Origin of the sequence: Blautia glucerasea, from assembly GCF_020537505.1 — a bacterium.
Classification (GTDB): domain Bacteria; phylum Bacillota; class Clostridia; order Lachnospirales; family Lachnospiraceae; genus Blautia_A.
Genome location: NZ_JAJBMO010000020.1, coordinates 1 through 57,671, shown reverse-complemented (window position 1 = coordinate 57,671; position 57,671 = coordinate 1). Strand labels below are relative to the sequence as shown.

General features: G+C 44.2%; 47 protein-coding genes, 2 pseudogenes and 1 riboswitch (1 of these 50 running past the window's edge). Of the genes and pseudogenes, 9 read left to right on the top strand and 40 right to left on the bottom strand.

Translation table 11 applies throughout. The features are described 5' to 3' along the window. Nucleotides 1-193, bottom strand: the 5' portion of a protein-coding gene (gene moaC, locus LIQ05_RS14360) for a cyclic pyranopterin monophosphate synthase MoaC (RefSeq protein ID WP_226821684.1). Its footprint begins 290 nt before the window's first position; only the first 193 of its 483 coding nucleotides appear in the window; it begins with the start codon at nt 191-193; its stop codon lies beyond the left edge, outside the window. Nucleotides 194-760: 567 nt separating this feature from the next. Between moaC and LIQ05_RS14355 the strand changes: the two genes are divergently transcribed. Together LIQ05_RS14355 and LIQ05_RS14350 are read left to right on the top strand one after the other, a co-directional pair. Then, entirely contained in the window at nt 761-1,159 is a 399-nt protein-coding gene (locus tag LIQ05_RS14355) for a Fur family transcriptional regulator (protein ID WP_148463756.1), read from the top strand. Nucleotides 1,160-1,408: 249 nt separating this feature from the next. Further along, nucleotides 1,409-1,951 (top strand): NADH peroxidase, encoded by a 543-nt coding sequence (locus tag LIQ05_RS14350; protein WP_226821680.1) that lies wholly within the window; start codon nt 1,409-1,411, stop codon nt 1,949-1,951. A 169-nt stretch (nt 1,952-2,120) separates the two neighbouring features. Here the strand turns inward: LIQ05_RS14350 and LIQ05_RS14345 are convergent, their stop codons facing one another. The 4 genes from LIQ05_RS14345 to LIQ05_RS14330 form a co-directional block, all read right to left on the bottom strand. Next, nucleotides 2,121-2,681 (bottom strand): recombinase family protein, encoded by a 561-nt coding sequence (locus LIQ05_RS14345; protein WP_226821677.1) that lies wholly within the window; start codon nt 2,679-2,681, stop codon nt 2,121-2,123. 224 nt (nt 2,682-2,905) lie between these two features. Then, nucleotides 2,906-3,862 carry a DUF4234 domain-containing protein gene (locus LIQ05_RS14340; protein ID WP_226821674.1) on the bottom strand — a complete coding sequence of 319 codons (957 nt, stop codon included), beginning with the start codon at nt 3,860-3,862 and terminating at the stop codon, nt 2,906-2,908. Nucleotides 3,863-3,878: 16 nt separating this feature from the next. Continuing rightward, nucleotides 3,879-4,028, bottom strand: a complete 150-nt coding sequence (locus tag LIQ05_RS14335) for a helix-turn-helix domain-containing protein (protein WP_147417389.1) — start codon at nt 4,026-4,028, stop codon at nt 3,879-3,881. A gap of 38 nt (nt 4,029-4,066) precedes the next feature. After that, nucleotides 4,067-4,384, bottom strand: coding sequence for a hypothetical protein (locus LIQ05_RS14330; RefSeq protein ID WP_118050040.1), 318 nt, complete (start codon nt 4,382-4,384; stop codon nt 4,067-4,069). Nucleotides 4,385-4,882: 498 nt separating this feature from the next. Here LIQ05_RS14330 and LIQ05_RS14325 point away from each other — a divergent pair, with 498 nt between their 5' ends. Together LIQ05_RS14325 and LIQ05_RS14320 are read left to right on the top strand one after the other, a co-directional pair. After that, entirely contained in the window at nt 4,883-5,134 is a 252-nt protein-coding gene (locus tag LIQ05_RS14325; protein ID WP_226821671.1) for a hypothetical protein, read from the top strand. Nucleotides 5,135-5,192: 58 nt separating this feature from the next. After that, nucleotides 5,193-5,696: a hypothetical protein gene (locus LIQ05_RS14320; protein WP_118050037.1), complete on the top strand. Its 504-nt coding sequence runs from the start codon at nt 5,193-5,195 to the stop codon at nt 5,694-5,696. 42 nt (nt 5,697-5,738) lie between these two features. Here the strand turns inward: LIQ05_RS14320 and LIQ05_RS14315 are convergent, their stop codons facing one another. Both LIQ05_RS14315 and LIQ05_RS14310 read right to left on the bottom strand, forming a co-directional pair. Then, entirely contained in the window at nt 5,739-6,245 is a 507-nt protein-coding gene (locus LIQ05_RS14315) for a hypothetical protein (RefSeq protein ID WP_226821668.1), read from the bottom strand. 143 nt (nt 6,246-6,388) lie between these two features. Continuing rightward, the gene (locus LIQ05_RS14310) at nt 6,389-6,754 is read right to left on the bottom strand and encodes a protein kinase domain-containing protein (RefSeq protein ID WP_226821665.1); all 366 of its coding nucleotides are present in this window, start codon (nt 6,752-6,754) and stop codon (nt 6,389-6,391) included. A 132-nt stretch (nt 6,755-6,886) separates the two neighbouring features. On the opposite strand from LIQ05_RS14310, the gene LIQ05_RS14305 reads away from it, so the two are divergent. Together LIQ05_RS14305 and LIQ05_RS14300 are read left to right on the top strand one after the other, a co-directional pair. Continuing rightward, nucleotides 6,887-7,312 carry a helix-turn-helix domain-containing protein gene (locus LIQ05_RS14305; protein WP_226821662.1) on the top strand — a complete coding sequence of 142 codons (426 nt, stop codon included), beginning with the start codon at nt 6,887-6,889 and terminating at the stop codon, nt 7,310-7,312. Nucleotides 7,313-7,469: 157 nt separating this feature from the next. After that, nucleotides 7,470-7,542, top strand: a riboswitch (Fluoride riboswitch). A 53-nt stretch (nt 7,543-7,595) separates the two neighbouring features. Next, nucleotides 7,596-8,801 carry a cation:proton antiporter gene (locus LIQ05_RS14300; protein ID WP_226821659.1) on the top strand — a complete coding sequence of 402 codons (1,206 nt, stop codon included), beginning with the start codon at nt 7,596-7,598 and terminating at the stop codon, nt 8,799-8,801. A 111-nt stretch (nt 8,802-8,912) separates the two neighbouring features. Here the strand turns inward: LIQ05_RS14300 and LIQ05_RS14295 are convergent, their stop codons facing one another. The 3 genes from LIQ05_RS14295 to LIQ05_RS14285 are packed head-to-tail and all read right to left on the bottom strand — an operon-like array spanning nt 8,913 to nt 9,837. Beyond that, entirely contained in the window at nt 8,913-9,275 is a 363-nt protein-coding gene (locus tag LIQ05_RS14295; RefSeq protein ID WP_226821729.1) for a type II toxin-antitoxin system HicB family antitoxin, read from the bottom strand. After that, a complete protein-coding gene (locus LIQ05_RS14290) occupies nt 9,259-9,516 on the bottom strand; it encodes a type II toxin-antitoxin system HicA family toxin (RefSeq protein WP_195698949.1) in 258 nt (85 codons plus the stop codon). Before LIQ05_RS14290 ends, LIQ05_RS14295 begins: the two co-directional genes overlap by 17 nt. A gap of 45 nt (nt 9,517-9,561) precedes the next feature. Next, nucleotides 9,562-9,837 (bottom strand): hypothetical protein, encoded by a 276-nt coding sequence (locus LIQ05_RS14285; protein WP_195698948.1) that lies wholly within the window; start codon nt 9,835-9,837, stop codon nt 9,562-9,564. 218 nt (nt 9,838-10,055) lie between these two features. On the opposite strand from LIQ05_RS14285, the gene LIQ05_RS14280 reads away from it, so the two are divergent. Further along, nucleotides 10,056-11,252: an iron-containing alcohol dehydrogenase gene (locus tag LIQ05_RS14280; RefSeq protein WP_226821656.1), complete on the top strand. Its 1,197-nt coding sequence runs from the start codon at nt 10,056-10,058 to the stop codon at nt 11,250-11,252. Nucleotides 11,253-11,318: 66 nt separating this feature from the next. Here LIQ05_RS14280 and LIQ05_RS14275 read toward each other — a convergent pair whose 3' ends face one another. From LIQ05_RS14275 to LIQ05_RS14255, 5 genes are all read right to left on the bottom strand, one after another. Beyond that, nucleotides 11,319-12,314, bottom strand: coding sequence for a D-alanyl-D-alanine carboxypeptidase family protein (locus tag LIQ05_RS14275; RefSeq protein ID WP_226821653.1), 996 nt, complete (start codon nt 12,312-12,314; stop codon nt 11,319-11,321). A 255-nt stretch (nt 12,315-12,569) separates the two neighbouring features. After that, complete coding sequence (locus tag LIQ05_RS14270; RefSeq protein WP_173718533.1) at nt 12,570-15,077, bottom strand: glycoside hydrolase family 3 protein; 2,508 nt, start codon at nt 15,075-15,077, stop codon at nt 12,570-12,572. Next, nucleotides 15,077-15,922 (bottom strand): carbohydrate ABC transporter permease, encoded by an 846-nt coding sequence (locus LIQ05_RS14265; protein WP_148463496.1) that lies wholly within the window; start codon nt 15,920-15,922, stop codon nt 15,077-15,079. Before LIQ05_RS14265 ends, LIQ05_RS14270 begins: the two co-directional genes overlap by 1 nt. Further along, nucleotides 15,919-16,881, bottom strand: coding sequence for a carbohydrate ABC transporter permease (locus LIQ05_RS14260; protein ID WP_148463497.1), 963 nt, complete (start codon nt 16,879-16,881; stop codon nt 15,919-15,921). The genes LIQ05_RS14265 and LIQ05_RS14260 overlap by 4 nt, the downstream gene beginning before the upstream one ends. Before the next feature lie 163 nt (nt 16,882-17,044). Then, the gene (locus tag LIQ05_RS14255; RefSeq protein WP_173718534.1) at nt 17,045-18,412 is read right to left on the bottom strand and encodes an ABC transporter substrate-binding protein; all 1,368 of its coding nucleotides are present in this window, start codon (nt 18,410-18,412) and stop codon (nt 17,045-17,047) included. A gap of 161 nt (nt 18,413-18,573) precedes the next feature. Between LIQ05_RS14255 and LIQ05_RS14250 the strand changes: the two genes are divergently transcribed. Continuing rightward, on the top strand, nt 18,574-19,314 hold the full coding sequence (locus LIQ05_RS14250) for a helix-turn-helix domain-containing protein (RefSeq protein WP_226821650.1): 741 nt from the start codon (nt 18,574-18,576) through the stop codon (nt 19,312-19,314). Here LIQ05_RS14250 and LIQ05_RS20370 read toward each other — a convergent pair. Further along, a pseudogene (locus LIQ05_RS20370) lies at nt 19,296-19,415 on the bottom strand (DUF6783 domain-containing protein); the annotation flags it as partial. The gene LIQ05_RS14250 and the pseudogene LIQ05_RS20370 overlap by 19 nt on opposite strands. On the opposite strand from LIQ05_RS20370, the pseudogene LIQ05_RS20365 reads away from it, so the two are divergent. Further along, nucleotides 19,365-19,493: pseudogene (locus LIQ05_RS20365) on the top strand (DUF6783 domain-containing protein). The pseudogenes LIQ05_RS20370 and LIQ05_RS20365 overlap by 51 nt on opposite strands. A 118-nt stretch (nt 19,494-19,611) precedes the next feature. Here LIQ05_RS20365 and LIQ05_RS14245 read toward each other — a convergent pair. The 24 genes from LIQ05_RS14245 to sdaAA all read right to left on the bottom strand — a co-directional run bounded on the left by LIQ05_RS14245 (nt 19,612) and on the right by sdaAA (nt 57,296). Beyond that, the gene (locus LIQ05_RS14245; RefSeq protein ID WP_226821647.1) at nt 19,612-22,455 is read right to left on the bottom strand and encodes a GH36-type glycosyl hydrolase domain-containing protein; all 2,844 of its coding nucleotides are present in this window, start codon (nt 22,453-22,455) and stop codon (nt 19,612-19,614) included. Between the two features lie 50 nt (nt 22,456-22,505). Next, complete coding sequence (locus LIQ05_RS14240; protein ID WP_173718536.1) at nt 22,506-24,923, bottom strand: GH36-type glycosyl hydrolase domain-containing protein; 2,418 nt, start codon at nt 24,921-24,923, stop codon at nt 22,506-22,508. A gap of 155 nt (nt 24,924-25,078) precedes the next feature. Then, nucleotides 25,079-25,771, bottom strand: a complete 693-nt coding sequence (gene rplA, locus LIQ05_RS14235; protein ID WP_118577943.1) for a 50S ribosomal protein L1 — start codon at nt 25,769-25,771, stop codon at nt 25,079-25,081. 56 nt (nt 25,772-25,827) lie between these two features. Then, nucleotides 25,828-26,253: a 50S ribosomal protein L11 gene (gene rplK, locus LIQ05_RS14230; RefSeq protein ID WP_117852954.1), complete on the bottom strand. Its 426-nt coding sequence runs from the start codon at nt 26,251-26,253 to the stop codon at nt 25,828-25,830. 68 nt (nt 26,254-26,321) lie between these two features. Beyond that, nucleotides 26,322-26,837, bottom strand: a complete 516-nt coding sequence (nusG, locus tag LIQ05_RS14225) for a transcription termination/antitermination protein NusG (protein WP_173718537.1) — start codon at nt 26,835-26,837, stop codon at nt 26,322-26,324. A 16-nt stretch (nt 26,838-26,853) separates the two neighbouring features. Then, nucleotides 26,854-27,078: a preprotein translocase subunit SecE gene (gene secE / locus LIQ05_RS14220; protein ID WP_173718538.1), complete on the bottom strand. Its 225-nt coding sequence runs from the start codon at nt 27,076-27,078 to the stop codon at nt 26,854-26,856. A gap of 25 nt (nt 27,079-27,103) precedes the next feature. Next, a complete protein-coding gene (rpmG, locus tag LIQ05_RS14215) occupies nt 27,104-27,253 on the bottom strand; it encodes a 50S ribosomal protein L33 (RefSeq protein ID WP_117853039.1) in 150 nt (49 codons plus the stop codon). A gap of 222 nt (nt 27,254-27,475) precedes the next feature. After that, the gene (locus LIQ05_RS14210; RefSeq protein WP_226821644.1) at nt 27,476-28,066 is read right to left on the bottom strand and encodes a 4'-phosphopantetheinyl transferase family protein; all 591 of its coding nucleotides are present in this window, start codon (nt 28,064-28,066) and stop codon (nt 27,476-27,478) included. A gap of 273 nt (nt 28,067-28,339) precedes the next feature. Further along, nucleotides 28,340-28,642, bottom strand: coding sequence for an STAS domain-containing protein (locus LIQ05_RS14205; protein WP_226821642.1), 303 nt, complete (start codon nt 28,640-28,642; stop codon nt 28,340-28,342). Nucleotides 28,643-28,670: 28 nt separating this feature from the next. Further along, nucleotides 28,671-37,661 carry a non-ribosomal peptide synthetase gene (locus tag LIQ05_RS14200; protein WP_226821638.1) on the bottom strand — a complete coding sequence of 2,997 codons (8,991 nt, stop codon included), beginning with the start codon at nt 37,659-37,661 and terminating at the stop codon, nt 28,671-28,673. Between the two features lie 12 nt (nt 37,662-37,673). After that, nucleotides 37,674-39,416 carry an MATE family efflux transporter gene (locus LIQ05_RS14195; RefSeq protein WP_226821634.1) on the bottom strand — a complete coding sequence of 581 codons (1,743 nt, stop codon included), beginning with the start codon at nt 39,414-39,416 and terminating at the stop codon, nt 37,674-37,676. Nucleotides 39,417-39,844: 428 nt separating this feature from the next. After that, nucleotides 39,845-40,831 carry an ABC transporter ATP-binding protein gene (locus tag LIQ05_RS14190; protein ID WP_226821630.1) on the bottom strand — a complete coding sequence of 329 codons (987 nt, stop codon included), beginning with the start codon at nt 40,829-40,831 and terminating at the stop codon, nt 39,845-39,847. Next, nucleotides 40,831-41,799, bottom strand: a complete 969-nt coding sequence (locus tag LIQ05_RS14185; protein ID WP_226821627.1) for an ABC transporter ATP-binding protein — start codon at nt 41,797-41,799, stop codon at nt 40,831-40,833. Before LIQ05_RS14185 ends, LIQ05_RS14190 begins: the two co-directional genes overlap by 1 nt. A gap of 306 nt (nt 41,800-42,105) precedes the next feature. Continuing rightward, complete coding sequence (locus tag LIQ05_RS14180) at nt 42,106-43,686, bottom strand: ABC transporter substrate-binding protein (RefSeq protein WP_226821625.1); 1,581 nt, start codon at nt 43,684-43,686, stop codon at nt 42,106-42,108. A 151-nt stretch (nt 43,687-43,837) separates the two neighbouring features. Next, on the bottom strand, nt 43,838-44,707 hold the full coding sequence (locus LIQ05_RS14175; RefSeq protein ID WP_226821622.1) for an ABC transporter permease: 870 nt from the start codon (nt 44,705-44,707) through the stop codon (nt 43,838-43,840). Nucleotides 44,708-44,727: 20 nt separating this feature from the next. Beyond that, nucleotides 44,728-45,684 carry an ABC transporter permease gene (locus LIQ05_RS14170; RefSeq protein ID WP_226821620.1) on the bottom strand — a complete coding sequence of 319 codons (957 nt, stop codon included), beginning with the start codon at nt 45,682-45,684 and terminating at the stop codon, nt 44,728-44,730. Beyond that, nucleotides 45,681-46,979 (bottom strand): serine dehydratase subunit alpha family protein, encoded by a 1,299-nt coding sequence (locus LIQ05_RS14165; protein ID WP_226821618.1) that lies wholly within the window; start codon nt 46,977-46,979, stop codon nt 45,681-45,683. The genes LIQ05_RS14170 and LIQ05_RS14165 overlap by 4 nt, the downstream gene beginning before the upstream one ends. Nucleotides 46,980-47,042: 63 nt before the next feature. Beyond that, nucleotides 47,043-47,780, bottom strand: coding sequence for an SDR family NAD(P)-dependent oxidoreductase (locus LIQ05_RS14160; RefSeq protein ID WP_226821616.1), 738 nt, complete (start codon nt 47,778-47,780; stop codon nt 47,043-47,045). 113 nt (nt 47,781-47,893) lie between these two features. Beyond that, entirely contained in the window at nt 47,894-49,804 is a 1,911-nt protein-coding gene (locus LIQ05_RS14155) for a thiamine pyrophosphate-binding protein (RefSeq protein WP_226821614.1), read from the bottom strand. Nucleotides 49,805-49,881: 77 nt separating this feature from the next. Beyond that, nucleotides 49,882-51,039, bottom strand: coding sequence for a LicD family protein (locus LIQ05_RS14150; protein WP_226821612.1), 1,158 nt, complete (start codon nt 51,037-51,039; stop codon nt 49,882-49,884). 172 nt (nt 51,040-51,211) lie between these two features. Beyond that, a complete protein-coding gene (locus LIQ05_RS14145; RefSeq protein WP_226821610.1) occupies nt 51,212-53,500 on the bottom strand; it encodes a LicD family protein in 2,289 nt (762 codons plus the stop codon). 3 nt (nt 53,501-53,503) lie between these two features. Then, nucleotides 53,504-54,835 carry an adenylyltransferase/cytidyltransferase family protein gene (locus LIQ05_RS14140; RefSeq protein ID WP_226821608.1) on the bottom strand — a complete coding sequence of 444 codons (1,332 nt, stop codon included), beginning with the start codon at nt 54,833-54,835 and terminating at the stop codon, nt 53,504-53,506. 198 nt (nt 54,836-55,033) lie between these two features. Then, entirely contained in the window at nt 55,034-56,191 is a 1,158-nt protein-coding gene (locus tag LIQ05_RS14135; protein ID WP_226821606.1) for an acyltransferase family protein, read from the bottom strand. A gap of 223 nt (nt 56,192-56,414) precedes the next feature. Beyond that, complete coding sequence (gene sdaAA / locus LIQ05_RS14130; protein WP_226821604.1) at nt 56,415-57,296, bottom strand: L-serine ammonia-lyase, iron-sulfur-dependent, subunit alpha; 882 nt, start codon at nt 57,294-57,296, stop codon at nt 56,415-56,417. Between the last annotated feature and the right edge of the window lie 375 nt (nt 57,297-57,671).

Here is a 57,671-nt window from a genome sequence, read left to right as displayed (position 1 = left end):
TGATTCCGGCAACTCGGGCCACACCAAGAACGTCCCCCTTGGCCACCGTTCCGGCGGTAAGGCGCTCCATAATCCCGGCACCCACCTGGATCGCGCCCGTGGCAATGGCGGTTCTGTGCGTAACGGGCTTGTCCGAAACATCTACCATTATAGCATTGCCACTTTCGTCAAAATGTGTCAATTTATTTTCCATGTTTTTTCCTTTTATAACAATACTGACAATATTTTCCGTTTTCAATCATTTATTTCATTTTTTTATCACAATTATATCCCCCAGGAATCCAGGTTCTGTCAAAAAGCTGTCATTTTCCAGATAAGTACTTTCATATACGGACATGCCGCCGGCCGGCGGCATGTCCGTATATATAGAAATTCCACATAAATGGAAAATTTAAAACAGGAGGTGACATGATGTTGACACTTGAAGGACTTATTGCTGTTTTAAGCTTATGCTTAACAGCGTTTGGACTCGGATACACGATCGGAGGAAATCAAAAAAAATAACCGCCCCAGCCCAACCAACTGAACGGTTATTACAACATATATGAATGGGCTAACGTCTATCGGTAACACCTTTATTTCTGTACATATATTAACACGAAACAAAATATATGTCAATTTACAAAATCAACTTTTCCCTGCAAATCTTATTTCAAAATTTTCCAATTTTTATTTCATAATCCTCTTGACAAAATGGCTTTTATCCTTTATATTAATATCAGTAATAATTACTATTATTAAGGAGAAAGGAGGAAAACCGATGGCCACATTGAAATACAGCCGCCAGAGAGAATCGATCAAGGAATTTCTTACCGGCAGGACTGACCATCCCACCGCTGATTTTGTATATGAGAATATGAAGCAGATCTATCCGAACATCAGCCTTGGAACTGTATACCGGAACCTCTCTCTTCTCGCTGATCTGGGTGAAATACAAAAGCTTTCCAGCTTTGGCGGAGCAGACCGATTCGACGCCCGCACCGCTCCCCATTGTCACTTCATGTGCACCCGCTGCGGCAGAGTGATGGACGTATTCAGCGAACATATTGATAAAAGTCTTGAGAGCATTGCAGCTGACTTTAAGGATGGTCAGATTTCCGATTATAAAGCAAGATTTTTTGGAATCTGCAAGGAATGCCTAAAGGAAGAGTCACATTGAAACACGGCAAAAGGATGAATAAATTCTTCATTTACAGATCATAACTATGCTACGAAGTTACATTTCAACAGTATCCAGAAGCAATATCACAGAAGGTTACCATTCAACAGTAACACAGCTTCCTGTAAATGAAAAAAAGTTTCAATAGCTCTTGACAATCAAGAAACAATATGCTACTATAAAACAGTAATAATTACTATTATTAAAAACTAAACAAAAATTTTTATATAAGAAAAGGAGAATTTAATTATGGCTAAATGGGTATGTAATGTATGTGGTTATGTTTACGAAGGTGAAGCAGCTCCAGAAGTATGTCCAATCTGTAAAGCTCCGGCTTCCAAGTTCACCAAACAGGAAGATGAAATGTCTTGGGCAGCTGAGCATGCTGTAGGCGTTGCTCAGGGCGTCAGTGAAGACATCCTTGCAGACTTAAGAGCAAACTTCGAGGGCGAGTGCTCTGAGGTTGGTATGTATCTTGCAATGGCACGTGTTGCTCACAGAGAGGGATACCCAGAAGTTGGTCTGTACTATGAGAAAGCAGCTTACGAGGAAGCAGAGCACGCAGCTAAATTTGCTGAGTTATTAGGCGAAGTTGTTACAGACAGCACTAAGAAAAACCTTGAGATGCGTGTAGCAGCTGAGAACGGCGCAACAGCTGGTAAATTTGATCTTGCAAAACGTGCAAAAGCCGCTAACCTTGACGCAATCCACGACACAGTTCACGAGATGGCTCGCGACGAGGCAAGACACGGCAAAGCATTCGCTGGTCTGCTTAAGAGATACTTCGGCTAATATTTGACACTTCCAAGAGGGTGAGATGAAAGTCTTGCCCTCTTTTTGTGTGGAAAAAATGTGGAAACTCGCGTCTGCCACCCGCTCAAAAAGTAACAAATGTGGAATTTGAAAAAGTGGAAATTATTTGCGGCGCGTCTGCGCCTTGTTTTCAAGTTACATTATGCCTTTAAAGGCTCATTTCTTTTACGCGGCGGTAAAATGTGTTTGGCTTCAAGCCGACTTCATTCATAGCGGCTGTAGCTGTGATTTCTCCCGCGCGCCAACGTTTGCATACAGTTTTAAACAGTTCTGTATCTACTTCAACAGGCTTGCGTCCTTTATACTTGCCCTCGGCTTTTGCAATCTCTATTCCCTCGCGCTGTCTTTCTAAAATGTTCTCGCGTTCCAATTCTGCAAGTGCGCCAAAGACAGTCAGCATAAATCTGCCTTGTGGAGTAGTTGTATCAATACTTTCTTTAAGACTTACAAATTCAACGCCTTTTTCTGTCAGTTCAGAAATGATAGAAAGCAAGTCACGCGTGTTTCTTGCAATTCGAGAAATACTTTCTACAATCACTATATCTCCCACACGAACAAAAGCCATCATTTCTTTAAACGCGCGGCGGTCTGTGTTTTTCCCGCTCGCCTTATCAGTAAAGATTTTTTCGGCGTTCTGTTCATTCATCATTTTTAACTGTCTTGCTTCATTCTGTTCGATTGTTGAACATCTTACATAACCAACTCTCATTGCTGTGTCCTCTCTTTTGTTTCTGAAGTTATTCTATCATAATTCCAGAAGTATGTCAATAGAGTTGTATTTGTTTTTGAAATATTTCAAAATGCACAAAGCAAGTCTTGTGGCACATTAAAACAGTCTATTTTTCTCTTTCAATGGGGTATAGTCTAATGAAATACCAAAAGAAGATAAAGAAATGGAGCGGGACAACGCGCCCCGCTCCAAGTTATTCTAAATTACAGTCCAAGCAACTGTTTTTTCTTTGCTTCAAATTCTTCTTGTGTAATCACACCGCTATCAAGTAATTCTTTGAAATTTTTCAATTCTTCCGCCGTTCCAAGCGTTGCGCCATTTACTTTTTCTCCCTTTGGAGTTGAAACATATTGTGTATCATTTGCCGTTGCAATATTGTTCATTTTATCCTGCAATAAAATAGGTGGGATAATCGGAACAAAGATAGCCAAAATCAAACACAATGTAGCCATATCAGAGGAAATTCCTTTTGCTGCTGCCATTTTATCTACACGCTGTCCGGTTTTATATGTCCAGTAAATAATATAAAATGGAATAAATAAGCAAAGAAGTAATTTCTTTGTTGGATTGCGATATTCTTCATTTTCTGCTGCATTTGTATAACCAGTCATGCGGTAAATCCATATATAATACCAAATTCCAAAAGTGAATAGAAGCAGCAGAACGTGTTTTGCCATACTGCAATAAATTTCACTTGATACAGGCGTGTTTTGATTTATATAAATGCTTTTTTCTTTTGGTGGCTGAGAACTTTTATAATCGCTTATAAATGTTACCAACAGTGCAACAAAAACAGGCAGTAATGCAAAGAATATTCCACCACGAAACACATGCTCAGGTATTCGACTAATCTCCCTCAAAGAAACTGACAAATTAAAACGAACAACTCCATAACCGCTATATGTTGCATATCTAACAAGTACCAATAAATCGATTATAATTGCCACAACACTAATCGTAATAGAAATTATTTTGTTCTTTGACATAGCAATATAATACATGATTATACCTACGGCAATAATAAATAAGATATAGCTTAAAATATAAAATTTCATTAATGGAAGTCCCCGTTTTCCTCCCATAAAAAGGACATAAGATAAAATAATTGTAATCGTCAGTCCTATAATTACTGCAATTTGACTTTTTCTTGAATTTTTCATTTTCGTTCCTTTTCTTTTATGTAGTTTGCATTAAATTATTAACCGCAAGTCTTACATTCAACGGCACGCCTTTCATTTGTATATATTTTGATACCGTACTTGCGCTACGCCCCATAGCACGCCCTACGGCGGCATAATTGCCAAGCTGTGCATATAACTGATACATTTGAACGATTTCCTGCGGCGTTACACGCGGCGCACCCATTATTTCTTATCGGCAGCAGCTTTTTCTGCTTCTGCTTTCTTTTCAGCAATTATCTCTTTTTCTTTGTCAATTCGTTTTTTGGTTTCTTCAACATTAACTGTTTTCTTTTTGCGAGTAGAAGTCTTTGCATTAGTCTGTGTCAAAAGACGATTGTTTGTATCGTCCATAGCAGTAAAGAAAGAATGCCAGATACGCACGAGTGGGTCTACTGCTGTTGCACCATATTTTTCAAGTTTTTCATTTTCTTCTCCAATTTTTTTAAAAAAATTGTCTGGAATGATGATAATATCTCTGTCAAGGTCAATAGTCACGCGCATTTTGATTTCCTCCTTAGAATTAAAAGATGTAAGATTTTGTTTAATTTTCACAAATTTTGTACTTTTAATTATATATATATATATATATATATTCTGTCAATAGTCTATTTGATTATTATTTTTTCTGCGTTGAAATTATCCTAATTTAGCTTAACTCACTTTAATTTGTCTTATTTTGTTCAAACATATCATTATTTTAATAAAATAAGCCTTAAATTAGCGTATTCCACTCTATTTCAGACAATTAAGCTATAATAAGCCTTATTTTGACGATAACGGTAAATGAAAAAGTGATTTCGTGTCGAAGTTGTCCACGCATAAGCCGCGCCACGCGTAAAAATAATATTTTTCCCGAAATAGGGGCGGGGGTGGCAGCAGGTTTATTATATTCTCCTGCCAAGTTAAAACGCCCTTTATTTTATTCAAATAAAAAATTTTGTTATAATATATTCATAAGAAAAAGATATTTCTTAAATCTAAAAGAAAGGGGGATACCGTATGTTTGGTGACAATGGATTTACTTATCAATTTGCTGAATTTCTGAGAAAAGCAGGAGATGTAAATTTATCATATACATTCCAAAAGGAAATGATGAATCAGCAACTTTATAAACAATTAGAACATGAACAAATTGTCCACGAAGTAACCGAAGAAGTTTTATCACGTTTAAATACAGCAGTTGACACGCAAGAGATATTTAACAAAATAGATGGACTAAACGACAAAATAAACAGTTTAGAACGTAAATAAGAATACACTGGCGGGCGGTTCTGCCGCCCTGCCATTCCAATAGAAAAGAGGTTTATATATGCCCTATACAGTACCTAATCAGCGTACCGTATTCATTCATAGAAACATGCTTTTAAATGATTTCTTAGGAATACAAAACGCAAACTGGCAAGCTGCGGCGCGCGACTTAGGCGCACACGCGCTCATGCTTTATTTATATCTTGCGTCTAATGCTAATAATTATGAGTTTGCGCTCTCACCTGCTGCCATAAGGCAGGCAATAGGAATGCCTGCGTCTACTTATCGCGACCAATTTGTAAAACTGGTAGATAAAGGGTATCTTGTGCAGCGCAAGGAAAGTACTATCTATGATTTCTATGAAACACCACAACGCGTCACGCATACAGAGCCAATAGAAACGATTGACGGCTTAGACTTTACGGCTGACGCTTATGGAACGCCGCAAACCGTAAATAACGAAGCGGGAAAGGATATAGAAATAAATATAAATAAAACAGATACTATAAATATTAGCGGCGTGGAGAAACAAGTTTCTCCTACGCCGATACAATTCAATTTTTAAAGGGGAGAACTCACTATGACAGAAAAAGAAATGTTAGGAACTTTACAACTTGTTTGGGATCAGTTTTAATGAATATTCATGTCCCGCAAGCCCGCCTTCTACTGTCATATGAAAAAATACCATCTCATCATATTCCTTGATTACCGTACTTTCAAGATTGGTAAAATCATCATCCTCTGACCGGTTTAATGCCATGTTGACTGTTACAGGGTATATCTCATTCATAAGCTCTATTATGTTTTCTCTTTCATAATATTCATCATATAAATCATTTATATACTTTTCTGTAATTGCATCGGCTGAATCTTTATGTGATGAAATATACTCATACTTTGAAGCATTAACAATTTCACTGTCCAACTGTTCATAATACGCTTCAGCTTCATCCACATCACCATTTTCTTCTGCTGATTTTGCAGCATTCAAATTCTCTTTGTCCGTACGTTCCTTTATGAGAGTCTCAGTGTCTTTTATAAGGCTACTGGCATCTTTATAATCAGATACGAGTTTAAATTTATCAATCGCCTGCTCATATTCGCCTTGTTTCATCAACGCAACTGCGGTTGTATAGTTTTTTTCCGTTGTATATTGGTTATACCAAGTTATACCAACAGCCAGAACAACAACTATGCCCGCGCATATACCACCGATTTTTCGATAACGTTTCTGCTTTGCAAAGCTTTACTGCGTCTTCATATAACGAAATTGTTTTCTCTGCTCGTGCAGCCGCTCTTGCTATCTGGCTTTACGTCTCTATGTACCACTCCCATGGAGTGAAGCACCCACAAGGCCATGCACAGCTGACAGGTGATCTGCTTGGCCTGTGCCGCTGTTAAAAGTCCGCCCTGCAAAATCTCTCCAAGGGTATCCCCTTGCACATATTCTTCCAGCAGAACTGTTTTCCCCTCCTTTTCCCCTACCTCCATGATCTGGGGCAGATTGGGACATGAAACAGCGAGCAGTTTCCTGTATACTTCACTGCGCTCGCTTTTTTTGATCAGGCAGACCCTGTCATATTCGTCATGAACTGCACTTAAAAGACTATCATAAATGTCCATTTTTCTCCTTGTCAGTAGTTAACACTATGCTGACTGCATATTGTTTTTCAGAATTTTTTATAGTATAGTTTCATTTGATTGTATTGTTAAAACTATTTTAACTTATTGACAAATTATTGTAAAGGCGCGAATATGGAAAAGAAAAATACAGATGGTTTACAGCAGGAGCTTATGGATTCCCCGGATCTGAGTCAGTTTCTGTCCCAGAACCAGGAGCAATTTGAAAATAAGACTGTGGCAGAATTATTGAACCGTCTGTTCGAGAAGAAAACTATCTCAAAGGCAGCGCTTGCCAAACAGGCCGGCATGAGCGAGATTTATCTCCACCAGATTTTTGCCGGCCGCAGGAACCCTTCCAGGAACCGCCTGCTGTGTCTGTGTTACGGGCTGGAGGCGACAGTGGATGAAACCCAGGAATTGCTGAAGCTGTGTGGAATGGCGCAGCTTTATCCCAAATTGAAAAGAGATGCCATTATTTATTATGGGCTGCTTCATGGGCTTAAATTGTTTGAGATTAATGATAAGCTGTTTGATGAGAATGAAGAGACGTTGTTTTGATGCTGCATCATGCTTCACTTTCAAATAATTACTGTTCTTAACAACGTGATTTATAGAATAACACCTGTAAACGGTAATTGAATCAACCTTTAATTTTGAAATTTGAAAAATTATTCTTGCTATAACTTATGTAATATGCTATTATACACACGAAAATAAAACAAAGGGGAATGAATGTCTCCCCGGGATCATCCCGAACCGCTTATTAAGCTGATGACTTCTGCGATAACAATTGCCGCAGAAAGCATCAGCTTTTCTGCGTAAAAAGGAGGAATTTATAACAATGTTAACATCTTTAGCCTTTATTTTTCTTGTAGGCCTTTCCCTGGCAGCAATCTGCCAAGCACTGAAGCTGCCCCGTATTATCGGAATGCTGCTCACCGGTATTCTCTTGGGACCTTATGTACTGGATGTGTTGGATCCATCCATTCTTTCCATTTCCTCGGAGCTGCGGCAGATTGCTCTGATCATTATTTTATTAAAAGCCGGACTTTCCCTGAATCTGGCTGACCTGAAAAAAGTGGGACGACCTGCGATTATGATGGCCTGCATCCCGGCGACTTTTGAAATTCTGGCATACTTTTTGCTGGCCCCTTACTTTCTGGGGATCACCAGACTGGAAGCTGCTGTTATGGGTGCCGTAATGGGCGCCGTTTCCCCGGCTGTGGTTGTCCCAAGAATGGTACAGTTGATGGAGGAAAAATACGGCACAGCCAAAAGCATTCCCCAGATGATCCTGGCAGGTGCTTCCTGTGATGATATTTATGTGATCGTGCTGTTTTCCACATTTTCTACTATGGCACAGGGCGGCAGTGCACATGTGAAGGATTTTATCAACATTCCGGTTTCCATTGTCCTGGGTATTGTACTTGGAAGTGTGACTGGTTATCTTCTTTCCCTGTTTTTCGAGACAGCCTACGCCCACAGCCATATGGTGCGGAACAGTATGAAGGTGATCGTGGTAATGGGCGTGTCTTTCCTGCTGATGTCTATTGAGACATGGCTGAAACCGGTGGTTTCTATTTCCGGGCTTCTGGCTGTGGTAAGCATGGCTTGCGTTTTAAAGCTAAAGTGTACCTCTTCCGTCTCCGCCCGTCTTTCCCAGAAATTCGGAAAGCTGTGGCTGGCTGCTGAAGTCCTGCTTTTCGTACTTGTGGGTGCATCCGTAGATATCCGCTATACCTTGAAAGCAGGTCCTGCAGCCCTGGCTATGATCTTCGCCGCCCTGCTAATCCGCACCCTTGGCGTCACCCTCTGCGTAGCCGGAACCAACCTGACCGCAAAAGAAAAACTGTTCTGCTCCATCGCCTACCTGCCCAAAGCAACCGTCCAGGCCGCCATCGGCTCCGTCCCAATGGCCATGGGCCTCTCCTGCGGACAGATCGTGCTCTCCGTAGCAGTTCTGGGCATTCTGATCACCGCGCCGTTGGGGGCTATTGGGATGGATTGCAGCTATAAGAGGCTGCTGAAACGAGAATCGTGTAGCTAAAATAGCAAAAGGCACCCTTACACAAATTCGTTTGAGGATGCCTTTTTCACTATTCTATTTCAGTTACATATATTTGTTTGAGTTCTCTATCTCTGAATCGTTACGACAATTTTACTTAAAGAATACTGCATCATTTCTGGAAAGAAGATATACACAATATTGATTCATGCTGATTCCTTCTCTCTTAGAATGTTCTGCCAATGATCTATGCAGGCTTCGGGGTATTCTCAACTTAAATTGTCCCGAATAATCTTCCAAGCTGTCTGGCTCATGAATTTCTATCCCATCTTCTAATGCAGCCTCAAGCCAGGCTTTTTTCGCATCCACCGCATTTGCCACTGCACGTTCTAAAGTTTCTCCGCAAGTAATGCAGCCAGGTAAATCTGGATAAGAAACTACAAATCCGCCTTCATCTTTATCTTCCACAATTTCCATACGATAGGACATTGCCATATAATCATTCAACGTCTTCATCATTTTTCACCTCGCCTTCCACAATCAGTCTTACCATCTCTACATACACTTTCTTGATTGGTTCATGCTTCGGTATTGTAATTGGCGTGCACCCTTGTTTTCTAAACGTATAATGACTGCTTCCACTTCTCGGTGCATTCATTTCATATCCATAACTTTCCAATACCTTCCGCAATTCGTCAAATCGGAGGTCTTTCGATAAATTGCATATACGTGTTATCAGTTTATCCCATTTTGACATTTATTATATCTCCTATTCACATTATATGTGGTGTCGCATATGGTGTCAATCATTTTTTTGTTTGTCAATCTCATCATACCGTTTACATAGATTCAAAATGCTTCTGATTTTTTCCATATTATTATCCCAATATTCATCAGCTGCATCAAATGGCATCCCATCAAGCAGCTCCAATCTAAATTTTGCTAAATTATATCCCTCTCTCATACCATCAAAATATATTTCTTTAATAAAATTTCCAAGCTTGTCATCTCCGTAACAATACATCGTTTTAGAAAATTTCTTATTATCGATCAATTTTCCAAGGTCTTCTTTTGACATTCTTTTTCGCCTCCTTGCGGTATATTTTTTATACATTTAGTTTATTAATATAGTAGTAGTATTGTCAAGCCATTTATAAGAATATACAAATATCATAATTTTGACTTTAACATAGATGACCGAATTCGCAAAAGTAATGGATATTTTTCAAATCCTGCTATATAATGGGCTCAGAATAAAAAAACTGCTGTTGCATATTTTTACGGAGGAATTTTCTTATGATAAATTTTGATTTTTTCACTCCTACTAAGATTCTGTTTGGAGCTGGGCGTGAGAGTGAGGTTGGAAAACAGGTTGTAGCCTTTGGTGGACATAAGGTTATGATCGTTTATGGAAAAAAGGGCGGACACATTGAGACTTCCGGGCTTTTGGACAGGGTTCATAAGAGTTTAAGTGATGCAGATCTTTCCTACGTAGATTTGAACGGTGTTGTACCAAACCCACGTCTTTCCCTGGTAAAAGAGGGGATCAGCATTGGACGTGCGGAAGGTGTTGACTTCCTTCTGCCCATTGGCGGGGGCAGCGTAATTGATACGGCTAAGGGAATCGGTTACGGAATTGCCAATGATTTTGAGATGGAAGACCTGCTTTATGGACGTGTAAAAACAGATAAAAACCTGCCCATTGGCGTTGTTCTTACAATTGCCGCGGCAGGCTCTGAGATGTCTTCCTCCATGGTTCTCACCATTGAAGACGGTATGATGAAACGTTCCTATGGGCACGACTGCTCACGCCCCAGATTTGCTATTATGAATCCTGAGCTGACTTACAGCCTTCCGGCGTATCAGACAGCCAGCGGCGCAGCTGATATTATGATGCACACTATGGAGCGTTATTTTACCCCTACAGACACAGATACCAGCCTTACTGACCGGATTGCAGAGGGACTGATGATTTCCGTTCGTGATGCCGCCCAGGTTGCTGTAAAAGATCCTGAAAACTATGAAGCCCGGGCTACTCTCATGTGGGCCGGAAGCCTTTCCCATAACGGTCTGACCGGTGCCGGAAGGGTATCTGATTTCGCCACACATAAGATTGAGCATGAACTCGGCGGTATGTTTGATGTAGCTCACGGAGCCGGACTTGCATCTGTCTGGGGAAGCTGGGCGAGATATGTGTATAAGACAAATCCGGGAAGATTTGCACAGTTTGGTGAGAAGGTTTTCGGAATTGATGCTTCCCAGACCAGCGATTCTGATATTACGGATACTGTTCTCGCATCCATCACTGCCTGGGAGACTTGGTGCCACTCTATAGACATGCCAACCACCCTCACTGAACTTGGCATTTATCCAACCGATGCCCAAATCGAGGAAATGGCTGAGAAATGCGTTTTCGGCAGAAACGGACACATTGGCTTCTTCCAGCCGTTGACGAAAGAAGATATTGTGGCAATCCTGCAAATGGCGAAATAACACCAGCCTGACTCGAAACACAGCATAGAAAAAGAGCATTCACTTCCTCACTGGATTTGTCATTTCTTATTTCTGTGCCACCGCTTCGCCCAGCCGGTTATATATTGTTTTCGCGTCCAGAATATGTGGTACTCCCGTAGCGTCCGCCGCGGCGCCTGCAGTTACCAGAATGTACTCCCTGCCATATATCTGTGCAAAGCTTGCCAGACAATGCCCTGCCTCAGAGGTATACCCGGTTTTGCCACCTAGAATTTCCCCGCCGGTTACCGATGTATCCGACATATTTTTAAACATGGTACTGTAATAGGTAATTCCATCCGGATGTACATTGGTAGCTGGCGTAGAATGGAAATGGCTTTCTGCCACTTCACGGAAAGTATCATTATGTAACGCATACTTAAGCAGCAGCGCAATATCATATGCTGTACTATAATGCTCTGGATCATGTAATCCCGTACAATCCATAAAATGGGTATCCTTCATCCCAATGGACTTGGCCTTCTTATTCATCTTTTCCACAAATGCTTCTTCTGAGCCGGATGCTTCATCTGCCAAAGCCAGACAACATTCTGCTCCGGAAGGCAGCATTACGCCGTAGACCAGATCACGCACTCTCACGCTCTCCCCTGGCTGAAAGCCTGCCTGTGTGGCATCCTGTCCATCCAGAGCATAAAAAATATTCTCACTTAAAGTAATCTCATGATCCAGATCTGAAAATGCTTCCAGCGCCACAATTGCAGTCATGATCTTCGTCATGGATGCCGGATAAATCCGCTCTTCCCCATTTAGATTTCCAATGACCTTTCCGCTTTTTACATCCATTAAAAGCACATTTGAGCTGTTCACTCCCGACACATCCAGTTCCGTCGCAGGCGGTCTGTCGAAAATCCCGAGCACTCCCGACACTTTAGCACTAAGTCCTCTATCCCAACAAAACGCCAAAGCCAACACTGCCAGAATCAAAACTTCCACCAGCGCACTAATCAAAACCCGACGTCTCTGTTTCTTTCTACGAATTCTCCTCTTCCGCTCCATCTGCGCCCGTTTGCTTCGCTCATCCATTTAGACTCTCCTTCCATTTTCCACTGCTTTTATACGCTCCTCTTGCTTTCGTCTATTTCTATACTCTGCCACAGCAAAGCACCATCTTTCACCTCAAGCTCCATTCCAGATTTTCTTTTTGTATCGCTGGTATTTTCCATACTACCACATCTCTCTTTATAATTTCTATAAAAATGAAAAAAAATAAGAGCAAAGTACACATACGCATACCTTGCTCAGTCCTTTTAGTCAAGCGAATATTCGCAATCCGCTTCACTACTTGCTCATAACCAAATAACTGCTTCGCAGTTTATCAATTAGTTTCAATACCCTTCTGGCACAGATACGAATTTCTTCTTCTGAAAGCTTCCCACTTCTGTAACCATCCAGAATACTTTTATGATCATTCTCACTTCCTGGCATGATAATATCATTTCCGGCAGCTGTGCACTTCCATGGAATACTTCCGTCCTCGGGTTCCGTAGTATTCCAGTCCGACATGATCACGCCCTCAAATCCCCACTCATCACGCACAATTCTGGTACACAGATCCTTGCTGTTTGCGGCATGTACCCCATTTACCAGATTATAGGAGGACATAATTGCCGCAGGTTTACTCTCCTTTATGGCAATCTCAAATCCACGACAATAAATCTCACGAAGGGCCCTTTCAGAAAGATGAACATCTACTCCCATACGATTATCTTCCTGATTATTGCATGCAAAATGCTTAATCGTTACCCCGCATCCTGCTTTACTCTGAACCCCTTTGGTAACTGCTGCGGCCAGACTTCCTGCAAGCAGCGGGTCCTCTGAATAGTATTCAAAGTTTCGTCCGCACAGGGGATTTCTGTGAATATTCATTCCCGGTGCCAACCAGAGATTGACGCCAAATTTCTCCATTTCCTCAGCTATCATTTCTCCAAACTCTTTCAACAGCTGCCGATTCCAGGACTGCGCCAAAGCTGTACCAACCGGAAAAGCAGTACAGTACTGATAATACGTATCTGCATTTTGGTGAGGCTTTTCTGTTACCAGAAATCCATTTTCCAAAGAACCAAGAACACCGATTCCATAAACAGAATCATTCTCGCGATTTACCTCATAACTTCTTTGCAGTCTGATACCAGCTGGTCCGTCTGCCATGATCAATACCGGAACTCCATATTTTTCATAAAGAGCTTCTGAAGTTTCGCCAGCTGAACCAGGCACTTTAATCCCTGCTGCTCCAAGATTGCTGCTAATACCACCAGTATTTCCGTATAAAAGTGGGATCAATTCTTCTACAGGCAGCTCTTCTGCCAGAATTTCCAGCGAGTTTCCCATGACCAGAGACTCTCGGTCAACATTTCCAGCCTTTTGTTTTCTCTGCAATGCTTCAAACTGTATGGTGGGAAAATCAGCATTTCTACTTTTCTCCAGCTGCTTTTCTGCAGCCTTTACATTCTTTGAAGCTTCCAGTTTTTCAGATAATTCAACCAATGCTTCCAGTTTCTGCGTCTGCTCCAGAACTACATCCTGGTTCACATTTATAAAAGCCTCCAGCTTCAGATTGGCTGAATTATTTCCAATCCAGAGACCATACTTTCCTGTTTCCACGATCCAGGCATTTGCATCCTCAAAAAAGCTTGCAATAGTTTTTCCATCAAACAGGATCTTTAACTCCTGTTTTTCTCCCGGCTTTAATACATTTGTCTTTGCATATCCAACCAGGCGATGGTATTCTTTCTCTATCCTGCCCCGGGGAAGTGATACATACACCTGTACAACTTCTCTTCCTGCAAAAGTATTTCCAATATTCTCTACAGATACATTTACTGCAATCTTATCCTTGTCAATTTCAATACTGCAAAACTGAATCTTAAAATCTGTATAAGAAAGACCGAAGCCAAAAGGAAAAAGTGGCTTTACACCAAAACTATCGAAATACCGATAGCCCACATAAATTCCTTCTTTATATTCTTCCAATTCCAGATTTCCATTCAGATAACTAAAATTCTCTGCAAATGGCACATCCGCATATTTTTTTGCCCAGGTTGTTGTAAGCTTTCCGCTTGGAACAGCTTCTCCAAGAAGGATCCTTGCAACCGCACGTCCCCCCTCCTGTCCAAGCTGGGAAATATTGAGGATACCTTTTATCCACTGCGCTTTTTCCAGAATATCTGTAAGCTCCACAGGACCACCGGCATTTATAAGCAGAACAATAGGCACACTTCTGCTGTTTAGAAAAAGAATATCTTTCTCTTCTCGTTCACTAAGATAATAGTCACCTTTTTCAAGACGACGATCTTTTCCTTCACCAGAAATACGGCTGATTACATAAACAACAATTTCAGCTTCCTGGATATCCATTTCAGAAACAGGACGCCCCTCCGGCATGATAAATGGATTGGATGCATAGGCATCAAAAGGATTATTTACATGCTTTGCTTCTTCAAGAATTTTCTCTTTCCATATAAGTCTCGCTTTCTGATAGCGATGTTCATAATCATCCAGCCAGTCCCTGCTGGTGATCCGAATTCCGGATTCTTCCATTCCTTCGTAAATGGTAATATTCTGCCTGTTATTTACATCTCCGGAACCAATCCCCCCTTTTACAGTTTTATCCGCACCGATGCCCAGAAGGGCAACCGATGCAGATAATGAAATGGGAAGAATATTTTCATTTTTCAATAGAACAATGCCTTCCTCTGCCGCTTTTTCTGCAAAAGAGCTATGCTTTTTCTCGCAGACAGATATTTCCGGATTCAAAGTCCCACTGTGCTTAAACTGTGTAAACGCCATTACTCTTTGACACCACCAAGGGTAACACCTGCAATAATATACTTGGAAAGAAGCAGGTACACAACAATGATCGGCACGATCGCAACTGTGATCATCATGTAAATTTTACCCATATCAAAATTCATATAATCAGCACCACGAAGAGTAGCGATCAGAATCGGCACCGTCATTTTACTCTTGGACTGGATGATCAGGGCCGGTACAAAGTAGTTGTTCCAGGAACCAACAAATGTAAAAATCGCCTGAACTGCAATTGCAGGCTTCATAATTGGAATCACAATGCGATTAAAGGTATGGAATTCTCCGGAACCATCGATTCTGGCAGCCTCCACAAGAGAAAGCGGCAGAGACGACTGCAGATAACTGTACATAAAATAAAATACAGCTGGAGATGCAATGGAGGGAATGATCAGCGGCAGAAGGGAATCATATAATCCCATCTTCGTAACCAGACGAAGGAATCCCATTGCAGTAACCTGCGTTGGCATTACAAGAATTGCCATGATAAATGTAAAAGCAACCTTTCTTGCCTTAAACTCATAAGCATAAAGACCATATGCCGTAAGGGATGAAAAATATGTACAAAGTGCGGCACTACAGGAAGATACGATCACACTGTTCAAAATTCCCCGAAACATTGGAAAGCTTCCGTCGTTTGCCACGTTTTTCAGATTCTCAAGGAAATATTTTCCTGGAAGTGCTGAGAAACCTTTCTGCAGATCCCCATGAGATCTGGTTGCATTAATTATCAATACGTAAAAGAAGAACAGGCACATAAAAGACAGAAGAATCAGTACGATATGTGCGAAAACTGTTCTGAATTGGCTTCCTGCTTTCTTCTTCATCTTCTTAATCTTCTCCTTTCTTCCTTAGCACGTTTTTTTGCAGCCTTTTTGGAACCATCCGGATCATTATCATTGGTCATGCGATATACGATGAAGCATAAAATACCACTGATAATAAACAGGTAAACAGATAATGCACCAGCCATACCATAGTTCTTACTCTTCAGATGACTGTTCAGGAACATGATCAGCGTCATAGACGTTCTATCTGGATTACCCTGTCCATTTGTCAGGATCTGTGGTACATCAAACATCTGAAGACCACCAATTATAGATGTGATCAATGTATATGCAAGAATCGGTCTGATCAGCGGCAATGTAATATAATAGAAACGTTGAATACTATTGCAGCCATCCAGGTCAGAAGCCTCAAAAATATCCATACTGATACCCATAACAGCCGCCATCAGCATAATCGTTGTATTTCCAAACCACATAAGGAAGTTCATAAAGCCAATTAATGATCTTGTTCCAACTACAGATCCCATAAAATCAATAGGGTCTTTAATCCATCCAAGAGACATCAGAATAGAATTTATTGGTCCGTTTGTAGAAAACATAGTAAAAAATAAAAGTGCAAATGCAGATGCCATAATCAGGTTCGGCAGATATATTACCACTTTAAAAAACTGTTTTCCTCTTATTTTCAAACGGGCATCTGTAAACCAGGCTGCCAGAACTAACGCAACCACAATCTGCGGCACAAATCCGATCAGCCACAGAATCAATGTGTTTGCTCCATATTTAAACATATCGGATTTCAGCAGACTGATGTAATTTGCCATTCCAATAAAATTGGGTCCGATTTCTTTAATTCCAGAACGGAAATATTCAAAAAAGCTGTAACGGACCGTATCAACCAATGGAATCAAAGAAAAAATCAAATAGATTATAAAAAAAGGAAGGATAAACAGGTAGCCCCATTTTCCATAATTAATGCTTTTCTTGTTTTTCTTCATAACAGTTCTCCTTTACACACATCTTACAGAACAGGAGAGAATCCTATGCTACAGGATCCTCTCCACGTTCCTTATACCAATTTTCAAATGTCACATGGACATTATTTTTTTAATAGTATTCTGCAAGATGTTTTTGCAAACAAAATCCTCAGAACTATCTACATTATTCCGGCCATTTAACCTCAGAGATCTCAGGATAACGCTCTTTAATAGCAGTCTCGAAGTTTGCTTTTGCTTTATCAAAGTCAACATTTCCCTGGAAATAATCACTGAAGGAATTCTGGATCAGTTCTACGCATCCCTGGTCATAGGCAGAAAGCGGAGCAATCTTAATGTTCTCTGCAACAGGTGCGAAATATGTAAATGGATTCTGTCCGCCAAGGAACTCAGAAGAGAAGTTTGCATCATCTGTAGCAGCCTCTGCCATACCACTCTTTGTATTTGTGAAATCTGAATAATCCTTAGAAATCTTTAACAGGTTGTCTTTGTCTGCAGTCATAGCAAGGATAATGTCTTTTGCATGCTCTGGATTATCAGTACCTGTTGCTGCATGAATGTAAGAACCGCCCCAATTGTATTCCTGTGGAGGATTTGTAACTGCCCATGAACCTGCATCGCCATCCCAGTTTGGACTTAATGTAAAGTCGATTCCCCATGCCGGGAACAGAAATGCAAATACTTTTGACTGAGAGCCCATAGCTTTGTTCCAGTCATCGTTCCACTGTCCTTTTACAGTCGGGTTAAGGAAACCTGCATCCAGCCACTCTTTTGAATCATTTACCCAATCCATAATCTTCTGGTCAACTGTAATGGTTGTCTCACCAGGCTGTACCCAGGACTGTGTGATGCTGTTTCCATATAAACGGAAGGTATCTGCATAAGAAGCAAATGTGTAGTAACCTTTCTCCTTCAGTTGAGCAGCAGTCTCTTTCATTGTATCCCAGTCTTTTACTTTCTCGCCTACTTCTGCCGGATCATCTGTTCCAAAAACTTCTTTTGCAATATCACGACGGTATACCAGGGTTCCTGGGCAGCACTGCCATGTAGAACCTCTCTGTACTCCGTCAGAGTCAGAAGCAGTTGTTCTTGTGAAATCGTACTGATCTGCAAGATCTGTATCCGGGTCAATTCCAAGATCTGTAAGCGGCATTGCTACATCTGCATCTTTGTCTGTATATTTGAAAACATAATCGGTCTCAGTTAAGAAAATATCTACTTTATCATCATCAGATGCATCAGCCTGATTCAGAAGCGCCTCATCAAGCTTCTGCTGGTAAACACCATCCTGGTTTGGGTTGATGATCCAATGGATCTCAGTTCCGTCTTTTAAGGTTGTAACAGTTCCATCGCTGGAAGTGGACTCAACTTCTGGATAAATAGCCTCCAGACGTGTACGGAACTCATCGTTCCAGGAATAGATGTTAATAACCTTTCCCTCTTCTCCTTCTGCATGTGCTACGGTTGCTGTTGCAGCCATACCGGTAACTGCCATAACAGCTGTAAGTAACATAGATACTGCTCTCTTCTTCATATAAAAGATCCTCCTTTTTTGAGCATTTTCTTAATGCTGTATCTCTTTGGTGCAATAAATATACCATTTTTATTTTTGACATTATATTATTTCTCTTAACAAAATATCAGATTCATGTCATAATATAAAAAATGACACATTTTTGTTTTGGAGGGGATTACATGGCAATATCAAAAGACTGGTACAACACAGAATTTGAAGAAAACGAAACTGAATCCAAGCACAGGCCGCCTTCTGTTGAATATTCCTTTTATACGGCAGTAAAAACCGGAGATATGGAAACTGTCATACAGAACTGTAATGCAGATTCTTTTACGAATCTGGAGGGAACCGGAGTCCTTTCCAGAAACCCTGTCACGAATCTGAAATACCACTTTGTGGTTACAGCTGCGATGCTTACCAGATATTGCATTGACGGAGGAATGGAGGCAGAGCAGGCCTACCGGCTTAGTGACTTTTACATTTTAAAAATGGATTCCTGCACTTCCCTGCGACAGATTGCAGACCTTCACCACACTATGGCAAAGGATTTTACCGGAAAAATGATCCTGCAAAAAAAATCATCCGTACTTTCCAAGCCAGTTATGCAGTGCATTGATTACATCTATGCTCATATAAAGGACCGTATCACCATAGAAGACCTTGCCTGCCACACCGGTCTTTCCCAGAATTATCTATCCAGGGTATTCAAACAAAATCTTGGAATTTCCATCAGTGACTACATAAGGGAGAAAAAAATAGAAAAAGCCACACATCTTCTTCGCTACTCGGACAAAGCAGTAGTTGACATCGCCAATTACCTATCCTTCTCTTCCCAGAGTCACTTTATTCAGGTATTCGAGAATTTCACTGGTCTGACTCCAAAAAAATACAGGGATAGGTATTATAAATCCATGTGGTAAGCTGACCTAGAGCGTGTTTGAAAAAGGCTTTCTGCAAGATGTGCGTCACAATTTGTGGGAGATTTTGTCCGGATGAAGGCGCCGTAGCGGGCTACGGCAACTGAATTCGGGCAAAATATACCGCAAAGTGGGGCGTGCAGATTGCGGGAATGATTTTTCAAACAGGCTCTAGCACGTAAGGCTCCTGCAATGCATAATTCTCCGCCTTACATAAAAAGACCGGATATTCAGGAATAACCTTTATTTATGCATTGTTATTCCTGAATATCTGGTCATTTTTCTAATTCTTTATCCAGATTAGTTCAAAATAATATTAATTTCATGTACTTTTTCCAAAGTCAGTTTTTCTATTTCAGAGCGCTTCAGGCGAGCCTGCCTGCCGCCTTCTGCCGACAGCAAAGTACCATCACAAAAGGCTTCTTTTATCTGCACTTTATTCCATTCTTTTTTCTCCCTGTTAAAAATGTGAATAGAAAATTTCCTTCCGGCAAATTCTATTTTCAAGGAAGCTTTTCCTTCCTGATCGTACTGCTCAGGCATAAGTGCAGGTGCTATCACCATATCGCCCAGCTGGCCTTTTACTCCAAAAACTTCTGTTATCATGGTCAGCATATACCAGCTTGCAGCTCCGGTCAGATATGCGTATAAGCCTCTTCCCTGATTATCGAAATATTCCGGGATTCCCGGGTACATTTTGCTGCGTTCAAAATCCATTGCAGTATCAAGCAGAGTCTGAAGAACTTTGTATCCTTCTTTGGCGTGACCGGTTTTGTACAATGCATTGGCATACATAACTGCCATATGGGAAAAGACGGCACCATTTTCCTTTTCTCCATATGCAAATCCAAACATTCTTCCCAGGTCAAATTTTTCCTCCTTGAAATCTGTATTCAGGCGGTAGCCACCGGCTTTCCTGTCATACAGATATGCATCTGCACTTCTGCAGATTGCCTGGATCTGTTCCTCTGTAGCGGTACCGCTCATGACGGCAAACACCTGTCCGGTAAGCATCATTCGGGTGTTACACTCTGCACCGGCTTTATTGTCGGTTTCATCTGAAACCGCGCTATATTCTACTTTTCTTCCATGATTATCATAATATCCATTAAACCAGCCTTTATCCCCATCCTGGATCCATTCATTTTTCCGAATATTTTCCACGAGCCAGTCTGCTTTTTCTTCCAGATTGCTGCATACCATTTCCAGAGAAAGCACTGCTTTATTTCCACTGAGATTATGGGCACTCAAATCAGTATATTGCTTCAAAACCTTCTGTTTTTCCTCAGGGCTTTCATATAACTGTTTTCCACAGGCAAACAGACATTCCATTTCTTCTGCAAGCTCAATCCTGTTAATTCCCTGAACGCGCTCTATTTCTCTAAGCACATAAGCGATATCCTTCAAATTTCCAGCATAAGCACAGGTAAAGGCCACACTCTCACCTTTTTCCCAGGCCATGTCCAGGGCATCATTCCAGTCTGCTCCATGCAGACGCATTTCATTATGATCTCCCACATCAAAAAATGCGCACAGATTTTGAAGAAGAATATGTTCCAGAACAGTTCCATGATATATTTCATTAGCATCTGTTTTCTGTAAATTACCATAACTGCTGTTCCATTCTTCATCATGAGCTGTTCCGCGTTTTGACTGAAGATCCTTAAAATATGGAATCTTCTCAAATAAAACATCAAGATCCCCGGTCTGATCCAAATAAAGCTTCGTAGTTACAAACGGCCAAAAGCTATGATCCATCCATACACGGGTAATATTATTCCTGTCTGCAATAAATTCTCCCTGACCACTTCCTATAATTGTGGCATTTGTTCCATCAATACGAACACCTCCATAATTATCAATGATCATCTGTCTTACCTCAGATGGCTCCATGATCAACAAGGCAAGGCAATCCTGCCATAAATCGCGCCAGCCGCGTCCCCCTTTTCCATAATCATGATAGGGGAGAAAAGAACATCCATAAATTCTTCTGAGGATTGGCTGGAAACAGATCCATTTCAGATAATTATCCGCATCTTCGCTTCCAGTTTCAAACGCTACATTAACCTTCCGAATCCAGTGTTCTTTTACTTCTTCCAGCATATTCCGTACCTGGGAGCGGGTCCTGCAGCCAGAAGTCAACGACTCTATCCATTTAGAAGCTTTTGCCGGATCTATTGCCTTTTTATCTGTATTCTCCTTTCTTGGGAACTGCTGCTCACCGGCATCTGCAATCCCACATAGTAAAATATAACCAGCTGTTTCCCTTGGTTTCAGTGTTTTCCGGCTGAATCGGATGCCTCCAACAGCCTCTTTTCCCTGAAGTTCTGTTCCAGAGGGTTTTCCGGGCTTATTAATTCTTACTGCCTCTGGATTCAGAAAGGTTCCGCCTTCTCCTATAAACTCCTCCACCGTAGGATAAAATGACTCCGGCTTCTCTCCGTTTTCATCTGAACCGTATACAAAATATGTAGTATTATTTTTCTGATGTCCCCGCTCGTCAAAGGACAAAACCGGGGTTACTTCCACACCATAATCGGTGGTCCGAATTCGGTGGAGAAGGGAGGTAACATGGCGGTGATCTCGAAGATTATCTGCACTTCTTCCATATACCGGAATTGCACCTGTTGGCACAATTTCCACTTTTTTTTCGGAAATATTTGTGATTTCCACATATTCTACTTCCATGTCCCCAGAAATTGTAACAAAAGATGTTACTTCTGCCTGAAGACCATATTTTTGTGATTTTCGGGAAATCTTCTGCCACATAAAACCAGCTTCCAGTGTGCTTTCGTCCTGCTTATCTGTAAATTTCTGAAATTCCTGTTCTGCAGAATTTCCACAGACAGACCAACAGCCCAGAAGCTTCGGATCTGCTCCAGACAGAGCAGTATCACCTGCTTCTGTGCTTTTATATACCTGACACCAGAAATTTCTGGTATTTCGGTTGTTATGCAGGTTTTCAATACTTACAGGCTCAAGAAGGAAATGATTCTGATCCGTTTTGCTGTCACCTCCCAGATTAGGGGTGATACTGGATTTCAGTCCTTTTTCTCCCGCCATAGGCAGATACAGACCGCTATAATTTTCCGGATCATGTATAATAAAGCTTCCGTTTTTATCCTGAAATTCTATATGTTTCATCAATGTTTCTCGCTTTCTGCCTGCGTCCACCCACCAGGCCTACTAAATTTTTACGACAGATACAATTCAACCTCAGTTTCAGCAGTCAGCTTATCCTGTGGGATATAATTATCTTTTAACTCTTCACCGTTTACAGTAAGTTTCTTAAATCCACTCTCTGCATGTCCCGGATTTTGCACTTTAATGTGCAGGTGACAGCCGCGGAAATCTTTTTCGACTTCAAATCCATCCCATTCCTTCGGTATGGACGGTGCGATACGAAGACCATAGAAATCAGGACGCATTCCAAGAATACCTTCCACACATCCTACCATAACAGTAGACGCAGTTCCAGTAAGCCAGTGTACATGAGAACGGCCAAAATTCGGACTTGCTTTCCCCTCTGTAAACTGACCATAGCAATATGGCTCAAGCCTGCGGATCTCCGCCTTATCATTCTGTGCAGCCGGAGCATTTTCCATAAAGTAGCCAAATGCTCTTTCTCCATGTCCCATTAATGCTTCTGCCAGAATGATCCATCCCTGTGACTGAGAAAAAATCCCTGCATTTTCTTTTGTTCCTGCATTATAAATTACAGCCAGTGCACCGTCAAAAGCATGTGCGTGGTATGGGGGATCCATGAGAATAGCACCATACTCTGTATTCAGTCTTTTATAAACCTGCTCAAGTGCCAGTTCTGACTGCTCCTTTGTTGCAAGCCCACTGATCACAGCCCAGCTCTGGGGATTCAGCCACATATTTGCTTCCGGATCTGTACGCTGTCCGATTATTTCTCCTGCTTCTGTAAAACCGCGGATAAACCGGTCTTCATTCCAGCAAAGCTTTTCAATCAGTTTCCCAAGCTCTTCCTGGCTTTTTTCCAGATATGAGATATATTCTTCATCTTTTTCGTAAGCCGCAAACTCCTTCAAAATGGTCATTGCATAATAAAACTGCAAAGCTACAAAAGTAGATTCTCCATCTTTTCCAAGCCTCAGGCAGTCGTTCCAATCTGCATAAAGTCCCGCCGGCATTCCATGTTTTCCAAGATGTTCCATCGAGAACTGGATCGCACGTTTCAGATGCTCATATACTGTTCCTTCATCTTTATTTGCAAATGGGATTACCTCATCAATAAAATCTACATTTCCTGTCTCTGACACATACTTATATACAGTTGGAAAAAGCCATAAAGCATCGTCAGCGCGATATGCCGGATGCCCTGTTTCCTGTACATAGGAAGCATCGTCTGGCGTATCCTCATGTCCTGGATTATGGGTGAATTTAACAAGAGGCAGACCACCACCATTATCTACCTGGGCAGACAACATGAAACGGATCTTATCCGCTGCCATTTCAGGTGCCAGATGGATCACGCCCTGAATATCCTGCACAGTGTCGCGGTATCCATATCCATTGCGCAGACCGCAGTAAGTAAAGGATGCTGCTCTGGACCAGATAAAAGTCATAAAACAGTTGTAAGCGTTCCATGTGTTGATCATGGTATTAAATTCATTACTTGGAGTTTTTATCTGAAAATGTGAAAGCTGTCCATGCCAGTAACTGATCAGTTCTTCCAGCTCCCTTTCGCAAACCTGCTGGCAATTTTGGTCATAACGCGCAACAATCGCTTCTGCCTCGTCATTCTTTTTCATACCTACAAGAAAAGCCATCTCTTTCTTTTCTCCCGGGGCAAGCTTTAACACTGCTGTCAATGCACCACAGCTGTTTTCATTATAATTTCCCTCACAATTAAGCTTGCCGTCAATTACTCCTACCGGGTTTCCATAACCGTGATATCTCCCCAGAAATGCTTCTTTTTCACCGCACCAGGAATCCACTGGCACGCCGGCCAGACCCAGGAACCGATTTGTCACATCTTTGTTATCTACCTTTTCCCCTTCATCAAGACGATCCAGATTTGCATGGATCATCTGGCGTACACGGTTTCCTCTGAAAACAGTTTTGGTAATATACTGGGAATACTGCAGATTTACCTGATCCTGCTCATAGTTGCTGTTGTTGGTAAATTCCGCATATCCGGTTACATTAATTTCTCTTTCCTTATCAGAACAGTTCTCCACACAAAGGCTCCACACCTCATAAGACTGTCCCAGGGGTACATAATACCTAACCTCAGAATGAATACCGCTGTAATCTGCCATCATCCTGGTATAAGCAGTACCGTGGTGACATTCACTTTTATATTTTTCAAGATCCTTTCCTACAGGCTGCCATGACGCTGACCAAAAATCTTTCGTTTCATTGTCCCTCAGATAAATATATCTTCCCGGCTCGTCAAACTGATTAAAAACATAACGTAAAATTCTTCCGTTAGCCCCAGACTTTACAAAGCTGTATCCGCCTGCATTATTGGACACAATGGCACCATACTCAGGATCTCCCAGATAGTTTACCCAAGGCGCTGGTGTATCTGGTCTGGTAATCACATATTCTCGTTTCTTATCATCAAAATATCCATATTTCATCCCTGCACACTCCTCCTAGTCTTTATATTGACCCGATTTTCCCATATGATATCTCATATGATAAAAAACATATACCAAAACTCACTATAAAATATCAAAATTATGACATGAAAAAAAGCACCCACCTCGCGGTGAGTGCTCTTCATTTTCATCTATTAAGCTAACTTGATCGGGTTGATCTTCACTCCAGGACCCATTGTCGGAGCAATAACAACGCTCTTTAAATACTGTCCTTTCAGTGTGCTAGGTCTAGCCTTTACAATAGCTCCAATCAGCGTCTGGAAGTTGTCGCTTAACTGCTCCTCAGTAAAGGAAGCTTTACCGATCGGCACATGGATAATGTTTGATTTGTCAAGACGATACTCAATCTTACCAGCTTTGATATCATTGATAGCCTTTGTAACATCCATAGTTACAGTACCAGCCTTCGGGTTAGGCATTAAACCTTTCGGTCCAAGTACACGACCAAGACGTCCAACAACACCCATCATATCTGGAGTTGCAACAACAACGTCGAAGTCAAGCCATCCTTCATTCTGGATCTTCGGAATAAGGTCCTCAGCGCCTACGAAATCAGCACCTGCAGCCTTAGCTTCCTCAGCTTTTGCATCCTTAGCGAATACAAGAACGCGAACAGTTTTACCTGTACCGTGTGGCAGAACTACTGCACCACGGATCTGCTGATCTGCATGACGTCCATCGCAGCCTGTGCGGATATGAACTTCGATAGTCTCGTCAAATTTGGCAACAGCAGCTTTTTTAACTAAGCTGATAGCTTCATTAGTATCGTATAATGTTGCGCGGTCAACTGCCTTAGCAGCCTCCACGTATTTCTTTCCTCGTTTCATTTCTATAACCTCCTGTGGTATTTGCGGGGAAAAGCCCTCCCACTTACTATTTGTGATTAATCAACTACTTCAATTCCCATACTTCTTGCAGTACCAGCAATCATGCTTGCTGCTGCTTCGATGGATGCTGCATTTAAGTCTTTCATCTTAAGCTGAGCGATCTCCTCAACCTGAGCTTTTGTAACTTTAGCAACTTTTGTTTTGTTCGGTACGCCGGAACCGGATTTGATATTTGCAGCTTTCTTAAGAAGAACTGCAGCCGGCGGAGTTTTGGTTATGAAGCTGAAACTTCTATCTGCATAAACAGTGATTACTACAGGAATGATCATACCATCCTGATCTGCTGTTCTCGCATTGAACTCTTTTGTAAACTGAACGATATTTACACCGTGCTGTCCAAGAGCCGGACCTACAGGTGGTGCTGGAGTTGCTTTACCAGCGGGAATCTGTAATTTGATATATCCTGTTACTTTCTTTGCCATTTTCGGCACCTCCTATGTGGTATTGGCGGGGGTATGTCCCTCCCACGATATTGTGTTACCTTTGTCTGTTACATTTTCTGAACTTCTGCGAAACTGATTACAACCGGTGTTTCGCGTCCAAACATCTCTACATTGATCGTTACAAGCTGCTTCTGCGGATTGATGGCAGTCACAACACCTGTAGTCTCTTTCCAGGCTCCGCCTGTTACAACAACGGTATCGCCCTCGACGAAATCAACGCGGACAGTCTCATCTTTGATGCCCAGCGGCTTCATTTCCTCTTCTGTGAGCGGTACAGGCTTGGATCCCGGACCAACAAACCCAGTCACTCCACGGGTATTCCGGACAACATACCAGGTATCGTCGTTCATGACCATGTTGATAAGAACATAGCTTGGGAACATTTTTCTCTGGACCTGCTTGGAAACACCATTACGCATCTCCACAACGTCTTCCAGAGGAACCCGTACTTCCAGAATCTGATCCTCAAGATGTCGGTTTTCAATTGTCTTCTCAATGTTGGCCTTTACCTTGTTCTCATAACCGGAATAGGTATGGACAACGTACCATTTTGCTTCTGACATACAATCACCTTTGTCCTTATTTGATTAAAAGATTAATGCATTCCAGAATGCCTGCATCCATCACACTGATGATCACACCGAGAATTACGGTTATGACAATAACAACAACTGACTGTTTCATCAGTGTATCGCGGTCTGTCCAGACAATTTTGTTGAACTCTGCCTTCAGCCCCTGGAACCAGGATTTCTTCGGCTCCTTAGCCTTGGCGGTCTTGCCTGCAGATTTTTCTTTTTCTTGCATAGCCTAACCTCACAATCTAAAGTGACTATTTTGTTTCCTTGTGCATTGTGTGTCTCTGGCAGAACTTACAATATTTCTTGGTTTCCATTCTCTCAGGATGGTTCTTTTTCTCCTTGGTCATATTGTAGTTACGCTGCTTGCACTCTGTACATGCTAATGTAATCCTAACGCGCACAACTTCCACCTCCAGTGTTTTCATTTGCATGGTCTTAAATCAGCCTTTTCGGTGTATCCGCCACCGTTTTTCGGCATAAAAAAAAGACCTAACTTCCATGTCGCTTGTACAGTTTACCACACAGCGGACATATCCGTCAAGTCTTTTGCATATAATTCTTAAGGATTTTTTGACTAAAAATAAGCTCCAATCCATGCTGGATAGCAGCAAAAGGCAGTAGTGTCACAGAAGCTCTGTAAAGCCCTTGGGCGGCAAAGAAAAATCACTTTCCATGCACACTGAGAAAATATAATTCTCAAATTCCATTGTCCTGAAAAAGCCTGGTCTTTTCGGTGATTTTCCCAGAACAAAGCCCTGATCTTTTCGAATGATCTCGAAAGAATCAAGCGGAAGGCTCATCCCCCTGCCTGTCATTTTCATATAACTTTCCTTTAAGGTCCAAAGTGTAAAAAAAGCTTTGCCCGAGTCAGAAGCAGCTTCTATATATTCCCGCTCTGTCGAATGGAAATAATGCTCCGCAATTTCCAGAGGCGCATTGACATTCCGCTCAATGTCGCATCCCACTTCACCATCCGACACTACTCCTACCACATATTCTCCAGCATGGGAGATATTAAAATGGAAATGGTCCGCCAAAGGCTTCCCATTTTCGGAATATTTCAGGCTGCTTTCGGAAAGTCCGTTCCCATTCAGGATCTTTCGGATCATAATTCCTGCTCCCAGACTCCTTTTGCGGTCATCCGGCTGAAGATACCGGATGACCTTCTTTCTTCTCTCTGGTCCAACTTGTTCCAAAAGGCTTTCATTCTGCAAGGGATCCTCAAGAGTATTGATATTGATTCTATATAATTTTATCATTTCTTACTATAAAAGAACCGGATAGTAACCGTGGATTCCCTATGTCTACTCCAGACAGATTACTGTTCACTCTAATCACAGCAATACGCTTCGCCATGCACAGAAATCATGCATTCACATGATTTCGCGCCGCAATTCTCGGGTTTTCTGTGAACTTTGTTTACAAAAACACCTCGCGGAATGTTACCTGTGACCCGCAATACGTTTCGCCATGCACGAATTCAACCTTTATTTTTTCTCAATATTGATCTTCTGGTCAAATCCGGTAAGACTGAAAACATCGTACACTTCATCAGAAACATTTACAATCTTGAAGCCCTCCTTGCCTGCCATCTTCTTATAAGCGGCGATTACCAGACGAAGTCCGGCGGAAGAGATATATTCCAGGTTTGCAAAATCAAACACCAGGCTGGTTGTACCAGGATCAAGTGCTGACAGCTCCTTTTCCAGCTGCGGTGCAGTCTGGGTGTCAAGCCATCCTGTGATCTCCATAGTTACCTTGCTGCCCTCTGTCTTACTTACAATTTCCATTACAATTTCCTCCTTTAAGTTGCGTAAATCAATCAAAGAATGCAAGTCTGTCAAGTGCCTCAATAGCGCTTTCCAGATATCTGTCATCTGTAACCGGCCATTTGTAATCCAGTCTGTAAAGAACCTGTGCTGTAAACCGGTTGCTGTAATCCAGGGTATAGATCTCATTTTCATTATGAGCCGTATACGCGATCAGTCCGGAAACAACATCCGAATCATCACTGTTCTTTGCAAATTCTTTTACTGCAGCCTCAAACTCTTCATCACTTACAATGTCAATGTCAAATCCATGGCTCCGCATTGCATAGATCAGATCCGCCATATAGATATGGTGGCTGTTGCAGGCGTGGAATACGGTAAATCTCCGGTCTGTCTGCACCAGTTTCAACACTGCAAGTGCAGTAGAATCAATTGGTGAAAATTCTGTAACTTCGTGCATAGCCCCAATTGGGAATTTACCAACTGCCTCATATCCTCTCAGGCTTCGCAGGAATCCGTTTGTAATAAAGTTGATCTGGAATTCACCATCTGAATTTCGGCTCATCAGATTTCCTACACGGATAACCTTTCCGTCAAGCCCACTGGAAACAGCTTCCAGTACAGCTCTCTCTGCAAGGAATTTTGTGCGGATATATTCATTTGTGATGTTCTGTCCAATATACAGATCGTTTTCATTAAAGACTCTGGACATTGGCGGAACACCCTCGGAACCCTCTCCGGCAACAGAAACAGTAGAAATCTGGATCAGTCTGCGTCCACTATTTTTACAGAATTCAATCAGATTTTCCACTCCGTGTACATTTATCTTCTCCAGTACATCACCAGCTGCAAAATGCTTTACGCAGGCTGCGCAGTTAATAATGGTGTTAAATTTGTAATCTGCAAATTTCTCCACCTGTTCTTTCGAGGTAATATCGCCATCCACACAGATAATACGCTCTCCAAACAGTTCCTGGCACGGATTATCGAAGTAATACATCAACATATGCATCATTCGTTTCTCCATGGACTCATATTTACCCTTACGTACCAGACAGTAAACCTTACCGTCATAATTATCCAGGTAAGCCTTCAGAACATGAATTCCCAGGAAGCCGGTTGCACCTGTGATCATGATATCACCAATTTCTTCCTTTGTCACCTGGTTTACGTTTTCTTCCACATTTCCGCTGATCACGCTCTGAATCCGGTTATAATTGTAGCTGGAGAATTCGTTCTCACTCTGCGGATTTTCAAATGCCTCACTGTTATCCACGATTGCAGAAAGCTCACGGATGGTCGGATATTTGAAAATGTCTGCATATACAATGGAAATATTCTTGGAAAGGCACATAACAGCAACCTTTGATGCAGTAAGTGAGGAGCCTCCAAGTTCGAAGAAGTTATCCTCAATTCCTACTTTTTCAATGCCAAGTGCTTTTTCAAATATCTCGCAAAGTTTAATCTGGACAGCGGTAACAGGCTCCACATAGGCTGTGCTTGCTGTGGTGGTTACTTCTGGTACCGGAAGCGCCTTTTTGTCTATCTTTCCGCCAGGAGTCACCGGCATTTTCTCAAGATGGACAAAGAAGGATGGCATCATGTAATCCGGAATCAGCGGGTTCAGGAACAGCTTCAGCTCATCTTCCGGAATGATTTCACCAGTATAATAAGCTGTGATATATTTGTTTCCGCCTTTTTCGATCACTATAACAGCAGCATTCTTCACCTTATCGTGCTTCAGAAGAGCTCCTTCGATCTCACCAAGCTCGATACGATATCCCCTGATTTTTACCTGGGAGTCAATTCTGCCAATATATTCAATGTTTCCGTCACCTTTCATGCGGACCATATCACCGGTTCTGTAAAGACGTTTGTCCTCGTCACATACGGAGAACGGATTTTCCACAAATACGGAAGCCGTCTTCTCAGGAAGATTGTGATATCCTCTTGCAATCTGACGTCCGGCATGGCAAAGCTCACCAGAAGCGCCTACCGGAAGCCGTTTCATATTTTCGTCCACAATGTAGCTGCGGATATTCCGCTGTGACTTACCGATCGGGATGTTGTCGTACTGTTTGTCAACCCAGAACTCTGTGGAGGAAACAGTATTCTCCGTTGGACCGTAGCCATTGATCATCTGGTAAGTTCTATCCCGGTAATATTTGAACTTCTCACCACCCAGGGTGACAAATTTCAGGCTCGGAGCATCGTCAAGAAGCTCTGCAACCAACTCGCCCATCTGAGTTGGGAAGGTAGCTGTGGTAATTTTTTCTTCTTTTATGAATTTTCCAACAGCAACCGCATCTTTTCGTATGCTCTCTGGCAAAATGTACAGTACCGCACCTGCAGTAAGCGGAGCAAACAGGTCGATCACGGATGCATCGAAGCAGAAGCTTGCAAACTCTGCCACAATATCATCTGGTGTCAGTTTTCTTGTCATAAGGATATACTCGATCAGGTTCAGCAGGTTCCGCTGTTCAAGCATAACACCTTTTGGTTTTCCGGTGGAACCGGAGGTGTAGATCATATAAGCCAGGTTCTCTGGTTTCGGAGCTGTGAGCTCTACAGAAAGTGCAAAGTCTTTGGATTCTGCTGCCACGTCATCCAGGCTGATCACATTCTGGTCGTAGAAGCCTACCAGACTGCGGTAACGGTCTATTACAAGCAGGTTTTCTGCCTCGGAATCCTTCAGCATGTACTCAATTCTACTCTGCGGATATTCCGGATCCAATGGAACATACGCACCGCCGGCTTTCATAACACCGATATAAGCTACGGCATATTCCTTTGTTCTTCCGCACAGAATACCTGCAACCTTTTCCCTGCCAAAGCCATTTTCCGTAAGCTTCTGAGCAACATAATCTGACATATGGTCCAGTTCTTTATAGGTAAGCTCGCCCATTCCGTCTTTTACCGCCGGTCTGTCCGGATATTTTGCAACAGCTTCCCTGAACAGGTCTACAAAGGTCTTTCCGGCATGGGAAGGATCATCTTCCATTTTGGTTTCTTCCTCAAACATCAGTCTGATGTCTGCCGGCTCGTATTCTCTCAGGATTCCATCTGCCGTTGTTTCCAGGTTATCTGCAAGGTATTTGATGGTTTCCTCGTTGTACATGTCGCCTCTGTACTCAATCTCAAAGACAAACTTATTTCTCTCAATTGAAATACTGATGGAAACAGGGGCTTTCGCCGCATTCAACTGAACAGGCTCTTCCTGCGCATATTCCCCGCCGATATTATCAAAGGCGAAGTTGTCGCCCTGATAGATCACCATGGCATCTGCCTTGATGTTGAACTCATGGCTGATCTGGGAGAACGGATAAATATCGTTGTTCATGGAATTAATCAGCTGCTGCTGGACAGCATTCAGGCAATCCGCAGTGCTTCCTGAGAAATCACAGTAAACGGGAAGAGTCTTTACCAGCATACCCACGGTATCGGAAAGTCTGGAATCGTTTCTGCCGTGGTAAATAGTGGTAAATACCGCATCCTTCCTGAAATTGTATTTTCCAAGAGTAATACCAAAAGCAGAGATAAAGAATACATTCTCTGTAATTCCGTGCTTCTTACAGAATGCCTTCACGTCCTGTACGGAGAACTCACTGGTCTCACGATGATACATCTCTGCGGTTGGAGCTGCTCCGCTCTTGTCTGGATAGAAGTTGATGCTTCCGCCCGCATTTTCAAAAACGGATTTATAGTAGCTCTCTGCATTCTTATAAGCATCACCTGCCAGAGCATCCCTGTTATCAAGGGCCAGATCATAGGAAGTATACTCTTCCACTTCCAGCTTTTCTCCGCTGTAAGCCCTGTTAATGTCGTTCAGGATAATGCCCAGGGAGGTACCATCTGCAACAATATGATGAATGTCAAGGAACAGATAATTTCCATCACAGGTTCTGTGAATCTCAAAGCGGAAAAGCTGCTCATTAAACAGCATGTACGGACGAACCAGAGTTTCCCGGTTCATTCCATTTATAATCTGCGTCTTATAAGTGAAAGCATCATTACGTTTCTGAAGGACTTCTCCTTCGTCGCTCATAAAGAGACGGGTTTTCAGGTAAGGATGAGCTGCAACGGTGCTGTCAATTGCTTCTGCCAGCTTATCCAGGTCAACCTTTTTGTCAAGCTTCAGAAGATATGGGATGTTGTAGATGGTGGATCCCATATTTGCTGTACACTCGATGAAAATTCCCTCCTGGGTATTGGTGAGAGGATAATTTTCCTGGATTTCCCTCTTGGTTTCTTTTCCGGCAGTCTTCACAAAGCCCTCTAACATCTGAATGGTTGGGTGATCCTTGATGTCAGATGTTTTTATCACAATGTCAAAAGCTTTGGAAATAAGGATATTCAGCTTAATAGCAGTGATAGAGGTCAGTCCTGCCTCGTAAATATCTGTGGTAATGCCGAATTCGGTATAGCCAAGAACCTCAGCAATACAGTCAAACAGCTTCTGCTGAGTCTCATTCTCCGGTTTCACGATTTCTTCCACTTTTCGCTCTGGCAGTGGAAGGGCTTTTTTGTTTACCTTCTGATTCTGGTTCAGCGGAATCTTGTCGATCTGCATGGTAACTGCCGGAACCATGTATGGAGGCTTGGTTTCTTTGATGAAATCATTTAACTTATTTATGTCAACCTGACCGTCAGATACTACATAAGCTGCAATATATTTTCCGCCGCCATTTGGATCGTCAAAAGCCACTACGGTTGCATCCTTTATGCCTTCGTATCTTCTTATGACCTCCTCAACCTCGGAAAGCTCAATTCTAAAGCCTCTGACCTTAACCTGGGAGTCTTTTCTTCCAATGATCTGGATGTTTCCATCCGGAAGATATCTGGCAACATCACCGGAATGATACAGGACTTCATAACCTTCTGCATCGTCATAAATATTCTTCGTATAAACTTCCGAAGTTTTCTCTGGTTTATTCAGATAGCCTCTGGAAACCTGCCATCCGGAGATCATCAGCTCACCGCAGGCACCGTATGGAAGCAGATGACCAAACTTATCGGCTATATAAAGCTTGAAATTATCAAGCGCTTTTCCGATTGGAATATTTGAATAATATTTATCCACTTCAAATACAGTTGTAAAAATTGTGCACTCTGTAGGACCATACGCATTAAAGAATTTATAATCCTTCGGCGGTTCCATAGGAACAAGCTTCTCTCCACCTATGGAAAGATATTGCAGACTCTCGCAGCTCATTTCCATCGCAAACTGTCTTCCCACCTGTGTAGTCATAAAGGAATGGGTAACGCCATTCTCTTCAAAATAACGCTGAAGTGCAATAAAATCAAGACGGATTTCTTCCGGAATAATGTGAAGCTCTGCACCGTTTGCAATTGCACCGTAAATGTCCATCATGGAAGCATCAAATCCAAAGGACGCATAAGCTGCTATTTTGGAGCTGTGATCTACCTGGTAATACTTTTTGTACCAGTGGCAGAATGCAGTGATATTTCCATATTCCAGCATACAGCCTTTGGGTACGCCGGTGGAGCCGGAGGTGTACAGTAAAATAAACAGATCATGAAGCTCTGGCTTCTTAAGTTCCACATCACGGTCTTCCAGCAGTGGGATCTCATCTGTAAATAAAACAGGTCCCTGATAGCCGTCTACCAGTGGCAGAAGCTCTCTGTCCGCGATCAAAAGCTTAGCAGCAGAATCCTCCAGCATGTACATAAGACGGTCCTTCGGGTATGTAGGATCAAGAGGCTGGTATGCTGCACCGGCTTTGATCACGCCCATTGGTGCGATGGCCATGTATTCGCAGCGAGGGATCAGAATGGAAACTACATCCTCCCTGCCGATTCCCTGGGATGCAATATATTTTCCAAGTCTGTCGCTGAGCTCGTCCAGTTCTTTGTATGTATATTTCCGGTCTTTAAATACCACTGCTGTGTGGTCCGGAATGGTCTCTGCCAGTTCAGCGAACATGTCAGAAATGGTTTTGCTTCTGTCAAATTCGTTTTCTGTATGATTGAATTCTGCGATCTTGTTTACCCCACTCTGAGAGATCACAGAGATTTCAGAAACATATTTTGTTTTCAGCATGGAGCTCATGGCAGCTTCATAGGAATCCAGGATTCCGTCAATAAAGGCCTGGCTGTACATGTCGCTGCGGTATTCTGCAGTGAGCACATAAGTGTGGTTGTACTCTCTTACCTGGATCAGCAGAGGCATTTTTGCCATATCCAGGGAAAGGTCGTGACCTCTGGCAATGGTGTCTCCAATTGGATAATCGTCGCTTAACTCTGCCTGGTATGCAAAGGTAAGATCCGAATTCAGCCCGTATTTTGCACAAATATCGGAAAATGGGAAAATATCGTTTGCCATGGAGGACAGCATCTGCTCGGAAAGCTCTGCCATATACGCCTGCACAGTAGTCTTCGGGTCGAATTTGCAATAAACAGGAAGAGTTTTTACCAGCATGCAGACCGTGTTTTCAAGCCTGGAATCGTTTCGTCCATTATAAATAGTGGAAAACAGACTATCCTCTGCATTGGAGTATTTTGCCATAAGGATGCCGAACAGACCTGTAAATAAAATATTCGGGGTAACACCCAGCTTCTCGCAATAGGAAAGAATGGCCTCTTCTTTTAGGCCCATGGTCTTCTCCAGATAACCTTTTTCAGGAGCTTCTCCATTCAGGTCCGGCATAGGAAGAGATTCAGTCTCAATTCCTTCAAAAATACTGTCATAATATTTCTCGGCTTTTTTGTATTTGCCCTCTTTCATCTGCTGTTCTTCGTCAAGGGCCGCATCAAATCCGGTATAGGACTCTTTTTCCAGTTTTTCACCCATATATGCCTTATTGATATCCTCGAAAATGATATCATAGGAGTTGCCGTCAGCAATAATATGGTGGAAATCAGTAAAGAGGTATTTCTTATCTTCTGTCACATAAATTGCCACACGAAGGAGACGTCCTTTTTCCAGCTTAAACGGACGTACAAGGCTTTCCTTCTGGCTGGCAAATTTTTCATTTGTGGTCTCGATCACTTCCGGCACAAAAGTCTCATTGCCAGGGCGCTGTACCATCTCCCCATTATCGTCAAGATATACCTGCGTGAGCAGATAGGAATGGGCATTTACCATTCTGGCAACTGCATCAGATAATTTCCGGGTATCCACTGCAGGATCCAGTTCGAAAAGGAAGGGGATATTGTATACGGTACTCTCCGGATTCTTGCTGCATTCTGCAAAAATACCCTTCTGGGAACCAGTAAGAGGATAAACCTCTCTCTTTTCGTAGGTTCTGATCTTTGGTGCCAGCATGATATATTTTTCCAGTTTTTCCACGGTGTTGTTCTCGTGGATATCGCTTGTTTTTACAGTAACGCCAAATTCCTCTGAAATCAGAACACAGAGCTTCATTGCACTAATGGAGGAAAGGCCTGCCTTATAAAAGCTGGTGTCAATTCCGAAGAAATCGTTTTCTACTACTTTGGCTACAATGTCAAAGATCTTCTTCTGCATTGGTGTTTCCGGCTCTTTCAGGTTCTTTGGCTGAGCCACCGGCTTCGGCAATGCTTTTTTGTCAACTTTGCCATTCTGGGTTAATGGCATTTTTTCCAGCTGGATGAAAACGTCTGGAACCATGTAATGAGCCAGGGATTCTGATGCATAACCGGCAAGCGCCTCAGTATCGATCTGGCGGTCTGCCATAAAGTAGCAGCAAAGATATTTATTATCAACCGGTACGGTAATACTGGTGATGATTCCTTCGAAGCTGTTGATCACTTCCTCGATCTCTCCAAGCTCGATCCTGAGGCCGCGGAGCTTGATCTGATTGTCAATTCTTCCGAAAAATTCAATCTCCCCATCTGGAGTGATCCTGGCAAGGTCACCTGTTTTATAGGCTCTTTCTCCGTTAAGAGTGATGAAAACCTCTGCTGTTTTTTCAGGCAGATTGATGTAGCCCCGACCTACGCCAAGACCTGCAATTACAAGCTCTCCTGTCTCTCCGTCCGGAAGAATCCTGTTCTCTTTGTCAACCACATACACCTGAACATTGCCGTTTGGCTCTCCGATGGTAATATTTTTGCTGTCGGTGATCACCTTCATGGTACAGCTGATGGTGGTCTCGGTTGGTCCATAGCCGTTCATAATATAAGCATCCGGGTTTACTGCGCGGATCTTGTCAAAAAGTGCAGGCGGGAATGCTTCTGCTCCTACGTCAAATACCTTGATCCGGGCTGCTGCTTCCTGAAGCTGGGGCAGATCGATCATATTAGAAAGATAGGTAGGAGTTGTGGTCATAATATCCACTTTATTTTTTACAATTAAAGCTCCAAGCATAATGGGATTCAGAATCTCTTCATCGCTTGCGATCACTGCTGTCATTCCATTGGTAAGAGGGAGAAACTCCTCCAGTACCGAGACATCAAATGTCATGGCTGCCATGGAAAGGGAAACACTTCCCCTGCTTACATAGCCATACGTCTCTGCATTCTTAGGATTGGGATTTACAAAATTGGCAAGGTTGATATGCTCGATCATAACACCTTTTGGCTTTCCAGTGGAACCGGAGGTGTAAATGCAATAGCAAAGGTCATGCTCCTGAATCCCGGTATCCGGGTTTTCGGCATTTGGGTTTTCCAGAAGTTCTTCAAGCAGAAGCACTGTACCGGAAAGCCTGGAAAGCAGCTCCTGGCGCTCCTTCTGAATCTCCCTTGTGGTAATAATAAAGGGAGCTCCTGCATCCTCAAAGATGAACTGTACACGGTCATCCGGATAGTCCGGGGCTGCAACAGCAAATGCGCCGCCAGCCTTCAAAATACCCTGCCGGACTGCATAAAAATCACAGCAGCGCTCCAGTACCACGCCTACGATTTTTTCACGGCCAACGCCTTTTTCAATAAGAGAATGGGCAATTCTGTTTGCTCTTTCATTCAGCTGTCCATAGGTAAAGCTTTCCTTACTTGTGGCTACAGCGCATTTGTCAGGATGAAGCCGTACCTGTTCTTCAAATAATTTTGTTACAGGCTGAAACTGAAAAACAAAATTGCTTCTTTCGTTAATGTCAGACATTTCCTGCACCTCCTAAAATGATATTATGGTATTATTCATATCAATTGCGCGGATATAATCCATTGTTTTTGAAATCTTTTTCACCAGCTCGATTCCATGGATATCGAAATCCTCATGGTCATAGCTGTATTCCAACGGATTAAAGTTCACACCGTTGTCCCTGATCCTCAATCTGCAAATGTCATCCTCCAGGCAAAGATTGATGTCGATCCAGTTGGAGGTTTTTCCGCCATACCGGATGATGTTCACAGTCATCTCTTCTGCGCACACAGCGGCAAGATTGGCTCTGTTTCCGGATACGCCGTTTTCCTTGCAAAAATCCATGATCCTTCGGTTTACGGTTCCAGCTTCCTCCATGGTGCTCTTGATAGAAAAATCCAGATTGGTTCCAGGATTTTTGTCCGGAACAATATAAAAGGTAGAATTTTTGTGTTTGATCTTACGGAAGATCCAGGCTGCGATCACGGTTATGATCTCCGTGGTCACGAACGCAGCACCGATTCCATTTGTACCGATTCCATCAATCTGCTTCCAGATTGAGATTCCGATAAAGGTTGCAGGCAGAACTGCCACTGCATTTTCAAGGAAGGTAACAAAGCTTGCGATTGCAGTTTCTTCGATGGATTCATAATAGCTTACAATAAATTTATTCCAGAGATAAGGGATCACGCACAGGGCAAAAATGCGCAGGGCATGAACCATTTCCCTGCCCAGATCTCCGTCGCCGCCAAACATAATGGTGATCTGCTCGGTGAATACCATGATCAGGGCGAATATAACGGCCAGAACTATATAGCTGTATTTCAGCATTTTTTTGCAGAGAACACGGATTCCCACGTAATCTTTTTCCCCAAAGAGGATTCCGGCAACGTTTGGGATCACGCCAATGATTCCGCCTGTCAGCATTTCCACGATCAAAAGAACATTGTCGCAGACTGTGAATACTGCCATTCCGTCTTCCCCGATCTGGTTCATAATGATGGTATTCAGGCCAAGGGATTTTACAAAATTGGTTGCCATGAAAACAAGCATGGGTACACCTGTGACCACGGCTTCCTTAACGATTACGAAGTCCTTTGGTTTCAGCCGCACAAAACGGATATTTCTCTTATCCGAACGAACGTAGAAAAGGAAAACTACCATGGCAAAAAGGAATCCAAGTACGGTTGACAAGGATGCACCTGTGACTCCAAGGGGTGTAAATCTGAGGAATATGTAATCCAGCACAAGATTTATCACGTTGGCTGCGATCAGATAGATGGAGGCAAGCTCCGGATGGTTCTCCACGCCAAGGTAATTTACCATCAAAAGACCAATTCCAATTACCGGCGCACCCAGCATGCTGATGCGGATATAGTCTCTTGTGTAGGTTGTCAAAATACCGCCGCCGGATACCAGAAGCCTGGAAATAGGGCCTGCGGTAAAGAAAGCAAAGATAGAAAAAAGAAGACCTACGGCAAGTGTCACAATAAAAGTAGCTGTGAATAGTCTGGAGGCACCTTCCTTGTCTCGTTTGCCAAGCAGATTTCCCACTGCAATGGAGCCTCCTACGCCCAGGCAGTAGCCGGTAAGCTGGACGATGGTTTCCACTGGAAGGCTCATAGTAACTGCAGACATGGCTTCTACGCCAATTAAATTACTTACAAAAATAGTGTCCACAATGTTTCCCAGCTGAAGGGCTAGTGACATCATAATGCCTGGAACAATGTACTTGTTTAGCTTTGCATTTAATAGTCGGTTGTTTCGGTTTTCCACTGATTCATCCCCTTTTTCATTTGTATTTTTGTTGTCCCCATAAATAAAATTGGACTTTCCCATATTTATTATTAATTTAGCAAAATTAGGAGGATAATTCAATAAAAAGAAGAAAATAACGGTTTATTTAGCGAAAATGACATTGTTTTTTTTAATGTGGCAGAGCATTTTCTGCAGGCTTAAAACGCCTTTCGTGGCAGTCGCCAGAATTTCCTGCAAGTATGGACTTTGGCCCGTCTATCACGTAAATTAAAAACGGTTCTCGGAAGTTTCCTCTTTTTGAGGGTTCTTCCAAGAACCGATATTGTATTTTCCTTATTCAGCCAAAGAAGGAGTCTGCCCTCCACACTCTTTTGTTTTCCTGTTTACAGGTTTCGTACAGTAGTGTTACTGCGCACCACCAGAACAATAACCTTCATGCACTATATTTAAAGAATTTCCAATGCCCTGTGACAAGCTACCTTGTGCCCTTTTTCCACTTCCTGCAGTACCGGGATTTCCTCCTTGCAGCGGTCTGTAGCGTAAGGACAGCGGGTATGGAATTTACATCCAGACGGCGGATTGTAGGCGCTTGGCACGTCTCCCTCCAGGATGATACGCTGACGTTTCTTCTTCACTTCTGGAAGTGGAATTGCAGAAAGAAGCGCTTTGGTGTATGGATGCATGGGGTTGGAATAAAGCTGGGCTTTTTCTGCAATCTCTGCCACGCTTCCAAGATACATAACTGCAATACGATCGCTGATGTGGCGAACCACACTCAGATCATGGGAAATAAACAGGTAAGTCAGATTTTTCTTCTGCTGCATATTTCTCATAAGGTTCAGCACCTGGGCCCGGACGGATACATCCAGCGCGGAAACTGCCTCATCACAGACAACAAATTCCGGATTCAGGATCAGTGCCCTGGCGATTCCGATCCTCTGTCTCTGACCTCCGGAAAACTCGTGGGGAAAACGGTTCAGGTACTGTTTATCAAGACCAACCTCCTGAAGGATCTCTTCTACCATTTCCCTGCGCTCTTCCTTTGTGCCGATCCTGTATACCTCAAGAGGTGCGCTGATCAGATCATAGACGGTCATTCTCGGGTTCAGGGAGCTGTATGGATCCTGGAAAATGATCTGCAGCTTCCGGCGCATTTCCCACATTTTCTTCTTATCATAAGTCAGGATATCTTCCCCGTTATACAAAACCTGGCCCTCTGTAGCCGGGATCAGACGAAGGATAGTTCTTCCCAGAGTGGATTTTCCGCAGCCGGACTCACCTACCAGTCCCAGAGTCTCGCCCCTTTTCACAGAAAGGCTCACATGGTCAACTGCTTTTACTACAGATGGCTGAAGGTTCAGAAGGCCTTTTTTCGCCGTAAAATATTTGGATAAATCTTTTGTTTCCAACAAAATAGTACTGTTCTCGCTCATTATTTCTCACCCTCATATCTGAAGCAGCTTACCAGAGAATTTTCAGCATGGTAAACGCCTGGTTTTTCTTTCATGCAGCGTTCTGTTCCGTAAGGACATCTGGGGGCAAATCTGCAGCCTGCGGGCATGGCATCCGGTGCCGGAACGGTTCCCTCGATGGTATTCAGCATTTCCACATCCTCATCAAGACGTGGAATGGAGTTCAGAAGTCCCTGTGTGTATGGATGCTTCGGTCTTTCGAAAATGTCCTCAATATTGCCGTATTCTACTGCTTTTCCTGCGTAAAGGACAAGCACATCATCGGCAGTCTCGGCAACTACCCCCATGTCATGGGTGATCAGCATGATGGCGGTTCCCATTTTTTCACGAAGCTCGCACATCAGCTCCAGGATCTGTGCCTGAATGGTTACGTCCAGGGCGGTGGTTGGCTCATCTGCGATAAGGAGCCTTGGCTCACAGGATACGGCCATGGCAATCATCACACGCTGGCGCATGCCTCCGGAAAGCTGATGGGGATATTCCTTCATTCTTTTCTCCGGTGCTGCAATCCCAACTCGTTTCAGCACGTCAACGGCTCTTGTCCAGGCTTCCTTTTTGCTGCAGTTCTGGTGGAGCATAATAGGCTCCATTAGCTGGCTGCCGATAGTCAGTGTGGGGTTCAGGGCGGTCATTGGATCCTGGAAGATCATGGCGATATCATTTCCGCGGATCTTGCACATCTCCTTCTCTGGAAGCCCTACCAGCTCTTTTCCATCCAGCCTGATGCTGCCGCCGGAGATCCGGGCGTTGCTGCCCAGAAGCTGAAGGATGGACATGGAGGTGACGCTTTTTCCGCATCCGGACTCCCCTACGATTCCAAGGATCCGGCCTTTTTCTATAGAAAAGCTTACGCCGTCAACGGCGGTGTTAATGCCTTTTTTTGTCTGAAACTGTACTTGTAAATTCTCTACCGAAAGTAAAGATGCCATAACTGTACTCCTTTATTCTTATTGCCATGACAGCAACAAACAAGCCTGCCTGCTGCTTTCATTTCGCACAATGCCGCCTACCTGCGGCGGTCTGTTTGGGAAACCGCGGCATTGTAGCTTTGCCGCAGGTTGATTATCGTGAACTGCATGTTCAGTTCCTGAAATCCGCCAGACACGAGAAGCAGCTTCAAACATAGCTTCTCATACCTGGCGGGTTCCAGGAGCCAGAGCCCTATCCGGGCTCCGCCCTTTTCCCCAGCACTGCCGCGTGGAGCAGGCATAAGGCCTGCCCCAGCAATGCTTATATTACTCTTTATCCCACTCCCAGGAAGACCAGTTCAGACAGTTGAAGTCTGCAACGTTCAGGTTCTTCATGCTCTTGTTGTAAGCGGTGAGAAGATTCTTTGTATATAAGTAGCCCATAGCTGCTTTTTCCACAACTTTTTCCTGATACTCATCGAAGTATGGTTTTCTTGCTTCAAAAGTAAGCTCTGCGTTTCCTTCGTCGATCAGGTCAGAAAGCTCTGTGTCCTGAAGCTGGCAGAAGTTACAGGAGCTGCCTGGGCAGATCATTTCACGGCTCTCACTTGGGTCAAGAGTTCCGCCGGAACCGATAATTCCAAGGTCATGCTCGCCATCCAGCATACGGCTCATCAGGGTTGCAAAGTCCATCTGCTCGATTTCTACGTTTACACCAACATTTGCAAAATCCTGTGCGATCAGGGCTGCACATCTCTCGTTAATGCTGCTTCCGGATGGGATGAAGAATTTCAGTGTCTGACCAGCCGGGAAGCCTGCTTCTGCAAGCATCTCTTTTGCCTTTTCAGGATCGTACTGAACCTGTACTTTGTCGTTATAATATGGACTTACTGGTGCAATTGGTGTCATAATAGCAGTTCCCTCACCCATGAGAAGACCGTTTACCAGTACCTCACGGTTGATTGCCATATTCAGTGCCTGACGAACTTCCTGTGTCAGATACTCTTTCTGGGTATTGAAGATCAGAGTGGAGTAGGAAGTTGTAGGAACAGACTCTGTTACCAGGTTGTCCTGGGATTTCGCAGTTTCCCAGTCGTCAGTCAGTACGGAACCAAATCCGATCATGTCAAGCTCGCCGTTCATAAGACCAGAAAGAACGTTTGCGGACGGTACCACACGAATGATAAGACGGTCAATGTTCGGAGTTCCAAGATAATAGTTTTCATTCTTTGTGAACTCCATACGCTCGCCGTTGATCTCTCTGTCATAGATGAATGGGCCAGATCCTACCGGATTTGCCCAAAGATCAGGAGCGTTGATCTCTTCTGCTGTTTTTCCCTCAAATACATGCTTCGGGATGATGAAAACAGTGTCGATATCCTGAAGGAAAGTATCCGGATACATTGCTTCTTTTAACTTGAAGGTTACTTCGTAATCGCTGTCTGCAGTTACCTCGATAGAGTCCTCGGAAAGCTCTGCGCCGGATTCGTCAACACCTGCAATATACTCCAGGTGATAGCGGCTCTTTGCCTCTACAGAAGGATCAGAATACATCTGGTAGCTGAATACAACGTCCTCTGCTGTAACAGGCTCACCGTCAGACCAGACTGCATCCTCGTGAAGCTTAAAGGTTACAGCGTCGCTGGCATCGTTTACCGTCCAGGACTCAGCAAGACGTCCCTCGATGGAACCATCTGCGTTTGTCTGTGTCAGACGGTCATAGATCTGGTCACAGATAAAACGGGTGTAGTTGCTGGTGGTGTTCAGCGGCATCATGGTGTCCCATGACTGGTCCATGGCAGCTGTTACCACTTTTTCTTCTGCCTCAGCAGCTGCCGGAACAGCGGTTGCTGCAACCATAGAGCCGGCAAGCAGAAGTGCAGCTGCTTTTTTCATGTTGAATTTCATAGTTCTCCTCCTTTTGTTCCTTTGTCGGGGATATTTTCTTTTTCCCAGACAGACTTTGTAAGATGGATCCATCCAGAAAAAAACTCCCTGGACCAATCTTATGTCAACGGACCATCCAGCCTTGTTGTAAGGCCTTAAGAGTCCTGCGACATTACAGCTTAATCTTCGGGTCTAAGGCATCGCGGATGCCGTCTCCCAGGAAATTAATACTTAACACAGTGACCAGAAGTGCAAGTCCCGGCGGAAACCAGATCCATAGCTTCTGGGAAAGCACAGTGATGGACTGTGCGTCGTAGAGCATATTTCCCCAGCTTGCTCCCGGCGGCTGTACACCCATACCAAGGAAGCTTAAGGATGATTCGGAAAGAATGGCGCTCGCCATCTGGAATGTGATCGCGATCAGAATCGGGGCAAAAGAGTTTGGCAAAACATATTTTGTCACGATCTTGAAATTGGATGTTCCAATTGCTCTTGCAGATTCTACATAATCTTTCTCAGATACGGAAAGTACATTCGCATAGATCAGTCTGGCGAACTGTGTCCAGCCAAGCACACCGATCACGCAGGTTACAGACCAGACAGACGGTCCAAGAACTGCAACCAGTACCAGGATCAGCACTATTGACGGGAAAGACATAAAAATATCTGCAATTCGCATAATGATCGCTTCAGCCTTTCCTCTGGCATAGCCGGCAACCAGTCCAAGAGGAACACCAATGGCACAGCTAATCAGCGTGGAAAGGAATCCAACCAGCAAAGAGGTTCTTCCTCCATACATCAGACGGGCAAAAACATCACGTCCGATGGCATCTGTTCCAAGGATATGCGCCCCTCCTGGAGCTGCAGAAAAGGCGGTGTAGTCTGAGGTATAAGGATCCAGGTTCAGGATCATGGGAAGAAAAACCACCATCAGGATTTCCACGATCAGAACCACCAGACCTGCCATAGCCATTTTGTGCTCTTTCAGTTTATCAAGTACCTCGGAAAGATAGCTTACGTTTTCGTTTTTCTGTTTTTTCATTTTTTGTGTCCTATCCTCCCTTATTTATAGCTGATTCTCGGATCCAGGATTCCGTATGCCACGTCAGTCAGGATGTTTGCGATCAAAACTGCTGCAGCGATCATAACGGTGATTCCCATGATTACCGGATAATCCCGTCCGTTAATGGCCGTTACCATTAAAGAACCAATTCCCGGCCATCCGAAAACCTGCTCGGTTACTACCGCACCGCCAACAATAGAAGGAATGGACATTCCCACAACTGTGACAACCGGCGTAAGGGCGTTTTTCAGGGCATGCTTCATAATTACCTTCCATTTGCCAAGGCCTTTCGACTTGGCAGTACGGATGTAATCGTCCTGCATAACCTCAAGCATACTGCTTCGCATATGCCGTACCCACCCTCCGATCTGCTGGAAGGAAAGTACCAGACAGGGCAGGATCATATGCTTCATCAGATCTCCAAAAGTGTGCACACCACTGGAGCTGTACATTCCGCCAGATGGCAGAATCTGAAATACAATGGCAAACAGGTAAATGAATACCAGACCAACGAAAAAGTTCGGGGTTGCCATCATCAGCATGGAAAGTCCGCCGGAGAAATAGTCTCTTCCGGAGTTTGGCTTGGATGCTGCAAAAATTCCAAGTGGAATGGATACGATCAGGGATAGTACAATGGAGCTGGCTGCCAGGATTGCAGTAGCTGGAAGCCTCTCCAGTATCATCGTTGCAACCGGTCTCTGGGTGCTGTAGGAGAAGCCCAGATTTCCTGTAAGCAGCTGCTTCAGCCAGGTAAAATACTGGATGATCACAGGCTGGTCCAGTCCCAGTGCCACTCTCTTACGCTCCAGCTCCGCCGGGGTAATTCCCGGATCCGCCAGAAGTGCATCCAGCGGGGAACCTGGTGCCATGTTCAAAATGAAATACGCCAGTATGGTGATTCCGAAAAACGTGGGAATGGCAATCAGTATTCTTTTTAATATGTATTTCAATCTCATAGTGTTTTCTCTTCATCTCCTTTTCCAACCATGATGCGGATGATCTCTTTGTCGGTCTCGCACATGCCGTCTTTTGCCAGATGACCTACGTTCCGGATGGTGTTTTCCACACCATGGGTAACGATACCGTCTCCGCCATAGAACTGCTGGCCCTGAATATACATTTCATAGCCCATGATCCCGGCGTCAACTGCAGCGGAAATCTTGGCTGCGCAGGAGGCTTTCGCGCCATCGCAGATGATTCCGGAAACAATTGCCAGGGAATTCACGATTGTATGTGCAATTACCTCATAATCACCGCCGTAGAGATAGGCAATTCCGGCACCGCTTCCACAGCCTGCACTGACTGCGCCGCAATAAGCGGAAAGGGTTCCGATCCCGGTTTTCAGATGAATGGTCACAAGATTGGAAAGTACCAGCGCCCGAAGCATTTTATCATGGGAGACTTGCAGCTCTTTTGCAAATTCGATTACCGGAATGCTGGCTGTCATGCCCTGGTTACCGCTTCCTGAGTTGATCACAACAGGGAGCTCGCAGCCGTTCATTCTGGCATCAGAGCCTGCTGCTGCCTTGGCTCTGGCACGGATCTTAATGTTGTCGCCGTAGGTGTGGAGAAGTACTTTTCCAATGTTGGCTCCGTAGTTTCCACGAAGGCCTTCCTCGGAAATGGCCATATTGTAGTGGATCTGGCGCTCCAGCACATCCTTTACGTCTTCTGTGTCCACAGTGTTGGCGAAATCAATAATGTCTTCTATATTTAATATAGAGTGGTCGGTCTTTTTCTCTTTCTCATCAGAACAGACATCTTTCTGGAAAAGGGACTGGCCATTTTTCTCGATGAGGATGATATTGGTGTGGGTGTCTACAATGCGGACACGGGCATTTTCAGCGCCTTTGGATACGGTCAGGTCGATTTCAAATACATGGCCGGTAGACGCTGGGGTGATCTTTGGCGTTACCTGGTCCATGTAGGTTTTGATTTCTTCTTTCTGGCTGGGTGTTACTCCTGCGATTACTTCAAGGAGTGCTTCTGCGTCACCTGCGATCACGCCTGCACAAAGGGCAGCTGCAATTCCACGCATGCCTCCTGTGTTTGGAACGATGACGCTTTTTACGTTTTTGATTATGTTTCCGCTTACTTTAATATCCAGCTGATCGGGCAGATGACCCAGGGTTTTCCTTGCCACAGCGCCTGCATAGGCAATGGCGATGGGTTCGGTGCACCCCATAGCCGGGATCAGCTCTTCTTCCAGGATTTTTACGTAAGCCTGGTATTTTTCATCACTTTTGTGCAATGTTTTTTCCTCACTTTCGCACAGCTATATCAATACTTTAGCACACTATTCTGCTGAAATCAATTAAAAATAATCGTATCCGCCGTGGATATCTACGATACTGCCGTTCATATAGCCATTTTTCAGAATTTCATATGCCATGTCTGCAACTTCGGAGATTTCGCCGAAGCGGTGGAGGGCAATCTTGCGGTTAATGCGCTCATAGCTTTCCGGGGTACGGTTCTTATGCCAGCTGGTTTCAATGAAGCCTGGGGCGATGGCGTTGACACGAATCTGCTTTGGTTCCAGTTCTTTTACCAGGGATTTAGTGAGAAAATGGATGGCAGATTTGGTGACGCCGTATACCAGGGAGGAGGAATAGGCCTGCTGTCCTGCGTAGGAGCCTGTGAAAAGGATACTGCCGCCTTCGTTCATGATGGGGCGAAGTTCTTTTACAAGGAATACGGGGACGGACAGGTTGGTGTTTACGATTTTGGTCCATTCTTCGAAGGTGTAGTCTTCGTATTTGGCGTAGGTGCTGATTCCTACGTTGTTTACCAGCCAGTCTGCGTGGCCGGTTTCTTCTTTGATCCGGGCAGTAAATTTCATCATGTCGTCATAGGATGACATGTCAGCCTGGATCAGGTGGATTTTCTTCTGATTTTCTTCTGGCTGTGCGTGGAGAAAGCTTTCGGCTTGTTCCTTGTTATGTCCGTAGCTTACATATAAAATATCTTCCGGCGCAGAATTCGCCAGGATCTTCTCCGCAATTCCTTTTCCAATTCCAGATGTTCCGCCGGTGATTATGGTTACTTTGCTCATGGGATGTCCTCTTTTCTATCTATACCGTTTCATTGCTATAATAGCAAGAACCAGGTCTTACTTTCAATATTTTTATTGAAAATGGCCTGGTTCTTATGAGCTTTTCGTATGGTTTATAAATTCAGCAAGCGTTCGTAGACGTCTTTTGGGATATACGGCTGCTGATTGTGGATTGGCTCTCCCAGACAGGTCTTTGGGTAAGCGAAGGTACCAGGTTCCATGCGGATTTCAAGGAGCTTCGGTGCTTGGGTACCCTGTAAAAATGTGGATGCTTTTTCGGCAGCCTGGCCAGCTTCCATACAAACGCTGCTGATTCCGTAGGCTTTCGCTACTTCTGCAAAGCTGCAGGAAGAGAAGCCGCTGCCTTCTGAGGTATCCGCATAGACCTGCCCGAAATAGTCGCGCTGGAGATGACGGATCATTCCCAGGGCATGATTGTTCATGACCATCATCGTAATAGGAAGATTCTCACGCCTTACCCATTCCAATTCCTGGATGTTCATCTGGAAAGCGCCGTCACCGCAAATGCAGGCTACCGGCTTACCGGTGGCGTAATAAGCTCCGATTGCTGCCGGGAGAGCATAGCCCATGGCACCATGTCCACCGGAGAAAAGAAGCTTCTGGTCTTTCTGGTTGTGGAAAGACTGGTAACTCCATACCATATGCTGGCCAACATCAACTGCTACCGCAGCGGTATCTGTAAGGGCGTCACTCAAAGCCGCGATCATGCGGTTGGGATAGCGCTCCGGGGTGGCATCATCTACTGCACGCAGAGAAGTACGGATATCCTTACACACTGCCAGCCAGTCGCTGAAATCATAGATTGCCGGGTTATCATATTTCTTTGCAAAGTCCCTGGCGCATTTTGCATTTTCTGCGCTTTCCGCCAGTAAACGGATCACTTCTGCCGCATCTGCACAAAACTTCATCTCGCCCATTCCATTTTCGTGGATATTTCGCTGCAAATTATATTGATCAATATCTACGCGTATAATTTTCGCATTTTTTGCAAATTCGTGGACTTTCGTACCGATCTGGCGGGTGCAAAGGGAAATTCCAAGGCAGATCAGCAGGTCGCTTTTCGCATTTGCGATCATGTTTGCATAGCGGTGTCCATAAGCACCTCCAATGCACCCGAAATTCAACGGATCATCCCATGGCAGGGCTGACATTTCCAGGACACTTGTGATCACTGGGAGCTTCCACTGGCGTGCCAGAGTAAATAACTGGTCGCGGACAGCTTTGTCACTGACACCATGTCCCAGCATAATCACAGGACGCTGGGCTTCTGCCAATGCATGGCGGATTGCATCCGCTGCCAGAGCCGTACAATGTGAGGTTTCTCCATCTGCCAGTTGCACAGAATCTATTGTTTCGTTCGCACCTGGCTTCACTTCCAGTGTCCTGGCTGTCGCTTCGCTACCATTTGCAGCTGCGTCCAGGCTGCTCTCACACGCCTGATCCAATCCCATCTCCGCCAGGCTCATGTCATAAACCGGCTTCTTCACATCCCCACGCTGAATATTCATAGGCAAGTCAATGAGTACCGGTCCCTTGCGGCCGGAATTGGCAATGTGATAGGCTTTATTCAGCGCTTTTACAATGTCCTCATCTTCCCGGATCTGTACAGCATACTTTGTCACAGGCTTTGCCATAGCCACAATGTCAATCTCCTGAAAGCCCTGCTGCCGAAGTCCCGGAATCCCGGAATATTCATAAGTATTCAGCTGTCCAGTGAGAAAAACCACTGGAAGGGAATCAAAATAAGCATCTGCAATACCCGAGATCAGATTCGCCGCGCCAGGACCACTTGTCGCGTAGGCACAAGCGCATCTCTCTCCAGCCTGGGCATAACCGCAGGCTGCAAAAGCCGCTCCCTGCTCATGATAGCTGGAATGGCTTTTTGTGTGAGGATTTTTCTCTATAGAATCAACCAGATGGGCGATCATGGTTCCCTGGTATCCAAAGAAATCATGAATGCCCTTTCTCTGTAAAAACTCAACAATATAATCAGTTACTTTCATATTCTCAGCCTTTCTGCTGTATTCTTCACAGGAAAATCCCCCAAAAAAATCGTAACATCACAGTCTTTTCCTGTCTTCTACTTCCAAAACTTCTCGATCTTCGCCTTCAGCCTGGTGCGTCCTGCCTTATTTAGCACATCCAGGTAAATATGCTGGAGCTCTTCATCGGGAATAAAGATCTCATCATTCTTAAGGCTCTTCACAGTCGCCCTGGTATACGGATTAAACGCCTTCTCAAGAGCCGGATAATCCTTATTCTTATACAGATTTATAATATAATCTTTATTATCCAGGTAATACTTCTCAAGCTCAATTTTGTAAGCACAGAACTTTACATAATTCCAGCTCCAGTTCAGATACTTTTTTCTTCTGGCCGCACGTCCGGATTTCTTTCTGGTGCGCATACGCTTCCGGATAAAGCTCTTCTGGCTGCCCACTTCCTGGAAATAGTCCTCATAACGAATCCGGGCACTTACCATCTCCGATACCTTCGGAGTATAAACCGGCAGCACCTTCTGCTGATAGTCTGCCCCATAATACCTGGTCAGATACGTATTGGTATCAGCCGGGACTGGAAATTTCTTCCCCTCAAGCTCCACTGTTCTGGTCTCGTCAAAGGTTTCCACTGGAAAATATTTCGTCTTTTTCTTCAGACGCACTACATACTCCTGGGTGTTCTCCACGTTCATCCGTCTGCAAAGCATACGGTACAGACTCTTTCCCAGGCGGCCTCTGCCAGTGAGCAGGCGAAGCCTCATAGCCATTCTGCAGAGTGCCCTTTTCTTGCTCCGCCGGTCTCCATAGTAGTCTGCCAGCTCATTCCAGCCAACCTCCTGGGCTCTTGTCCACAGATGCGCCAGCCGGAAACGCTGTTTTCCACGAAGAGGCAGGATATCCACGCCCATACCAGGATATTTGTAGCTTCTTCCCTCATTCAGACGGAAGCATAATGTATTAAGATCTGTATAACGAAGGAAAAATCCATAAAACCGCTTATTATTATTCATGGATTCCACAATTCTTCCATCCTGCGGCTCTCTTTCAAAAGCCAGGCGGAAACGCTCCATGTCCGCAGCGCGCATATAAACCACTCCGGCATGGGGACTGGTGACCTCCTGTCCGGTAACACAGCACAAAGTCAGCTGCGGTCCCAGATAATACGGAATTCCTTCTCTTTTACATATTTTGTCTATTTCGCCCAGAAGCTTCACAACTTCCTTAATCTCTCTATTCAAACTATGTCTGCTCCCATCTATCCATTCATAGTCATTTTCGTTGTCACTGAGAAATCACTGCACTTACGTAAGATCTTTCTCCGTTACTGTTCACTGGTTAAATTCCACCAGGTGTTTTTTGTAAACATAGTTCACAGAAAACCCAAGGGCTGCAGCGCGAAACGTTTACTAGTCATGGAGTGAACCGTAACTTCTCCACCAGCTGCTGCAATTCCTCTACACTTCCATATCTGCCAAGCCACTGGTCCAGATAATCAGAAGCATCCCCGGCCTTTGCATAAACAGCCGCTCTTCTGCTTCCTTCATAAAGATCTGTAAAGAAAATCCTGGCAAGCTCTGTGCGGATAAAACCTGTTCCCATCTGCCGGACAGCTTCCTGGTAATTCTTAAATGCCGCATCCGTCTGGCCCTGTTTTCTTCTCACGTCACCGATCACTTTATATACCTGCGCACGCTTCTCCTTGCGGATCTGACAATCCTTAGCCCGCTCTGCAAGCCACTCCAGATCATCCATTTCTTTGGCATAAACCAGATCCGTACGAACCTTTGCCAGCTCCGTCGGATAGCCCAGACGCTCCCAGGCTCTTGTCAGTGCACGCTTATAAATCTCTGTATCGTTATTCTCCGCAGGACTTTCAGCATTTTCCTTATCGATCCGCTTCAGGATCTCTTCCACCAGTTCTTCCATCTCCTGACGTGTTTTCGCCACATTTGCCCGGGACAGATAATAGTATTCCCGTACTGGCAGATTATCAGGCAAAAGCCGGTACCAAAGATCCATCAGCTTCATGGCGCTCTCTTTCTGTCCATAATCCAAAAGCATCTGGCAGGTTTTCACTGTTTCTTTTCCATAAGGATTCAGGAATTTATCCAGCTCCAGCTGGGTAATTCCGTTATTGGTCTTCTCCCTGGCCTGGGCGAAAAGCTCCAGTGCATCTGCACATCTGCCCTTCATCCAGAGAAGCTCTCCCTTATATTTCAGGAAATAGCCATCCTCCGGAAAAAGCCGTAGTGCCTCATCCATATAAATCTCTGCTTCCACCACATCAATGCCATTGCGGGCACGTTCCATGAGAAAACGGCTCTTAAACTTCACAAAGCCCGGCACTTCCGGGTAGCGCTCCATCAGCGGCGCCAGTGTATCCTCCGCCTCCTGGCAGCGTTTAAACTCATAATCACAGACAGCTCTTCTGAAAAGCTCAATGTCGGATTTCAGCTGTGCCATATCGGAGGGCAGGGTTCCTGTCTGCTCCTTCACAACCAGCATCCGCCATGCCTTGCCGATCCGCTCTGTGTAAACCAGAGTGAGCATTGCCGCATAAAAGGCCTCATCACTGATCTCCAGAAGCACCGGATGATAAAAGGCATAAATACCTCCAAAGTCCTCTCTTCCAATAAAAGGAGCACTTAACTGTATCTGAAAATATCTGTTAAAAATCTCATTTAATTCTTTAAAATCACGTTCTGCCAAGAGACCCTTAATTCCCTGAGGATGCTCAGAAATCCGCGCCTGCAGATCCATCACCGTACTCTTTGCAAGCAAAAGGTTACGCTTATGCTGCATCCTGTGGTTGCGTTTTGCTCCTGCAAGAGAATAAATCTTGCGCCACACAGAATCCCTGCGCAGCTTGCCCTTGCGGATACCTGGCAGGTAATCATCACGAAGCTCTTTGTACGTGATTCCCTCCACCGTAACCGCGTCATGGGACTCTCTCTCCCCGTGAGGCGGAATGTAAGACCACTCATCTCCGTAATGCCAGATCAGATAATCACTCATCCGGTTCGGCACCATGACCTTAATATTTTCAAAATTCATATATTTCACAGGAAACATCATGTCCTTGTCAAAAAGGAACGGGCATCCTCCCCAGCGCATTGCATAGCGCGGACAGTCGGCCTCCTCATAAGAATACATGATCTTCTCCAGCTTCTTCAGTGTACGGTCTTTTCCAAGAAAGGTATAGGAAAACAGCCACCACAGATAGGTTGTCACCGGGATCTCCCAGCGGGCACCGTATACCACTACCATATTTACCAGCTCCGAGTAGATCATCATATGGGTACGGTATTTCTCATATTCCTTATCGTCAGCTGGAATGGGATCCAGAGTCAGCACATCAATGATCTCACCAGCACTGTCCCTTCCTATGATCTGGTGCTTATGCAGGGCGCAGCTGTCCGTAGCAACATATCTGGGAAATGTATTGGTGTAATTCCGATCCACATCCACGCACTGAAGGGCGCGGTGCTCCGGAAGTACGGAGCTGGAAATCTCCACCAGTTTGTTCCAGTCGTCTCTTGGCATATAGATATCCACGTCGTCGTCCCAGGGAATAAAGCCCTCGTTTCGCACAACGCCAATGGCAGTCCCTCCTGCCATTACATATCTCAGATTATTCTCTTTACAGATTTCATCCAGCTCACGGAAAAGCTGCAGCAGATGTTCCTGTTTCTCTGTCATTGGTTATCCTCTCTGGTCTATGATTTCCAGAATGTCTGCCAGGGTCTCTGATTCCTCATTAAAAAGTCTGGTACATTCCGTTCTCTCATCACTGATCATGATTAGCAGTTCCTGTAAAAGATAACGGAGTCCGTTACCCTCAAAATTAAAGCAGAACCGCTTCAAGCCCTTACTGTCGTCAATCTTCGCCTCAAAATATCCGGTGTTCCACCAGTCGTCCGGAATGGTCACGCGCCCCTTCGTTCCAATTACAACAAATTCGTCCTCCACATCTACTGAGGATCCGATTTCGATCGTGGCAAGCGCATCCTGATACTTCATGGTGATCATATCGTAAATGCAGTTCCCGGACTTATCCCTCACTACATTTGATTTCACTTCCTGGTAATCCTTGCCCAGAATCTTAATGATGGCACACAATGGCAGAACTGCGGTCTCGGAAAAGCTTCGTCCGCCTTCGAAATGATCCTGGGAAATGGAACATTTCACACACACAATATCTCCCACAAGAGCGCTGTGTGTCTGCCATACAAGCTGATTAAACGCCCGCAGATACACCAGATTGATCTTCTCCACAAGAAGAACATGGTGTGCCGCAGCCAGTGCAAACAGCTCCTCCAGCTTCTCTTTATTCTCCGCCATAGGCGCATCACTGATCACATATTTTCCCTGTTCCAGAGATCTGCGGATATACTTCTCACGCTTCTCCTGGGCTGTCTTAATATATACCATATCCACCTGGGACAAAAAGCAGTCAAAGCCCTGCTCCCACTCGCTGGTGTCTGCTCCCACGCAATAATAAGAATCCAGTTCATATTTATCACAGAAAGACCTGGCAGCTTCTTCATTCTCGGAAAAAACGCATTCTACATGAAGACCGCTGACGTATTTTGTCTCCCATACAATACCATTATCCTTGTCGTCATCTGTAACCACACCGACTGTGTAGGTGATTCCTTCCCCCCGCAGCTTGGTGCTGGAAATATTCTTGGTACGCTCCAGATATTTCACATCACAGTAGTTCTTCAGATAATCGAATTTACCACGCCAGTCAGACCCCAGTACAAGAAGATCCACCTTATATTTAATGATATCACTGAGCTTCTGTCCCTGATATTCCTCAATGATGATCTCGTCGGCAAAACCGGTACGGCGCACATTCTCAATCCTCTTCAGAAGACTGTCCCGCACATTCAGCTTTCCACGCTCAATATCGTAGCTCTCGCTGGTCACGCCCACGATCAGATAATCGCCCAGCGCCCTGGCACGCTTTAAAATATTATAATGCCCTTCATGGAACAGATCGAAGGTTCCATAGGTAATCACTCGCTTCATATATTTTCCCCTGTAAAATTACTCCCTGTCAACATAAAAAAACCATCACGGTCTGCCTCGCCCCTCCCCATGGGCTTCCTGTTCACTCCGTGACCAGAACCCCTTCGCGATGCACAGAAATCATGCATTCGCACGATTCCGCAAACAACAACCCTAAATATAATTAGTATATCATTTTAAGCAAAGAAAGACAATCCCTCAGGACTGTCCTTCTTCATGCTCTTCCTTCTCTTCCGTATCCAGCATGGCGGCAAGCTCGTCGATTGCCATCTGCCGCTGGGCTAATACTGCAAATCTGTCTTCCTCGTCATTGTCATACTCATCTTCCAGTCCCTCATCCTCCACCTTCTTCTCCCGTTTGAAAAGAAGGAATGTAATAAGACCCATGATGTTGGTGTAGATCCAGTCCACCGGAAGGCTTCCAAGTATCAGCACAAACAGTACCGATATTCCAAACAGCGCCCACACATTCAGAAGCTGTGGAATGTTCAGGATCATAAGTCCATTCATCAGGATCATGATGGGATAATGGAAAAAGTAAATCCCCATTGTATTCCTTCCCAGGAAAATAAATGGATGACGCCTGTCCGGCATAAGGGCAAGCAGCGCAAAGATCACGGTAAAGGAGATGAGATACATCATTCCCCTGACTACCATTCCCTGTACATTGTCCATTCCACTGGCCAGATAAGAATGATTGCCACGGAAAAGATCTACCGGAATGTTATTGCCGATCATATAATTGGTAGCCACAAATAACAGGATGATCACAAAAAGTGCTACTACAATCCTCCCTTTAAACCTGCGAATCACCTTGGTGTATTCGCTCTTCCACAGATATCCAGCCACAAAGAATGGGAAAAATACCACGATTCTGGAAGTGGATAAAAATGTGCTGAACTCCATCCTGGTTCCTGCCCACAAAGCGAAAATAATGCTAAGCGGTACAATAAACCGTATTTTACCAAAAGCTTCAATAGTCAGGCGGTATGCAAACAATGCAAGCAAATACCACATAACCGTTCCGGATGGACGAAGCAGTTCGTAATCCATGTTCGTTCCCAGCCAGATCTGTGACGCCCAGGTAAGCGTGTACCCCAGAATGTAAGGGATCAATAAATTCTTAACATTCTTTAACACATCCTGTGGCTTCTTGGACAGATATCCTGAAATAAAAATAAACGCCGGCATATGGAAAATCGTAATTCCATACCAGATAAAGCGCACCACCTGGTCTGCCTTCACCAGCTGAAATGCAATAATATGGTTAAAAACCACGAGAAAAATCAACAGTATCTTTATATTATCTACAAGATAGGAATATGGAATTTCCTGTTCCCTGGTATTCTTGCTCATCTTCGCCACCTTTATACTCCCAACATGTTTGTAAACACAGACATGTCAATTTTATGAATAAAGGATAACATACTTTTGCGTTTTATGGAACAGTTTTTTAATATTTTGAAATATTTTCCTTATAAGTCAGTTACTGTTCACGACCTTCACAGCAACACGCTTCGCAGAATATTATCTGTACGTATTAACCCCAAATTCTCTCATGTTTCTTTTTGCAGCTGTATTATTCTCCGAATACCTGCTTATGCAGCTTTCGCCCGGTTGGAGTAGCTGCCAGGCCGCCTTCTGCGGTTTCTTTCAGGGCAGTTGGCATTACGTCGCCTACCTTTTTCATGGACCAGATGACCTCATCTGCGGGGATGGCGCTTCGGATTCCTGCTAAGGCAAGCTCCGCTGCTACGAAGGCTCCGGCTACACCGGAGGCGTTTCGCTTAATGCAGGGGATTTCCACCAGACCTGCCACTGGGTCGCATACAAGGCCCAGGATATTTTTAAGAGAAGTGGCTATTGCGGATTCGATCATGTCAGGTGTTCCCCCTGCCAATTCTACAATGGCCGCGGCTGCCATGGCTGACGCGGAACCGCATTCTGCCTGGCATCCTCCCTGGGCGCCTGCAAGGGAGGCGTTATTGGCGATCACCATTCCCACTGCGGATGCAGTAAAAAGGGACATAACGCATTCTTCTTCGGTAAGATCATATTGTTCCTGCATGGTAAGCACTGCTGCAGGCACGATACCACAGCTTCCTGCTGTGGGAGCTGCTACGATTCTTCCCATGGAGGCGTTTAATTCTGATACTGCAAGAGCCCGGTAGAGAGCTCCGCCAAGGAGAGGGCCGGTGAGATTTCTACCTTGTTCTACCGCGGTCCGCATCCGGTAGGCGTCTCCGCCGGTAAGTCCACTGGTACTTTTCAGGTTCGGGGCACTTCCAGGCTGGATGCAGGATGCCATAACCCGGTAATTGTCTCTCATTTTTTCGTATATTTCCTGCCTGGGCAGTTCCATCTGCTCCGCCTGCTGCGAAAGGACCAGGGTGGACAGGCGGGTGCCTTGTTCTTTTGCGGCTTTTAGCAGGGATTCTATTGAATGGTAGTTTAAGTCCACGATTGTTCTCCTTTTTTTGAATTTACCAAGTTGCTATTTAATGTGTTGGTCGTTATCCCGGACGCGATTTCACAATGTATATTCACCGCCGCGCGTCGCAACGTTCCGGCAAGCTAGCTGGTAACTACGACTAAGGCGCTCGGGAGAGCCCTCTCGCCTAAGTCTTCGTAACCATCGGATCTCGCCTCCACTAAAACCGCTCCTGAAATGCGCGGCTACGTGAATATACATTGCAAAATCGCTGGTTACTGGCAGAGGGAAGAAAGAAACAGTAATGACAACAACGGGGGGGTGGGTGACGTAGCTGCTATCCCGCATATTTACTGGCTTTTCTAATCTACCGTTGCCAAAAGGTATCGGGAAACCAACACATGT

Coding starts and splice junctions, on each gene's coding strand:
- LIQ05_RS14315 (WP_226821668.1), bottom strand. CDS start 6,245: ATGAAACAAGGCGAATATGAGCAGGCGATTGATAAATTTAAACTCGTA.
- LIQ05_RS14295 (WP_226821729.1), bottom strand. CDS start 9,275: ATGAAGACGTTGAATGATTATATGGCAATGTCCTATCGTATGGAAATT.
- LIQ05_RS14245 (WP_226821647.1), bottom strand. CDS start 22,455: ATGAAACATATAGAATTTCAGGATAAAAACGGAAGCTTTATTATACAT.
- LIQ05_RS14255 (WP_173718534.1), bottom strand. CDS start 18,412: ATGAAGAAGAGAGCAGTATCTATGTTACTTACAGCTGTTATGGCAGTT.
- LIQ05_RS14310 (WP_226821665.1), bottom strand. CDS start 6,754: ATGGACATTTATGATAGTCTTTTAAGTGCAGTTCATGACGAATATGAC.
- LIQ05_RS14285 (WP_195698948.1), bottom strand. CDS start 9,837: ATGTCAAAAGAAGACCTTGGAAAATTGATCGATAATAAGAAATTTTCT.
- LIQ05_RS14265 (WP_148463496.1), bottom strand. CDS start 15,922: ATGAAGAAGAAAGCAGGAAGCCAATTCAGAACAGTTTTCGCACATATC.
- LIQ05_RS14275 (WP_226821653.1), bottom strand. CDS start 12,314: ATGGATGAGCGAAGCAAACGGGCGCAGATGGAGCGGAAGAGGAGAATT.
- LIQ05_RS14145 (WP_226821610.1), bottom strand. CDS start 53,500: ATGACAGAGAAACAGGAACATCTGCTGCAGCTTTTCCGTGAGCTGGAT.
- LIQ05_RS14335 (WP_147417389.1), bottom strand. CDS start 4,028: ATGTATCAGTTATATGCACAGCTTGGCAATTATGCCGCCGTAGGGCGT.
- LIQ05_RS14320 (WP_118050037.1), top strand. CDS start 5,193: ATGCCCTATACAGTACCTAATCAGCGTACCGTATTCATTCATAGAAAC.
- LIQ05_RS14330 (WP_118050040.1), bottom strand. CDS start 4,384: ATGCGCGTGACTATTGACCTTGACAGAGATATTATCATCATTCCAGAC.
- LIQ05_RS14325 (WP_226821671.1), top strand. CDS start 4,883: ATGTTTGGTGACAATGGATTTACTTATCAATTTGCTGAATTTCTGAGA.
- LIQ05_RS14140 (WP_226821608.1), bottom strand. CDS start 54,835: ATGAAGCGAGTGATTACCTATGGAACCTTCGATCTGTTCCATGAAGGG.
- LIQ05_RS14185 (WP_226821627.1), bottom strand. CDS start 41,799: ATGGCATCTTTACTTTCGGTAGAGAATTTACAAGTACAGTTTCAGACA.
- LIQ05_RS14270 (WP_173718533.1), bottom strand. CDS start 15,077: ATGGCGTTTACACAGTTTAAGCACAGTGGGACTTTGAATCCGGAAATA.
- nusG (WP_173718537.1), bottom strand. CDS start 26,837: ATGTCAGAAGCAAAATGGTACGTTGTCCATACCTATTCCGGTTATGAG.
- LIQ05_RS14135 (WP_226821606.1), bottom strand. CDS start 56,191: ATGAGCAAGAATACCAGGGAACAGGAAATTCCATATTCCTATCTTGTA.
- LIQ05_RS14290 (WP_195698949.1), bottom strand. CDS start 9,516: ATGTCAAAATGGGATAAACTGATAACACGTATATGCAATTTATCGAAA.
- LIQ05_RS14240 (WP_173718536.1), bottom strand. CDS start 24,923: ATGAAATATGGATATTTTGATGATAAGAAACGAGAATATGTGATTACC.
- LIQ05_RS14350 (WP_226821680.1), top strand. CDS start 1,409: ATGGCTAAATGGGTATGTAATGTATGTGGTTATGTTTACGAAGGTGAA.
- secE (WP_173718538.1), bottom strand. CDS start 27,078: ATGCAAGAAAAAGAAAAATCTGCAGGCAAGACCGCCAAGGCTAAGGAG.
- LIQ05_RS14200 (WP_226821638.1), bottom strand. CDS start 37,661: ATGTCTGACATTAACGAAAGAAGCAATTTTGTTTTTCAGTTTCAGCCT.
- LIQ05_RS14170 (WP_226821620.1), bottom strand. CDS start 45,684: ATGAGATTGAAATACATATTAAAAAGAATACTGATTGCCATTCCCACG.
- LIQ05_RS14190 (WP_226821630.1), bottom strand. CDS start 40,831: ATGAGCGAGAACAGTACTATTTTGTTGGAAACAAAAGATTTATCCAAA.
- rplK (WP_117852954.1), bottom strand. CDS start 26,253: ATGGCAAAGAAAGTAACAGGATATATCAAATTACAGATTCCCGCTGGT.
- LIQ05_RS14355 (WP_148463756.1), top strand. CDS start 761: ATGGCCACATTGAAATACAGCCGCCAGAGAGAATCGATCAAGGAATTT.
- LIQ05_RS14300 (WP_226821659.1), top strand. CDS start 7,596: ATGTTAACATCTTTAGCCTTTATTTTTCTTGTAGGCCTTTCCCTGGCA.
- LIQ05_RS14250 (WP_226821650.1), top strand. CDS start 18,574: ATGGCAATATCAAAAGACTGGTACAACACAGAATTTGAAGAAAACGAA.
- LIQ05_RS14205 (WP_226821642.1), bottom strand. CDS start 28,642: ATGGAAATTGTAAGTAAGACAGAGGGCAGCAAGGTAACTATGGAGATC.
- rplA (WP_118577943.1), bottom strand. CDS start 25,771: ATGAAACGAGGAAAGAAATACGTGGAGGCTGCTAAGGCAGTTGACCGC.
- LIQ05_RS14180 (WP_226821625.1), bottom strand. CDS start 43,686: ATGAAATTCAACATGAAAAAAGCAGCTGCACTTCTGCTTGCCGGCTCT.
- LIQ05_RS14340 (WP_226821674.1), bottom strand. CDS start 3,862: ATGAAAAATTCAAGAAAAAGTCAAATTGCAGTAATTATAGGACTGACG.
- LIQ05_RS14175 (WP_226821622.1), bottom strand. CDS start 44,707: ATGAAAAAACAGAAAAACGAAAACGTAAGCTATCTTTCCGAGGTACTT.
- LIQ05_RS14260 (WP_148463497.1), bottom strand. CDS start 16,881: ATGAAGAAAAACAAGAAAAGCATTAATTATGGAAAATGGGGCTACCTG.
- LIQ05_RS14345 (WP_226821677.1), bottom strand. CDS start 2,681: ATGAGAGTTGGTTATGTAAGATGTTCAACAATCGAACAGAATGAAGCA.
- LIQ05_RS14280 (WP_226821656.1), top strand. CDS start 10,056: ATGATAAATTTTGATTTTTTCACTCCTACTAAGATTCTGTTTGGAGCT.
- LIQ05_RS14305 (WP_226821662.1), top strand. CDS start 6,887: ATGGAAAAGAAAAATACAGATGGTTTACAGCAGGAGCTTATGGATTCC.
- LIQ05_RS14155 (WP_226821614.1), bottom strand. CDS start 49,804: ATGAAAGTAACTGATTATATTGTTGAGTTTTTACAGAGAAAGGGCATT.
- LIQ05_RS14160 (WP_226821616.1), bottom strand. CDS start 47,780: ATGAGCAAAGTAACCATAATCACCGGCGGAACATCTGGAATTGGAAAA.